Raw genomic sequence first — 55046 nt, forward strand, 5'->3', positions numbered from 1 at the left:
TCCTCGAGCTCGCGCTGGCGTTCGGCCTCTTCCTGGCGCTGGCGTTCGAGCTCAGCGAGGCGTTCCTCCTCGGCCCGCCGCTCTTCGGCCAGGCGCTCCAGCTCGGCTTCCCGTTCCCGCTCGGCCTCCTGTTCCGCGCGTTCCAGCTCTTCCATGGCCTCCTCGACCCGCGTCTCGTCGACGGTGACCGCCTGGATACTCTCGGGGGCGGGCTCGCTGGAAGGGGGGGATCCCCCGGAGAAGCTAAGTCCCAGCGCCACGATCGCGAACACGTGGATGGCAACGGAGAGCAGAAGGTCCCGTGCGGGTCCCGCTCGCATCAGCCGGAGCCCTCCGGCGGCTGGGTCATGAGGCCCACCTGGGGGACGCCCGCGCGTTTGAGCCTCGCCATTACTTCGATGATGCGCCCATAGGCCACGCCCTGGTCGCCGCGCACCAGCACCGGGACGTCAGGGCGCTGACGCCGCACGGCGGTGATCGTGGCCACCATATCCTCTGCCCCGACGGGCTCCTCCGGGGTGTCGCCGAGGTTGAGATAGGTATTGCCCGCGCGGTCCACCTCCACGATCACCGGTTCTTGATCCTGCTGGGGCAGCGGCTCTGCGCTCTGTTGTGGCAGCTCGATTTCCACACCCTGATAGAGCAGTGGGGCGGTGACCATGAAGATCACCAGCAACACGAGCATGACGTCGATGTAGGGGACGACGTTGATCTCTGCCATCGGGCGGCGTCGCAGGCGGCGTCGGGCGGGGGGCAGGGAGGCGGCCACCGTTTTCCCCTATTCGCCGCTGCGGGCGAAACCCGCCGTCGGTTGGCTCTGGAGGTGACGCTGGAGGATGCTGGTGAACTCCTCCATGAAGATCTCGTAGCGGTTTAGCATGCGCTCGATCTGGCTGGAGAATCGGTTGTAGGCGACTACCGCGGGGATCGCGGCGAATAGCCCCAGGGCAGTCGCGATCAGTGCCTCGGCGATGCCGGGCGCTACCGTGGCCAGGGTGGCCTGCTGCATCTGCCCGAGCGCCATGAAGGCGTTCATGATGCCCCAGACGGTGCCGAACAGCCCGATGTAGGGACTGGTCGAGCCCACCGTCGCCAGGAACGGGACATAGGCCTCCAGGCCATCCGTCTCCCGGGACAGCGCTACACGCATTGCCCGATGTGCCGCCTCCACCGTGGGTTCACCGCCGGCGCCCTGCTTGCGCATGCGGGAGAACTCCCGGAAGCCGGCGCGGAAGATGCGTTCCATCCCGCCGGCCTCTTCGTGTGGGGTCTGCATCTCGGCGTAGATCTCGCCGAGGTTGCCGCCGGACCAGAAGCGGTCCTCGAATGCCTCGGCCCCGTCGGCCGCTTCCCGCAGCGCCCGGCGCTTGCGGAAAATCAGTGCCCAGGAGGCCACAGAGGCCGCGACCAGTATGAGCATCACCAGCTGTACCACCAGGCTGGCTTGAAGGATGAGATGGCTGAAGCTCATGTCCACCGACATCGGGCTCTCCGCTGATCGGGTTGGGGCCGGGGGATAGGCGGCACGGGCCGTATCTGTCGCCGGTGTACCCGGGATGGACAGGTATCGGCCCGCGGAATTCCGCCGGCGCACGTCTGTTCTGCCGTGATTGTCCCGCCCGGGGGATGGGCGTCAATGTAGTGATCCCCGGCAGGCGCGGCAAGAGGATCGTTGCCGCGCCGGGGATGCTGGATAAAAAGCACCTGCAGGCCGGAATGAGGGGGTGACGGGGCAAGAAAGGCCTGCAGGCGCGAAAACCGTCGACTTCCCGATTTGTTTTTAAGGCTACCAGCTTCCCCCGGAGAATGGCTTGGGTGGGGCTCTCGGGCCCGCCATGGGTGCGAGGTGGTGCGCGCTAAGATCATGAGCAGAGGGGATAAATTAGAATATGCCCAGTGCTGTCGTTCGCTGGCGACAGCATTCCGGCGCCCTTAGCGACCGGCCTTGAACATGCCCGGGTTGAGCTCATGGCGGTTGAGGAGTTTGTAGAACTCCGTGCGGTTGCGTCGGGCCAGGCGTGCCGCCTGGGTGACATTGCCCTGGGTGATCTGCAGGAGCTTGACCAGATAGTCGCGCTCGAAGTCCCGTCGCGCGTCGGCAAACGCGGGAAGGCCCGGGGTCTCGTCGTGTAGCGCCTTGCGGACAAGTTCGTCGGGGATAATGGATGCGGTGGAGAGGATGGCTACCTGCTCTATGGTGTTGTAGAGCTGGCGTACGTTGCCCGGCCAGGGGGCGCTGATCAGCCGCTCCAGGGTGTCGTCGGCGAACCCCCGCAGGTCCTTGCCATACTTTCCCGCGAGTCCGCGCAGGAAGTGATTGGCGAGCAGGGCAATATCCTCGCGGCGCTCCGCGAGGGGGGGCAATTGCAGCGAGACCACGTTGAGTCGGTAGTAGAGGTCCTCGCGGAAATCCCCCCGCTCCATGGCCGCCTCCAGGTCGCGGCGGGTGGCCGAGATGATGCGTACGTCCACGTCCACCGGTTCCCCGGCGCCCACCGGACGGATCCGCTGCTCCTGGAGCACGCGCAGCAGCCGTACCTGCAGGGCGGCTGGCATGTCGCCGATCTCGTCGAAGAACAGGGTGCCCCCCTCGGCCTCGCGAAACAGACCGCGGTTGGTGTCGTCCCCGCTGGTGCCGAAGAGCTCGGTCTCCAGGTGCTCCTGCGGTATCGCACCGCAGTTGATGGCGATGAATGGTCCCGACCTGCGGCCGCTGGCGTGGTGAATGGCACGGGCGAGCAGCTCCTTGCCTGTGCCGCTGTCCCCCTGGATCAGCACGCTCGCGTCGCTGGGTGCCACCAGCCGGGCCTTCTCCAGGATCTCCTCCATGGCCGGGCTACGGGTGACGATCTCGGAGCGCCAGGCCTGGCTGTCCGCTTCCTCGCCCGGGTCCGGCGGTATGACGCCGGATAGCCGCAGGGCGCTGTCCACCTGCTGGAGCAGATACGGTGCCTCGAAGGGTTTGGTGATGAAGCTGAATACCCCGCTCTTGGTGGCGCGCACCGCCTCGGGGATGGTGCCGTGGGCGGTCAGTATGATCACCGGCAGACTGGGCTGCTGCTCGTGCAGGCGCTGGAATAACGCCATCCCGTCCATGCCGTCCATGCGCAGGTCGGTGATCACCAGGTGGGGGCGGATGGCGGTGACGTTGGACAGCGCCTCTTCGCCACTCGCCGCGGTAGCCACCTCGTAGCCGCGCGAGCGCAGCCGGATCGAAAGCAGGCGCAGCACGCCGGGATCGTCGTCGACCACAAGGATGCGGTAGGTGTTGGTCATGATCGTTCAGGATCCGTTGCGCAGGCGTTCGCGTTCCTGGAGGTTCTCCTCGATGGCCTTGAGGCCGTCGAGCTTTTCACCCAACCGTTCGTTGTCTTCCCTCAGTTGCCTGGCCTCTTGGCGCAGGCCGGCGAGCTCGTCCTGTGCGTTCCGGTGCCCCGCCTGCAGGACGAGCGCCCGCTCGAGCAACGCGGCCAGGTCGACGGCGGGGGTTTCGGCGGCCGTGCCCGTTTCCAGGCAATCGCCGAGCACCGCTTCCCGCTCCGGCACGGAGTCGTCTGCAGGCAACCGTAGTAGCAGGGCGGCCGCACGCAGATCCTCCGCGTCGCAGACGTCGGGGCGTCCCGCGGACAGGGCCCGTTCCAGCCGGCGGCGAAGCTCATCCTCCGGGAGCCCGGCGCTACGCCGGTAGGCACCGAGGGCTCCCTCCACGGCGCTCCTCTGCGCCGGTTCTGGTTCCGGCTCCGGCGGTGGTGCGTGTTCCGGCAGCGCCTGGCAGCCGGCGAGGGCCAGTGCCGCGAGGGTAACGCTAATCTTCCGTTTCATCGGTCCCCGTCAATTCCGTACCGGATTGGCTGACGTCCCGCGGCAGCCAGACCCGGATGCAGGCCCCCCCCTCGGGTCCTGCCTGATTCGCCTCAATGCGTCCGCCATGAGCGGTCACATACTCCCGGGTGATGGACAGCCCGAGCCCGCTGCCCTTGACGTGGCCTTCCGGTTGATCGGCGCCTTGGTAGAAGGCCTCGAAGATCCGCTGGCGTTCCTCCGCCGGGATCCCGGGCCCCTGGTCGGCCACCTCGAGGGTTACTCCCTGTTCATCTTCGCCGATGGTAACCCGAAGGCAACCGCCGATGGGGGAGAATTTCACGGCATTGGAAATCAGGTTGTCGATGACCGTGCGCAGCTTCTCGGCCTCGCCGTGGATCCGGCCGGGGGCGAGCTGCGTGTCGAGCGCCAGCGAGCGCGCGCGAATCGCGGCCCGGTGGCGCTCCAGGACCTCCTCGGCGAGTGCCCCGAGGGAGATATCCGAGAGCGCCAGGCGCGGCAGCTGGAACTGGGTTCGGGCGAACTGGAGCAGGTCCTCGATCAGCGTCTGCAGACGTCGGCCGCTGTCATCGAGGATGGTGATGATCTCGCGCTGCTCGGCGTTCAGCGGCCCGGCGACCTCGTCGCCGAGGAGCTGGCCGGATTCGCGGATGGCGGTCAGTGGCGTCTTGAGCTCATGGGAGACGTGGCGCAAAAAGCGCGTCTTCTCATTCTCTAACTCGATGAGCCGCCGCCGCAGCCACTCCAGACGCTCACCCACCGCCTGAAGGTCCTGGGGGCCGGACACCGCGATGGGCTGGTCGAATCCGGTGGCCCCGAGCCGGCGGATCGCCCGGTCCACCTCGCGGATCGGCCGGGTGATCAGGGCAGCGAAGATGCCGGCGGATAGCAGGGTCAGCGGCAGCAGCGCCGCGCCCATCCAGAACAGCCAGCGCTGGGCGGTGGCACCGAGGGACTGCATCCGGGCCACCTCCTCGTCGATGACCTCGTTGCTGCGGGCGATCACCGCGTCGACGACGTCGCCCATGGCCATAAACCGCTCGGCCACGGCCTCCTGGGTGAGAGCGGTCGCACCCTCGTCACCTTCCCCATCGGTGGTCTCGGCGATCCGTCTGCCGATGAGGGTGTCGAAGAGCTCCTGCTCCTCGCGGCCGAGGGTGGAGAGAAGCGCCCGCTGGGCGCTGGTGGCGGTGAAACGCTGCAGTTGCCGTAGATCCTCGCGGAACTGGTGATGGGCGTTGCGGTAGACCTCGAGCACCCCCTCGTCGTCGAGGACCAGGTACTGCCGTGCCGCACGCTCGAGGCCGGTGAGACCCTCGTCGAGGTTGCCGGACAGCTGAATGGCCCGGCCGGCATCGTAGACGGTGGTCTGAGCGCGCTCGGAGAGGCGGTCGACATAGACGCCGGCAAAGCCCAGGGCCACGAACAGGGGCACGATGACCACCCCGAAGCCGACCAGGATCAGGCTCAGCAGTGAGCGGGGACGCACGGTCAGGGCTCGTCGGTGAACAGGTCCCCGGGGATCTCGCCCCGCGGTGGAGGCGACAACCCGCAAAGCTGCCAGGCGCTGCGGGTGGCCATGCGTCCGCGGGGGGTGCGCTGGAGGTGGCCCTGCTGGATGAGGTAGGGCTCGATGACGTCCTCGATGGTGCCGCGCTCCTCGCCGATTGCTGCGGCCAGGTTGTCCACGCCCACCGGTCCGCCGTCGAATTTCTCGATGATCGCGCTGAGCAGGCGCCGGTCCTGGACGTCGAAGCCGTTGGTGTCCACCTCGAGGAGATCCATCGCCGCCCGGGCGATATCCGCGGAGACGCGGCCGTCGCCGCGTACCTCGGCGTAGTCGCGCACGCGGCGTAGCAGTCGGTTGGCGATGCGCGGCGTGCCTCGGGAGCGGCGCGCGATCTCCTCGGCGCCGCCGGCGTCCATCGCCAGGGCCAGCAATGCCGCCGAGCGGTGCACGATATCCGCCAAGTCCTCGACGCCGTAGTATTCCAGGCGCTGGACGATGCCGAAGCGGTCGCGCAGCGGTGAGGTCAGCAGGCCCGCTCGGGTGGTGGCGCCCACCAGGGTGAACGGTGGCAGGTCGAGCTTGATCGAGCGTGCCGCCGGTCCTTCCCCGATGAGGATGTCGATCTTGAAGTCCTCCATGGCCGGATAGAGGACCTCCTCCACCACGGGGGCGAGGCGATGGATCTCATCGACGAAGAGCACATCCCGGGGTTCGAGGTTGGTGAGCAGCGCCGCCAGGTCACCGGGCTTGTCCAGTACCGGGCCCGAGGTCTGGCGCAGATTCACGCCCAGCTCATGGGCGATGATGTTCGCGAGCGTCGTCTTGCCGAGGCCCGGCGGGCCGAAGATCAGGGTGTGATCCAGGGCCTCGTCGCGGCCCCGGGCGGCGGAGATGAAGATCTCCATCTGCTCGCGCACCCGCGGTTGCCCGGCGTAGTCAATAAGTCGCCGCGGCCGGATCGCCCGGTCGACGGCTTCGTCTTCGGGCAGGGCGGCGGAGCTCACGACGCGGTCGGCCTCGATCATGGTCCCCTCCGATTCAGCGCACCGCGCGGCGCAGGGCGTCGCGGATCAGTTCCTCGCTGCTGCGGCCCTCGGTGTCGATCTGCTGCAGCAGTCGCTGTGCCTCGGCGGGCTTGTAGCCCAGCGCTACCAGGGCGCTCGCGGCCTCGTCGAGTGGCTCCTCCCCGTCGGGTGCGGCGGCCGTGGCACCGGCCGCCGGCGCTGGCGTCGCCAGGGTGTCCACCCGATCGGCCATCTCCATGACCAGCCGTTCGGCGGTCTTGCGTCCCACCCCCGGCAGACGGGTGAGGGTGGCGGTGTCCCGGGCCTCGACGCAGCGGGTGAATGCCTCCGCCGACATCCCCGAGAGCAGCGCCAACGCGAGTTTCGGTCCCACCCCGGAGACGCGGATGAGCGACCGGAACAGCCGGCGCTCCGACTCGCTGCGAAAGCCGAACAGCACCTGGGCGTCGTCGCGGACGGCGAGATGCGTGCGCAGCTCCACCTCGCCGCCGAGGGGCGGCAATTCGTAGAACACCGACATCGGGGCCTCGAGCTCGTAGCCCACACCCTGGACGTCCACCACCAGGGCGGGGGGGTGTTTTTCGACGAGGATGCCGCGCAGGCGTGCGATCATTGGAAGTACCCGGCGAGGCGGTCACGGTGGATGTGGCACAGGGCAACGCCGAGGGCATCCGAGGCATCCTCGCGCAGGCGCCCCCGCAGCCCCAGCAGCGTGCGCACCATATACTGTACCTGATCCTTGGCGGCGGCGCCGTTGCCCGTCACCGCCTGCTTGACCATGGAGGCGGTGTATTCCGCAAGCGGCAGGTTGCGGCCGACGCAGGCGCAGATCGCCGCCCCCCGGGCCTGGCCGAGCTTGAGTGCGGAGTCCGGGTTGCTGCGCACGAACACCTGTTCGATCGCGGTCTCGTCGGGTCGGTAATCATCCACCACCTCACCGAGTTGCTCGAAGATCGCCCGTAGGCGCTCCGGGAAGGAGCGCCCCTCGACACGGATCACCCCGCTGGCGATGTAGACGAGCTCGCGGCCGCGGGCGTCGACGATGCCGAAGCCGGTGATCCGGGAACCTGGGTCGATGCCGAGGACCCGTCGCGGGCCGGCGCCGGCCAACCCCTAGGCCTCTTCGTAGGCGGAGGCCTGGATATCCGCGTTGGTATAGACGTGCTGCACGTCGTCGAGATCCTCGAGACGCTCGATGAGCCGCAGTGTCTTCGCGCCGTCCTCGTCGCCCACGACGACGGTGGTCTCCGGGCGCATGGTCACCTCGGCGTCCGCGGGCTCCAGCGCCGCCTCCGTCAGGGCTTGCTTGACGGCATGGTAATCCCCCGGGGCGGTGAGTACCTCGATGGAGCCATCCTCGTTGGTGACGATGTCCTCGGCACCGGCCTCGAGGGCCACCTCCAGGATGCGTTCCTCGTCACTGCCCGGCGGGAACAGCAGCACCCCGCGCTGCGTGAACAGGAAGGCCACGCAGCCGTCAGTGCCCAGGTTACCGCCATGTTTGGAGAAGGCGTGGCGCACCTCGCTGACTGTGCGGTTGCGATTGTCGGTCATGCAGTCGACCATGATCGCCACGCCGCCGGGGCCATAGCCCTCGAAGCGCGGCTCCTCGTAGGTGGCGCCCTCGTCGGCGCCCGCCGCCTTCTTGATCGCCCGTTCGATGTTGTCCTTAGGCATGTTCACCGCCAGCGCCCGGTCGATGGCGAGGCGCAGCCGCGGGTTGGTCTCCGGGTCCGGGCCGCCCATGCGGGTGGCCACGTTGATCTCGCGGATGGCCTTGGTGAAGAGCTTGCCGCGCTTGGCGTCCTGGGCCTTCTTGCGGTGCTGGATGTTGGCCCACTTGCTGTGTCCTGCCATGATCCTCCTCGGGGCATGGGTGCTCTGCTACCGACATGCGCTAGGTTATCACGCTCCACCGCGGCAGCGCCCGGCCCCTCAGTCCGGGGGGGACGGCGCGCGGAGGTCCTTGCGCAGGATCTTGCCGACCGGCGACTTGGGCAGCTCGTCGCGAAAGATGATCCGCTCGGGCACCTTATACGCAGTGAGCTCGCGGCGGGCCCAGGCGACGATGTCCTCACTGCCGAGCTCCTGGTTGTGCGTCACCACGAAGGCGTGGACATGCTCGTTGGCGGTCTCGTCGCGCACCCCGACCACCGCCACCTCGTCGATATCCGGGTGCGAGGCGAGCACGTCCTCCACCTCGTTGGGATACACGTTGAAGCCGTTGACATCGATCATGTCCTTCTTGCGGTCGACGATGGTCAGGTAGCCGCGCTCGTCCATGCGCGCGACGTCGCCGGTGTGAAACCATCCCCCGCGCATGGCCTCGGCGGTCTCCTCCGGGCGCCGCCAGTAGCCGCGCATGACCTGCGGCCCCCGGACCAGCAGCTCACCCCGCTCCCCGGGCGGCACGTCGCGATCCTCTTCGTCGACGAGGCGGACCTCGGTGCCGGGGACCGGCACCCCGATGGTGCCGAGTCGGACCTCGCCCGCGGGGGGGTTGACGGCGACCACCGGGGAGGTTTCCGAGAGGCCGTAGCCCTCGCAGATGGTGCTCCCGACCACCTCCTGCCATTGCTGCGCGACGCTGACGTGCAGCGCCGTGCCGCCGGCAATGGCGAGGTCGATGGAACGCGGTGGGTTGTCTCGGAACCACGGCTCGCGCAACAACCCCTGGAACAGCGCGTTGACCGCAGAGAACTTGGTGATGCCGAACCGCTCGAAGGCCCGACGCAGGTTGGACGGCGGCCGCGGTGACGGGCAGAGGATGTTGCGGCAGCCCGTGGTGTAGAAGGTGAGCATGTTAAAGGTGAACGCAAAGATGTGGTATAGCGGCAGGGCCGTGAGCACCACGTCCTCCCGGGGCCGCAGTACCGGCCCGGCGATGGACAGTGTCTGGGACAGATTGGCGAGCAGGTTGGCATGGGTGAGCTCGGCGCCCTTGGCGAGCCCGGTGGTGCCGCCGGTGTACTGCAGCACGGCGGTGTCTTCGGGGGCAGGGCAGGGTAGCTCGTCGCGGAGCCGTCCCGCCCCGCGGGCGCCAGCCCTCAACGCCCTCGCCAGGGGCGTGACCCCGTCCGGGGGGCGGGGGATCTGGCGTCGGAGGTGTTTCTGCACGCCCTGGACCAGCTGTCGCTTCAGCCACGGAAAGAAGTCCGCGATGCTCACCGTGACCACCCGTTCCACGGTGGTGCCCGCCAGTGCCTCGGGGAGCTTGTCGGTGAACATGTCGATGATCACCAGCACCCGGGCATCGGCGTCGCGGAGCTGATGGTTCATTTCGCGCGCGGTATACAGCGGATTGACGTTCACCAGGATCGCGCCCGCCTTGAAGGTGCCGAAGGCGCACACCGGAAAAGCCATGCTGTTGGGGGTCTGCAGCGCCACCCGGTCACCGGGCGCGATGCCCGCGTGGTCGCGGAGCCATGCCCCGAAGGCGTCGGAGGCGCGCTCCACGTCATCGAAGCCCAAGTCGGCGTGGATTCCGTTATCCAGGCACAGGGTGAAGGCGGTGCGTCCGCTGTGCTCGCGGGCGGCCCGCCGGATCAGTGCCACGAGATCGGAGTCCGGCATGGGGGTGAACTCCGTGGCGACGCCGACGCCGTACTCCTTGAGCCAGGGGCGCTCGGCCGGGTCCAAGTCGTGTTGCTGCGACATCGGGCTCTCCCTCCTCCTCGCCGCGCGGTCCGCCCTGTTCCGACGAAGTATGCCATTGCAGCGGCGACCACCATGCGTGACCGTCGCGCCGTGCTGCGCTCCCGGTTATCCTCGTGCGGCATCTGCGTCAGGACCTTACGGGATCATGCACCATACGCTAGCGTATCCGGAACGGCCGGCAAACCTCTTCTCCGCGATGGCCGAGCGCTGGCCCGGGGCGGTATGGCTCGATAGCGGCGGCATCGAGGGCACCCGCTACGACATCATGACGGCGGCGCCGCGGGGGTGGCTGATGCTGCGCGGCGGACGTGCCGTCTGGGAGCCCTGTGATGGGGGTTGGGGCTGGGAGGCATCTGTGATGGAGGGGCTGCGCCGGGCCCTGGATCGTCGGCCGTCGGGGCCGCCACCGTTCTCCGGCGGGCTCATCGGCTTCTTCGGCTACGAGCTCGGCCGCCATCTCATGGGGTTGCCACCACGGGACACGACGGAACCCGATGCCGTGCTCGGGCGCTACGATTGGGCCCTGGTGCTCGACCACCACCACCGGCGGGCATGGTTGACGGGCGCGGCCGCGGACGTCGCGCTGGCCGCTGAGATCAGCGCCCTCGCAGGGAGCGAGCCACCAGTGCGGCATTGGCGGCTCGGGGCGGTGGACGTGGATCTGGACGACCGCGCCTACGCCGCGGCGTTCCGGCGGGTCATGGACTACCTTCATGCCGGCGACTGTTACCAGATCAACCTGGCGCGGCGCTTCAGTGCGGCGCTCGAGGGTGACCCCATCGGCCTATGGCTGGCACTGCGTGCCGCTAGCCCCGGCGGTTACGGGGCGTACCTCGATTTCCCGGGCATGGCGGTGCTCAGTGTCTCCCCGGAGCGCTTCCTCTGGCAGCGGGGCGGCGAGGTAAGCACCCGGCCCATTAAGGGGACCCGACCACGGGGGCATGATGCCGCCGCCGACGAGGTCATCGCCGAGGAGCTGGCCGCGGCACCCAAGGACCGTGCCGAAAACCTGATGATCGTGGATCTGCTGCGCAACGACCTCGGCCGTGTGTGCGCCACCGGTAGCGTCCGGGTGCCACGGTTGTTCGCGGTGGAGCGTTTTGCCACGGTGCAGCATCTGGTCAGCGAGGTCAGCGGACGACTGGCGCCGGGCCGGGATGCCGTCGACCTGCTCACCGCCTGCCTGCCCGGCGGTTCCATCACCGGGGCCCCGAAGCGCCGGGCCATGGAGATCATCGACGAGCTCGAGCCCTCGACGCGCGGGGTCTACTGTGGCGCCATCGGCTATCTGGGTGACGACGGCGCGATGGATACCAGCATCGCCATCCGCACTGCCGTCGCCCGGGGCGGGCGCGTCGAGTACCGGGCCGGCGGCGGTATCGTCGCCGATTCCCGGGAGTCTGCCGAGCTCGCCGAGACCCTCGACAAGGCCACCGCCTTCCTGCGCCTGGCCGGGGCCTGAGTGCCACCGGTCGCGGCCGTTTTTGTGCGGGGCGGCAGAGCTCGGCCACGGCTGTTATGATCAAGCTGTCCGTATATCGTGGTCAGGGAGGTAAAAATGGAAGACGCAGTCATCGTGGCCGCTGGGCGCAGCGCCATCGGGACCTTTGGCGGCGCGCTTGGGCAGGTCTCGGCGGTGGACCTCGGGGCGCAGGTGCTCCGAGGCGTGCTCGAGCGGGCCGGCGTGGATGCCGAGCAGATCGACGAGGTGGTCCTCGGCCAGGTCCTGACCGCGGCCGCCGGGCAGAACCCCGCCCGGCAGACGGCGCTGAAGGGTGGGTTGCCGGTCTCGTGCCCGGCAATGACCATCAACAAGGTCTGCGGCAGCGGGCTCAAGGCCACCCACCTGGCCTCTCAGGCCATCCGCCTCGGTGACGCCCGTGCCATCCTTGCCGGCGGCCAGGAGAGTATGAGCACCGCGCCCCACGCGCTGCCGAAGTCCCGGAATGGTCAGCGCATGGGGGACTGGAAGCTCGAGGACACCATGATCAAGGACGGGCTCTGGGACGCCTTTAACCAGTACCACATGGGGGTGACCGCGGAGAATCTGGCCGAGAAGTACGGTATCAGCCGTGACGAGCAGGATGCGCTTTCGGCGCAGTCGCAACAACGTGCCGAGGCGGCGCAGAAGGCGGGGCGGTTCCGCGACGAGATCATCCCCATCGAGATCCCCCAGCGCAAGGGCGATCCCGTCCGCTTCGAGGAGGACGAGTTCCCCAAGCACGGCACCACCGCCGAGGGCCTCGGCAAGCTCAAGCCGGCGTTCAAGGGCGAGGGCAGTGTTACGGCGGGCAACGCCTCCGGGATCAACGATGGCGCGGCCATGGTGCTGATGATGTCGGAATCACGAGCCAGGGAGCTCGGCCTTGAGCCGCTGGCACGGGTCCGCGCCTACGCGAATGCGGGCGTCGACCCGGCGATCATGGGTTCCGGCCCGGTGCCGTCCACCCGTCGTTGCCTGGAGCGGGCGGGCTGGAGCGTCGCTGACCTCGACCTCGTAGAGGCCAACGAGGCCTTCGCCGCCCAGGCGCTGGCGGTGGGTCGCGAGCTCGAGTGGGACATGGACAAGGTCAACGTCAATGGCGGGGCCATCGCCCTGGGTCACCCCATCGGTGCCTCCGGGGCACGCATCCTGGTGACCCTGCTCCACGAGATGAAGCGTCGTGATGCGCACAAGGGCCTGGCGACGCTGTGCATCGGCGGCGGCCAGGGCGTGGCGCTCGCCGTCGAACGCTGAGAACCCCATGGCAGCGCCGCCTTCGGGCGGCGCTTCCGCAACCAGGCAAGAGGCCCCATGTCCGAGATTCGAGTAATCAAGAAGTATCCCAATCGCCGGCTCTACGATACGGCGATCAGCAGCTACATCACCCTCGCCGACGTCAAACGCCTGGTGCTTGACGGGGTGGACTTCGAGGTGGTGGATGCCAAGACCAAGAACGATCTTACCCGCAGCATCCTGTTGCAGATCATCAGCGAGGAGGAGGAGGGGGGCGAGCCCATCTTCTCCAGTGACCTGCTGGCCCAGATCATTCGGTCCTACGGCGGCAACATGCAGAACATGCTCACCAGCTACCTGGAGAAGAGCATGGAGATGTGGGAGGAGCAGCAGCGATTGTTCCACGAGCGTACCCGTACGCTGATGGGGGGAGACCCCATGGACATGCTCACCCAGATCGCCGAGCGCAACCTGGCCATGTGGCAGGCGATGAGCGGCGTGGGGGAGGGCAAGTCCCGCGGTGGCGGCCGTGATCGCGAGGGTGACGATAACGATGGGGGTGGTGACGGCGGTAAGAAGGGTCGGTAAGCCGTCGATCAGTGGTTGACACCCGCCGGGGCGCCATCTAGGCTCAATGTCGCAATTGTGCGGCGCACAAAGAGGTTCCTTTTGCGCCGCAATACTTATCCCAAGCGCATCGAGGGGTGACGCGGCATGAGCGAACGTCTGGCACTGGTTACCGGCGGCAATGGTGGTATCGGAACAGAGATCTGCAAGGCCCTGGCCGGCAAGGGGCTGCGGGTGGTTACCACCTGTGTCGATCCCGAGCGGGAGAATATCCGCGAATGGCAGGCGCAGCTCCGTGAGGAGGGCATCGAGGTCAACTGGGTTGCCTGCAACGTGGCCGACTACGAGGCCTGTGTGGAAATGGCCAACCACGTGGAGCAGGAGTTCGGGGCGGTCGATGTCCTGGTCAATGCTGCGGGGATCACCCGGGATGCCTTCCTGCACAAGATGGATCCCGACAACTGGCAGGCGGTGCTGTCGGTGGATCTCAACAGCGTCTTCCATGTTACCCGCCAGTTCGTTGGTCCCATGCGGGATCGCGGCTACGGCCGGATCGTGAATATCTCTTCGGTGAACGGTCAGTCAGGCCAGTTCGGGCAGACCAACTACTCCGCCGCCAAGGCCGGCATCCACGGCTTCACTATGGCGCTGGCGAAGGAGAGCGCCGGCAAGGGCATCTCGGTGAATACCGTCTCCCCGGGCTACGTGCGTACCTCCATGACCGACGCGATTCCGGAAAAGGTGCGCGAAGCCATTATCAGCCAGATCCCCGCGGGGCGGATGGCCGAGGCCGAGGAGATCGCACGCGTCGTGGCCTTCCTCGCCGAGGAGGAGACCGGCTACATCAACGGCGCAAACATCCCGGTCAACGGCGCCCTGTTCTGCAGCTTCTGAGCCACGGTTGACCTGTTAACCGAGGGCCTCGAGCCAACGGTCGAGGCGCGGGTACAGGGACTCGTGCGCCCGGCGGCTGATGAACACCCCAAGATGGCCGCCGGGGAGCACGTGCTCGTCGTAGCTGCCGGCCGTCCGTCCGCCGAGGGCGGTCGCCGAGGCCAGGGGCACCAAGTGGTCCTCCGCCGCAGCCACCGCGAAAACCGGTGTGTCGATGTTCGCCAGTGACAGTCGCCGGCCCCGCAGCGTGAGCGTTCCCCGGATCAGGGCGTTGTCCCGGTAAAGGGCACGGACGAACTCCACGAATGCCTTCAGGGCCTGGTCTGGCCCGCCGTACATCCAGCGCTCCATGCGCAGGAATTCCTCACGGGCCTCCGGATCGCTCAGGGTGGCATCGATACCACGGTAACGCTCCACCAACAGGGACAGTGGCCGCAGTGCCGCGAACGCCCAGTTCAGTTCGGTGGCCGGGATGTTGCGCCCCGCGGTGAGCAGGTCGTCGAGGTCGAGACGGGCGGCCACCCGGGCCAGTGGTGCGCTGCCGGCGATGCCGTCCACCGGGGTGGCGAAGGTGGTCAGGCTGGCCGCCGCGCTGGGGGTATGGGCCAGGTGACAAAGTGCCAGGTATCCCCCTTGGCAGACGCCGGCCAGATGGGGTGTGGCTGCATGCTGCTCGCGCACCGCGGCGATGGCGTCGCCGATGCCGTCGACGGCATAGTCCGCGAGGCTGCGAAAGCGGTCCATGGGCTCGGGATCCTGCCATTCCAGCAAATACACCGGACGGCTGCGGGCGAGGTGTGCCACCACGGACCGTGACGGGGAGAGATCCAGCAATTCCGGACGGTTGACTAGGGAATAGACGATGACCAGCGGGCGCCCACTGCCCCCCGGGTACTGGCGCAGGCGCAGCAGTCGTGATTCCGCCGCGATCCGATGGGGCTGTGCGAGCCCCGCCCCGGCGGCGAGCGTCGTGTCGTCGCCGTCCCGTGCCATGGGAGCCTCGTCCCCGGGGGCCATCGCCTCAGCCCCGCTCCGCCAATTCCAGCCGCGCCAGCCGTTCCTGGAGGTTGGTCAGCTCGGCCCGGCTGGGCAGGCCGAGGGAGGGTGCGACGTGGTCCATGAGCTCGGTCAGCGCATGGCGCACGGCCAGGGCGGCGCCCCAGAGCTCGCCGAGGATCGCCCCCATGTCCTCCTCCGCGAGGGCACGCTCGTAGCTCGACTCCAGGTGTTGCGTCCAGCGTCGTTGGCGTTCCTCGGGACTGGATGAGGGCGTGGCGCGCTCGCGATCCGCATACTGCTCGAGCGCCCGGGCGATGAGCCCGGCGAGTTCCCGGGCCATGTTCACTGCCGCCACATGCCAGTACCGGGTCGCCTCGGCGAGCGAGTCGAGCTTGCGGTTGACCGACCCCGCGGGGCCCAGTCCCGGGAGCCCTGAGGGGTCGCAAAGGGCCAGCAAGGGGTTGACGCGGCCGATGATTTCGTCGATCGAGGGCGCAATGGGAGGGTCCGCAGGCAGCTGCTCACGCCAGCGGCGCAACTGCGCCGCTCCGGCGATGGCGGATTCCGGGGTTGCGATGAGCGGGTCGTACCAGCTCTGTAGCAGATCCTCCAGTGCGGGCATGCCCGCGGCATCGTTGATGCCCCACGCCCGGCGCAATAACTGCAGCCAGCGCTCGAGCTCGCCGTGTCCCTGATCGGAGCCAGTCCCCATTGCCGCCCTGTGCTGCCATCTATGTGCCCATCCGTGCCACAGTCTAACACTCCGCCCCGGCGAGGTTTCGCGCCGTTATTCGCGGTCCCGGCGCTCCTGGAGGGCATCGCGCCACTGATCCCTGAGGGCCTGGGCGCGTGAACGCTGGTAGCCGTCGGCGGCGCCGCTGGCGAGCACATCCTCGATCTGGCGTAGGGCGCTGGCGAGCTCGCCGCGGCTCGCGTAGTAGCGGCCCATGGCGATCGCTGCCTCGGCCGGCTCGCCGGCGTCGTCGGCGGCGCGCGCCTGCAGTTCCAGTAGCTGTTCGGACCACGAATGCCGGGCCACGGCGTCCTCCGCCGCCTCCATCGCCTCACGATGGCGTCCGGCCGCGGAGAGTGCCTCCACCTTGCGTGCCTGTAGGGCATAGTTGCCGGGAAAAAGGGACAGGCCTTCCGCGAGCGCGGACAGGGCCGCGTCCGGGTCCCCGGCCGCTAGCTCGGCATCGGCCAGCGAAAGATAGTACGCCGCCCGTGGCTCTTCCCCTTCCAGTAGCTGTCGCAGGTGGTTGCGTGCATCCTCCGGGCGCCCGTCCCGGATCAGGGCCACAGCGAGGCCATAGGTCTGTGCGTCGCCCTCGTCGCCCCATTGCTCGAGTCGCCGCACCGCTTCCCTGCCGCCGGCCGCGCTTAGCGCGGCTAGCCTCGCGCGCACCAGCGCGAACTCGGGGTTCTCGAAGGTGTTGGATGCGTCCATGGATTCCGCGCGTTGCCGGCTGTCGGCGATGCGGTTTTCGGTCACCGGATGGGTACTGAGGAACGGCGGCGGGCTGGCGCCGTAACGGGTGGCGTCCAGTAGGCGCCCGAAGAAGTCGGGCATGCCCGTGGGGTCGAAGCCCGCGCGTTGCAGCAGCGACAGCCCCAGATTGTCCGCCTCCCGCTCATGCTGGCGCGAGTATGCGAGCTGACTGCGCGCCGCCGAGGCCATGCCGGACACCGCCGCAGCCTGACCCGCCTGGGGATTCTGGGTACCGATGAGCACCCCGGCCAGGATCATGGCCATGGTCCGGAGACTGGCCTGCTCCGCGGCGAGCAGCCGCATGGCAAGGTGGCGCTGACTGACATGGGTCATTTCGTGGGCGAGCACGGCGGCGAGTTCGCTCTCCCGCCGGGACTCGAGGATCACCCCGGTGTTCAAGCCAATGAATCCCCCCGGCATGGCGAAGGCATTGATGCGCGTATCGTCGATCAGGAAAAACTCAAAGGATTTGGTTGGCAGCTCCGAGTGACCGGCCAGGCGAACGCCGATGTCGTGCAGATAGCCCGTCAGGGCCGGGTCGTCGAGCAGGGAAACCTCCCGGCGGAGCTCGCGCATCATGCGTGAGCCGACTTCGCGCTCCTCCGCGGGTGTCAGTACCTGGTTCGCCGGATCCCCCAGGTCAGGGAGCGACAGGTCCAGGTTGGCCGGTGCCGGAGGGGCGAACGCCAAAGCAAAACCGATGATTAGCAGGGTCAGCGGGCGTGGGATGATCATGTCTCCGGGCGCTGGCTTGGAGTGAGTATTGGACCGGCGCCGCGCGCCGCTCGTTCCATACCGGGGTTCCCGGTTAGTATAACCGCGTGCCGCCAAGGCCAGCACTCAGGTTTACAGCTGATCCATGCAGACGATACGCGATTGGCTCCAGCGCCATCTCAATGACCCCCAAGTGGTCGCCCTGACCATTGTGCTGCTCGTCGGTTTGGGGATCGTGGTCTTCTTCGGCGACATGCTCGCCCCCGTGTTCACCGCGCTGGTGGTTGCCTATCTCCTCGAGGGCGTGGTCCAGAAACTAGAGCGATGGACGGGGCGGGGCACTGCGGTGGGCGTGGTCTTCGCGCTGTTCATCGCGGGCTTCGGCCTGGTGCTGTTCGCGCTCGTGCCGACGCTCACCCATCAGATCGCACAGTTGGTGGAGAATCTTCCACGCATGCTCGATCGCGGGCAGGAAGCGCTGTTGCGGCTGCCGGAGCGCTACCCGGATTTCTTCTCCACCGAGCAGGCGCGGGCCATCCTCGCGAGTATTCGCCAGGAGTCGGTGGACTTCGGGCGGCGAGTGGTTGCGTCGATTTCCCTGTCCCAGGTGGTCAAGCTCTTCACGCTGATCGTATACGCTATCCTGGTGCCGTTGCTGGTGTTTTTCTTTCTAAAGGACAAGGACCGGCTGCTCGACTGGCTGAACCGCTGCCTGCCCCGGCATCGCCATCTGGCGCGTACCGTCTGGCACGAGGTGGATGTGCAGATCGGCAATTACGTCCGCGGCAAGTTCGTGGAGATCCTCATCGTCGGTATCGCCGCCTATGTGATCTTCATCCTCCTTGGCCTGCAGTTCGCGGCCCTGCTCGCGGTGATAACGGGGCTGTCGGTGATCATTCCCTATATCGGTGCAACGGTGATCACCGTGCCCATCGCGATTGTTGCCTATTTCCAGTTCGGGCCCAGCATGGAGTTCGTGTGGGTGATGGTCGCCTATGCCCTGATCCAGGCGGTGGACGGCAACGTCCTGGTGCCGCTGCTGTTTTCGGAGGTGGTCAACCTCCACCCCGTGGCGATCATCGTCGCCATCCTGGTGTTCGGCGGGATCTGGGGGTTTTGGGGCATTTTCTTCGCCATCCCGCTGGCCACGCTGATCAATGCGGTGATCAACGCCTGGCCGCGCTCGTTGCCGGATCATCGCGACGAGGCAGGGACCGCACACGACCCTACGGCCGTGCAGCGGCGCTGAGGCCAAGCGCCACTACAGTCCCTGCTCGGAGGCCTCCGGGTCGTCCGTTTCCGTCGCTGTCTCCGCCGCGTGCTCCCTACCGAGCAGCACGTAGAAGGCGGGCAGCACGAACAGCGTGAACAGCGTCCCGATGCCGAGGCCCGTGGCGACTGTCAGTCCGATGGCGAAACGGCTGACCGCTCCCGGGCCGCTGGCCGTCAGCAGCGGAATCATCGCCACGATCAGCGCCACTGAGGTCATGATGATGGGCCGTAGCCGGATGGTGCCGGCCTCGAGTACCGCTTCCACCTTGGACAGGCCCTTGTGGATTTGCTGCTGATTGGCGAATTCCACGATGAGGATCCCGTTCTTCGCGACCACGCCGATCAGGGTGATCAGCCCCACCTGGGTATAGATGTTCACGGTGGTGAAGCCGAGGGTGATGAAGGCCATCGCGCCGGCTATGGACAGCGGCACCGAAACCAGGATGATGAACGGATCCCGCCAGCTCTCGAACTGTGCCGCGAGCACCAGGTAAATCACCAGCAGCGACAGGAAGAACGTCACCATCAGGGCGGTACCCTGCTGCTTGAACTGCCGCGAAGCGCCGGTGTAGTCATAGCCATAGCCCTGGGGTGCCACCTCGGCGGCGGTCTGCTCCAGGTGGGACAGGGCGGCGCCTATGGTGACCCCGGGTGCCATGATCCCTTCTAGGGTGAGCGAGTTCAGCTGCTGGAACTGGGTGCGCTCGGAAGGCTCAACGGTGCGTTCGAACGATACCAGCGTGGACATGGGTACCAGCTCGCCGGTGTCGGCGCGTATGTAGTAATCCCCCAGCATTTCCTCGTCGAGGCGTTTGCGCCGCTCGACCTGGGGGATTACCTGGTAGCTGCGTCCGTCCATGCTGAAGCGGTTGACGTAGTCGCCGCCAAGCATGGCGGAGAGGTTACGGCCGATCTCCTCCATGCTGATGCCCAGATCGCCGGCGCGGTCCCGGTCCACTACCACCGTGGTGCTTGGCCGGTCGAAGGCGATGGACTTCTGCAGGAACTGGAAGTTGCCGCTGCCCATGGCCTCGTTGACGATCTCATCGGCGACTGCGTTCATGTCCTCGTAGCTCGCCCCCGAGGTCATCACGAACTGTATCGGCAGGCCGCCACCGGAGCCCGGCAGGCTCGGGCGGGGAAAGGCGCTGATGTCAAAGCCCGCGACCTCCCGGAGGTTGTCCTGCAGCAGTGGTAAGGCATCGAACTGAGAGATCTCGCGCTCGGCGAAGTTCGGCATCTTGAAGCCACCGAACAGGGTGTTGCCACCCCGGCCGAGGATGATGAAGCTCTCCTTGTAGCCCTCCGTCTGCTCGAGCTTGGACTGTAGGTCTTGCCCGTACACCCGCAGGTAATCCAGGGTCGCCGTACGTGGGGCGGTGGCCTGGAAGAAGATGATGCCCTGGTCCTCGGTGGGGGCGAGCTCGTTCTCGGCGGTGATGAACATAAAGTAGATCGAGGCCAGCACCGCCACACCGAATACCACCATCACCGACACGGTCTCCAGCACCCGGGCCAGCAGGGCCCGGTAGCCCCGGGCGAGGCCGTTGAACACCCGCTCGACCAGCCGCTCGAAACGCCCAGGGTTGCCGTAGGGCTTGAGCACCTTGCTCGAGAGCATCGGCGAGAAGGTCAGCGCCACTACCCCGGAGACCAACACGGCCCCGGCCAGGGTGAAGGCGAATTCCGTGAACAGGGTGCCGAGTAGACCGCCCATGAAGCCAATGGGGGCATAGACCGCCACCAGGGTGGTGGTCATGGCGATGATGGGTACGGCGAGCTCCCGGGCGCCGTACAGTGCCGCGCGGAAGTTGCTCTCGCCGTCCTCGATATGGCGGTGGATGTTCTCCACGACGATAATGGCGTCATCGACCACCAGGCCGATGGCGAGCACCATCGAGAGCAGGGTCAGCAGGTTCAGGGAGTAGCCGAGGGCGAGCATGATGAACGCCGCGCCGATCAGCGACAGGGGCACGGCCACCGCCGGCACCACCGCCGCCCGGAACGAACCGAGGGATAGGTAGATCACCAGCAGCACGATGCCCACCGCCTCGGCGATGGTCTTGAATACCTCGTTGATGGAGTCCTCGATGAACTCCGAGGCGTCGTACGGCAGGACCACGTCCATGCCCTCGGGGAGCTGCTCGCGGATCTGGTCGACCTTGCGCTCCACGGCCTGGGCGGTGTCCAGGGGGTTGGCGCCCGGGGACTGCTCGACCGCCATGAACACCGCCGGCTGTCCCTTGTACCAGGCCTCCGAATCGTAGCTCTCGGCGTCCAGCTCGCTACGGGCGATATCCGAGAGCCGCACCAAGGTGTCGCCGTCGCCGCGTATGATGAGATCCTGGAAGCTGTCCGGGTCGCTGACGTCGGTGGTGGCGGTGAGGGTGATGGCGGTGTATTTACCCTTGGTCTGACCAACGCCGGCCAGGTAATTGTTGGCACGCAAGACCTGGGTGACATCCTCCGGGGTGACGCCGAGGGCCGCCATCCGGTCGGGGTCGAGCCACACCCGCATCGCCAGCGGCTTGCCGAACAATCGGGCCTTGGCCACACCGGGTACCGCCTGGATCTGGGGCTGGATTACCCGTACCAGATAGTCCGTTACCCGGGGGACGCTGAGCTCGTCGCTGTAGAACGAGAGATACATCAGCGCCGTGCTGTCCCCCGTGGAGGACTCGATGACCGGATCCCGGGCCGCCTGCGGCAGCACGTTGCGCTGGCTCGCGACCTTGGCCTGAATCTCCGCCACCGCGGCATTGGGGTCATAGTTCAGCTCCATGTGGACCTCGATGGTGGAGCTGCCCTGGGTGCTGGTGGCGGAGATGTAGTCGATGCCCTCGGCCTCGGCGATGGCCTGCTGCAGTGGGGTGGTGACGAAGCCCTTGACCAGATCGGAGCTGGCGCCGGGGTAGGCGGTGCTCACGGTGACCACCGTGTTCTCCAGCTCCGGGTACTGTCGGAGCTCGAGCAGCCCCAGCGAGCGCAGGCCAACCAGTAGAATCAGCAAGCTGACCACCGTCGAAAGGACGGGCCGGCGGATGAAGACGTCGGTGAACCTCATTCCCCGGTGATCTCCGTGTCCAGTTCCACGGAGTTGTCGATGGTCACCGGTTGGCCGTCGCGGAGCTTGACCAGGCCGGCGCGGACCACCTGTTCGCCCGCTTCCAGCCCCTCGGCGACCTCCACACGGCCCTCACGGCTGCTGCCCGTGGAGACCGCCCGGCGCTGCACCACCTGCCGGCCCCGTTCGTCCTCGGTGATCAGGAACACGAAATCGCCATAGGTATTATAGGAGATGGCCGTGCGCGGAACGGTCACGATGGCGCCGGTCTCGGGAAGGAGCGTGGCCACCCGGGCGAACATACCCGGGCGCAGCGCGTCCTCCGGGTTGGGCAGCGTGGCCCGGACCTGAACGCTGCGGGTACCCTCCTGGATCCCCGAGTCGATGGCCGAGATCTCGCCTTCGAAGGTCCGGTCAGGGTAGGCCGCCACGCTCACCTGCACCGCCTGGCCCACCTCGAGCTCACTGAAGCGCCGTTCGGGGACCGAGTAGTCCACGTAGACCGGATCCAGTGCCGTCAGGGTGACGATGGGCTGGCCGGGTGTCAGGTACTCGCCGTTGTCCACCTGAGCCAGGCCGAGCAGCCCGTCGAAGGGGGCCTTGATGGTCTTCTTCGCGATACGTGCCTGTTGCTCGGAGACGGCGGCCCGGCTGGCATCGTAACGGGCCTTGGCCTCGTCGAACTCCGACTGTGAGACCGCGCGCCGAGGCAACAGGTCCGAGGTGCGCTCGAATTGCACGCGCGCCAGCTCGCGGTCGGCGCGCAGGCCGGCGAGGGCGGCCTGATCGACGCTGTCGTCGAGCCGCAGGAGGGTCTCCCCGGCAGCCACTCGGGCCCCGGATTCAAAGGCGATCTCGCTGATCTTGCCGGCCACCTCGGTGGTGATATCGATGCCCTCGGTGGCATTGACGCTGCCGACGGCACGAATGGCCGGCCGCCAGGAGGTCTGCTCCGCTTCAGTGGCGGTGACGGTGGCCGGGGGTTGGGGCTGATCCGCCTGTTCAGCCATGCGTTGCTCCTGCAGGTGTTTCCACCCGAAGATCCCGCCGAAGATGGCGCCGAGGAACAGGGCAACGAGTAACAGCCGGATTGTGACCTTCATCAGCGATGTATCCGTGAGAGGGGTTGGCGCAGGCCGTCAGCCCGCCGGAACGCAAGGCGATGATCGTCCTAGAGGTGGGCTCAGTGCAAGCCCCGGGGGGCTTGCACTGGCGCGGTCGCCCTTGGTGGGGCGGCCCGGAAGTCCCGGCGGTAGGGGCGCCTAGGAGCCGGGGGATTCGCCGGATGCGGTGGCCGCCGACGGGGCGGCGGTGTCCGTGCCCCGCGGCCGGGCCCATTCCCTGGCCTTCTCCCCGAGCTCGCGGAAGCGGCTGGAGAGCTCCTCCAGGCGCGCCTCCCAGCCGGGATCGGGCGTCTGTCCCTCGGTGATCCGGAAGAAGGCCTGCATCAGGGCGGTCATGGCGAACGGCTCAATGATCGCCGCCTTGAGCGCCCAGGCGAGGACGAGGGCGATCAGTAGCGTCATCCCCCCGGCAATGCCCGGGAAAGCGGCGACGAGCAAGCCCACCGGGCCGAGCACCAGCAAAAAGACCAGGAAGGTCAGGCCCCAGACGCAAAGCGCCAGGAAGATGGCGTTGCGCAGGAAGGCCTTGTAATTCTGACCGTACAGGATGAGGGCCGTGCGACTCGTCGCCCACGGGTTGTCCGAGCGGGTGTGGATGCAGTAGGCGAGGATCACCTCGTCGAGGTAGGTGAGTGAGAGCCGGAGCACGGAGTTGACGAACTTGGCGAGCCCCTCGATCCCGGGGATGGGCAGCAGGGTCGCGACGCTGAGGAAGGTGCGATTGAACGCCCGGATCACCCCCTTGATGAGCTGGTCCACCCCGAAAAGCACGGAGGCCTGGGCGAAGCGCTGGCGCACCTCCGCCTGGGCGTGCTCGATTTGGCCGCGGCCGCCGGGCAACTCCTTGCCCTCCAGCAGCTCCACAAGCACCGCGATATGGCCCGCCTTCACCAGATACAGGAGGTACTCCCGGAACCAATAGACCAGTGCCCCGACCACCGCGAAACCGGCCAGCCCGCCCCAGGTGCCCCCGGCACCGGCGTTGCCGCCGATGCCACCGAGGAGATAGCCGAGCCCGGCGCCGCCGCCCGTGGCCAGGATGTATGCGAGGGTGATGCCCAGATAGATGAGTAGCCGAAAGCCGAGAAAGGGCGCGGTGCGCCGAAGCAGGCCCAGCACCTCGGTGACGCGGAAGTCTTTCATGCGAACCCCTCTAGCGCGAATGGTTCCGTAACGGCCAGTATCGGCCGTGTATCTTACTGATACCTTACACGGTTCGCCCCGGCAGCTCCCCCGCACCTTCCGGAGCCAGGAACAGGGAGCCGAAGAACGCCTCCAGCAGGGCTTCGGCATGTTGGTCGAGGTCGCAGTCGTCGGGCTCGCGCAGATACTGGCTGTACAGGCCCGCCATGTAGGCATGCAAGCCGGTGGCCGCTACCCGCGGCGTGATCGCGGGATTGAGTCGCCCTTGGGCACGGGCTCGCTCGAAGAGCCCCTCGAAGAGGGTGAGGACCTCGCGGATGAGCGCGTCCTGGCCCGAAACGGCCGGATTGATCTCGTCGATACGCTCGCAGCGGTGCAGCAGGATCGTGTAGACGCGGCGGTGGCGTGGGTCGTCGGTGAGCCGACGCAGGCCGAACAGGCAGAGCTGACGGAGGGTCTCCACGGGGTCGCCGTCCGCCTCGCGGCAGTGGCTCTCCACGAGCTCGGCCAGTGGTGGGCGTACACGGCCCGCCATGGCCTCCAGCAAGTCGCTTTTGTCGCGGAAGTGCCAGTAGATGGCGCCGCGGGTGAGCCCGGCCTGTCGGGCGATCGCCTCCAGGGTGGTGCGTGCCACCCCCTGGCGCAGGAACACCGCCTCGGCGGCGTCGAGCAGGCGTTCCCGTGTGGCCTCCGCCTCTTCCTTGGTCTTTCTGGCCATCTTGGTCTCCGCTCAGAATTGCCGGGACAGGCCGATGGCGACGAGGTTCACTCCCGGGTTTTGCTCGTAGAGTCGGGCGTTGGAGGTGTGCTGTATTCGCAGGCTGGTGATCAGCCCGCCGCCGACGGACCATTCGAGTCCCAGGTGACTGGTGAACTGCACGGGGCCACCGAGATCCTTGCCCTCGGCGTCGAAGTCCGACATCACTGTCGGCTGGATGCCGAGCCGCAGCGCAAGGGGGGTGTCGCGGAAGGAGTAGTGTAGCAGCGGACCGGCGGCAATGAACGTGGCATCGTCGCCGTAACCCCGCCAGCGGCCGGCGCCGATTTCCCAACTTGCCTCGGTCCGGTCGGGTAGCCAATCCTCGAGCAACCGATGCAAGGCCGCGGCGGGGAGCACCAAGGTGGCTGCCATCGCCTCCACGCCCTCATCGTTGCCGCCGACGCGCACGCCGATTTCGGCGTCAGCCGTCGGTGCCGCGGTGGCGCTGGTGGCCAGCAACCCGACGCCGAGTGCGGCGCCCGCCCACAGCGTCGCCCTTGATCGGTTCATTCCCGCTCGCCTCCCGATCGGACACCTAGGTTAGGGGCGAATGATTTCTCCTGTGCCGGCGGTAGGCAAGCGTGGTGTCGCCAGCTCATCCCCGTCGCCGTTTCCGCATGCCCGCCAGATCATCCAACAGCCGGTAGAACAGCGGTACGAACAGCAGTGCCAACGTCGAGGCCATGAGCATGCCGGTGACCGCCACGGTCCCGATCTCCTGACGGCTGTTGGCACCCGCGCCAGTGGCGAACATCAGCGGCAGGGTGCCGATGATGAACGTCATCGCGGTCATCATGATCGCCCGGAAGCGTTGCCGTGCCGCCTCCCGCGCCGCCTCCAGGGCGCTCATCCCCTCGCGGCGGTTCTGGGCGGCGAACTCGACGATGAGGATGGCGTTCTTCGCTGCCAGGCCGATGAGTACCAGCAGCCCTACCTGGAAGTAGATGTCGTTAGGAAAGCCGCGCAGCAGCGTGCCGATGGCGGCGCCGAGCACGGCGAAGGGCACCGCCGTTGCCACCGCCAGGGGCAGCGTCCAGCGTTCGTACTGGGCGGCGAGGATGAGGAATACCATGAGCAATCCGAGGCCGAACGCGGCGGTGCCGGCACCGGCCGCGGCGTCCAGCTGGTAGGCCTCGCCGATCCAGTCGAGCACGGTATTGTCGCCGCCGTCGAACACCTCCGAGGCTACCGCCTCCGCCGCCGCCTTGGCTTCGCCCGTCGTGTAGCCAGGGGCGGGGTCGGCCATGAAGTTGGCCGCCGGATAGATATTGAAGCGGTTGAAGATATCCGGGCCCGTGCCCCGGTCCAGGGTGACCAGCGAGCTCACCGGTACCATCTCGCCGCTGCCGGAGCGGACGAACACCCGCCGCAGGTCATCGGCCTTGTCCCGGAACTGCGGCTCCGATTGCAGGTTGACCTGCCAGTTCCGCCCGGCAAGGGTGAAGTCATTGACGTAGAGGCTACCGAAGCTGCTCTGTAGGGCGTCGAAGATTTGGTTGATGGGTACGCCCATGGCCTTGGCCTTCTCCCGGTCCACCTCGGCGGAATAGCGCGGGATGCCCGTATCGAGCGTCACCCGCGCGTTGGTCAGCTCCGGGCGCTCGTTGGCGGCGGCCACGAGCCGCTGGCTGAGGGCCTCGAGCTCGTCGGCGTTGGCGTCGCCGCGGACCTGGAGGTAGCCTTCCACGCCGCCGGTCAGTGATAGCCCTTGAATGGGTGGCGGCACGAAGGAGATTACCCGGGCCTCGGGTATCTGCACGCCCATGCCCATGATACGCCGGGTCAGTGAGCCGGCATCCTGCCCCGGACCCTGACGCTCGTCCCAGTGGGCGAGGTTGGCGAAGCCCACGCCGGCGCTGGTGCGCTGGGATGAGGAGAGGATGTCGAAGCCGGCGAAGGTGGTGAACTCCTCCACCTCGTCCATCGCGAGCAGGCGCCGGGAGAGCTCGTCGCGAACCGACTCCGTGCGCCCCAGCGCCGCCGCTGGGGGCAGGTTGTAGGCCACCAGTGCGACGCCCTGGTCCTCCTGGGGCACCAGCCCCGAAGGTAGGCGATCGAGGAGATACAGCGTCCCCGCGATGACCCCCACGAACAGCACCACACCGATCACTGCATGCCGTAGCAGGAAACCGACCGCGGTGACGAAGGCGGCGGTGACCGCGTCGAAACCGCGGTTGAACAGCCGGAAGGGCAGGGAGGTTTCCTTGGGCTCGCGGTCGAGCAGCAGGGCGCACATGGCGGGGGTGAGGGTCAGCGCGACCACCCCGGAGACCAGGACCGATACGGCGATGGTGACGGCAAACTGCCGGTAGAGCTCGCCGCTCAACCCGCCGAGGAAGGACACCGGCGCGAACACCGCCACCAGCACCAGGGTCGAGGAGACCACCGCCCCAGCCACCTGCTCCATGGTCGCCACCGAGGCCTCCCGGGCGTTGAGCCCCTGCTCCTGCATCAGCCGCTCGACGTTCTCCATGACGATGATGGCGTTGTCGACGACGATGCCGATGGCCAGCACCAGCCCGAACAGGGTGAGCAGGTTCACCGAGAAGCCCAGCGCCAGCATCCCGGCGAAGGTACCGATGAGCGAGACGGGGATGGCCGCCACCGGGATCAGCGTCGCACGTAGGTGTTGGAGGAACAAGAAGGTCACGAGCACCACCAGGCCCACGGCCATGAGCAGGGTGGTCACCACCTCCTGGATAGAGATCTCCACGAACTCCGTGGTGTCGTAGGGAATGGTGTAGTCGATCCCCGTCGGGAAGCGCTGCTCGAGCTCGGTGAGGGCCTCGCGGACGTTGGCCGCGGCCTCCAGGGCATTGGCGCCGGGTTGCAGGTAGACGCCGATGGGCACCGTGGGCTGGCCATTGTAGATCGCGGAGAAGGCGTAGTTCTGCGAGCCGAGCTCCGCGCGGGCGACGTCCCCGAGGCGCAGGGTTTCCCCCTCGCGATCGGCGCGCAGAATGATGTCCTCGAACTCGGCGGGATCGGCGAGGCGCCCGGAAGTGGATACGGTAAATGTGAAGGCCTGGTCCTCGGGGGCCGGTTCCGCGCCGATCCGCCCTGCCGAGAATTGGGCGTTCTGCTCGCGGACAGCCGCGGCCACGTCCGAGGGGGTCAGGTTGTACTGCGCCAACTTGTCCGGCTTCAGCCAGATGCGCATCGAGTAGTCCTGGGCGCCGAACAGCGAGGCGTCGCCGACGCCGGGCAGGCGGACGACCTCGTCGATGACGTTGAGCAGGGCATAGTTACTCATCTCGAGCATGCCCTGGCTTCGGTCGGGCGAATACAGGGCGGCCACCAGTAGGATGTTGGTGGAGCGGGCCTCGACGCGCACCCCCTGGTTGCGCACCGCCTGCGGCAGCCGCGACAGCGCCGCTTGGACCTTGTTGTTGACGTTGATGGTGGCCTGGTCCGGGTCGGTGCCGAGGGCGAAGGAGATGGTGATCTGGACGGTGCCGGCGTCGGTGCTCGTGGACTCCATGTAGATCATGTCGTCGACCCCGTTGATCTCCTGCTCCAGCGGCGCGGCCACGGTATCCGCTAGGACCTCCGCGCTGGCGCCCGGATAGGTGGCCTCCACCACCACCTCCGGGGGGACGACATCGGGATACTGCTCTACCGGTAGGGCGCGCAGGGCGGCACCGCCGGCGAGCACAATGATGATGGAGATGACCGAGGCGAAGATGGGTCGATCGATGAAGAAGCGCAGCATCACTTGTCTTCCCCGGCCTCGACGATCTCCACCTTGGCGCCGTCACGCAGGCCGACGAGGCCGGATACGGCCACCCGGTCGCCCTTGTCGAGCCCGGAGCGGATGACCTGGCCGTTCTCCACCACCGGCCCGAGCTCCACGGGGACCGCCGAGGCCACCGATTGGTCATCCACCACGTAGACCACGGGGCCCTCCGGCCCGGAGGCGACGGCCGTTTCCGGCACTACGGCCACCCCCTCGAGGGTGGCCGTGCGTAGCTCCACGCGCACGAACAGCCCCGGCGTGATGGTGTGCTCGGGATTGGGGAAGACCGCGCGGGCGCGTACCGTGCCGGTGGCGGGGTCGATGCTGGCGTCGGTGAAGTCCACCTCGCCGGTGCGCGGGTGGGTCTCGCCGTCCGGGAAGATCAGGGTTGCCTGGCGCCGGCCATCGGCGCCCTCATCGGCGCCCATTGCGCGCCGGGCCTCCTGCTGGGCCAGGGCATCCCGCTCGGGGAGGGCGAAGCGCACGTGGATGGGATCCAGCTCCGTGATGGTGGTGAGCAGGTCGCCCGGCCGGACCAGGCTGCCTTCCGGCAGTACCTCCAGGCTGGTGACCCCGCCGAGGGGCGCTTCCACGGTGGTATAGCCGAGCTCGATCTCCGCGGAGAGCACGCCGGCCTCGGCTACGGCCACGTCGGCGCGCGCCAGCTCGAGAGCGGAACGCGCATCGTCGCGCTCACGGGTGCTCACCGCGTCGCGCTCGTAGAGCCGGGCCATGCGTTCCCAGTCCCGCTGCGCTTGCCGCAGCGCGGCCCGGGCGCGTTGGAGCTGTGCCTCGGCACGGGCGAGGGCGGCCTCGAAGGGGGCGGGATCGATACGGAACAGCGCCTCGCCGGCGTCCACCAAGGCCCCCTCGACGTATCCGCGCTTCTCCAGGGTGCCGTCCACCCGGGCTCGGATCTGCACTTTGCGGGAGCCGGCGGCGCGGCCGGCGTATTGCTCGTGGACCGCCACCGGCCCCATCGAAACCTCGGTGACGCGGACCTTCGCCGGGGGTTGCTCGCGGCCACCGCCGCCTTCCGCTTGCGGGTCCTCACAGGCGACGAGGATGGCGCTGAGGATCAGTAGCAGCGTCAGCGCGCATGCGGTACGTCTTTTCGAAGGCATTGTTTCTCACCGTGGTGGCTGAATCGTGGCCGCGTTGGGGGTGATGACCGTGATGCAGCATACCAACATTCATGTATGTATGTAAGCGAGATGCAGACATCCCGGGCCGTTGCAGGACCGCGGTGGTCGGTTCAGCGTTCCGTTCCGGGAAGGGTATTGCCGGTGGCGGCGCTATCCCTTGGGGCCGAGGAGGAGCCACACGATCAGGCCGATCACCGGCACCAGCAGGATGAACACGATCCACAACACCTTGGCGCCGGTGCCGGCGCCGCTCTGCACGATCCGGACGATGGCATAGACCATGGCCACTAGCAGGAGCAGACCCAGGAGGCCGCCAATCTCTATGCCCATATGGAATCCTCTGCAGTGGGTTGTCCGCTCCGCTGCGATGGTGGCGCGCCGCCACGCCGGCGGGGTTCACATGTTGGGATAGTTCGGGCCGCCCCCGCCCTCGGGCACCACCCAGTGGATGTTCTGGGTCGGGTCCTTGATGTCGCAGGTCTTGCAGTGCACGCAGTTCTGGGCGTTGATCTGTAGCCGCGGGTTGCCTTGGTCGTCGTCGACGAACTCGTAGACGCCTGCCGGGCAATAACGCGCCTCCGGGCCGGCGTAGCGCTCCAGGTTGACCGTCACCGGCACGGAGTCATCGCGCAGGGTGAGGTGACAGGGCTGGTTCTCCTCGTGATTGGTGTTGGAGAGGAACACCGAGGAGAGCCGGTCGAAGGTGATCACCCCGTCGGGCTTGGGGTAGTCGATGGGCTGTCCCCGGTCCTTGGGCTTGAGCTGCTCGTGGTCGGCGTGGTGGTGGAAGGTCCAGGGCGCCTTGCCGGCGAAGACGTAGGTGTCGATTGCGGAGTACGCCATGGCCGGCCACAGCCCCCAGCGGAACGAGGGGCGGATGTTGCGGGCCCGGTAGAGTTCGTCCCATAGCCAGCTCTCACGCAGCCGCTCGGGGTAGGCAGTGATCTCGTCGCCGTTGCCCCCCTCCCCGCCGAGGGCCTCGAACACCGCGTCGGCGGCGGTCATTCCCGATTTCATGGCGGTGTGGCTGCCCTTGATCTTGGGCATGTTGAGAAAGCCCGCGGTATCACCGATGAGCGCGCCGCCGGGGAAGGTCAGCTTCGGGATCGACTGGTAGCCCCCCTCGGAGAGCGCCCGGGCCCCGTAGCTGATCCGACGCCCGCCCTCGAAGGTGGGGCGGATCGCGGGGTGGGTCTTGAAGCGTTGCATCTCGTCGAACGGCGAGAGATAGGGGTTGTCGTAGTCCAGCCCCACCACGAAGCCCACCGCCACCTGGTTGTCCTCCAGATGATAGAGGAAGCTGCCGCCGTAGGTCTTGGAGTCCATGGGCCAGCCCACGGTATGGATCACCAGCCCCGGCTGGTGGTTCTCCGGCTTGACTTCCCAGAGCTCCTTGATGCCGAGCCCGTAGGTCTGCGGGTCGGCGCCCTTGCGGAGGTTGAAGCGCTCGGTGAGCGTTTTGGTCAGTGATCCGCGGCAGCCCTCGGCAAGCAGGGTCTGGCGGGCGTGGAGCTCGACGCCGGGCTCGTGGTTGGGGCCCGGTGTGCCGTTGGGGTTGAGGCCCATGTCGCCCGTGGCCACCCCTTTGACCGAGCCGTCGTCGTGGTAGAGCACCTCAGCGGCGGCGAAGCCGGGATAGATCTCGACGCCCAGCTCCTCTGCCTGCTCGGCGAGCCAGCGGCACAGGTTGCCCAGGCTGATGATGTAGTTGCCCTCGTTCTTCATCTGCGGGGGCGTCGGCAGCCGACGGGCACCAGTGGCGGTGAGATACAGGAAGCGGTCCTCGCTGGCCGGGGTGTTCAGGGGCGCGCCGCGCTCCTTCCAGTCCGGGAGGAGCTCCTCGAGGGCGCGGGGTTCGATGACCGCCCCGGAGAGGATATGGGCGCCGATCTCGCCGCCCTTCTCGAGCACGCACACCGAGAGCTCGCGCTCCGCCTCGGAGGCTCGCTGCATCAGCCGGATCGCCGCGGCCAACCCGGACGGGCCTCCGCCGACGATCACCACGTCGTATTCCATGCTCTCGCGTTCGGCCGTCACGGTGCCCTCCCCGATCGCCGCTTGTTCTACGCTCCGGCCCGCGCGGCCAGCGCACGGGCCACCTTCGAGGTTGGTTCGCGGCCCAGCTTATCGGAAATCCACCGCCCCGTGGCCGCCAGGCGCTCCAGATCCACCCCGCTGTCGATGCCCAGGCCGTCCAATAGGTAGACGACGTCCTCGGTGGCCACGTTGCCGGAGGCGCCCTTGGCATAGGGACAGCCGCCAAGGCCCGCCACGGAGCTGTCCACGGTGGCGATGCCGAGCCCCATGACCGCATAGAGATTGGCCAGGGCCTGCCCGTAGGTGTCGTGGAAATGCGCGGCCAGCCGTTCCATAGGGATGTCCTGCGCCACCGTCTCCACCATCCGCTGCGCCTTCAGTGGTGTGCCGGTGCCGATGGTATCGCCCAAGGAGATCTCGTAGCAGCCCATCCGGTAGAGCTCGGCGGAGACCCTCGCCACCGCCTCCGGCGCGATGGCCCCCTCGTAGGGGCAGCCGAGCACGCAGGAGACGTAGCCGCGCACCCGCAGGCCCTGGGCGGTGGCCCCCTCGATCACCGGGCGGAAGCGCTCCAGGCTCTCGGCGATGGAGCAGTTGATGTTGCGCTGGGAGAAGCTCTCGGAGGCAGCCCCGAAGACGGCAATCTCCTCCGCCCCGGCCGCCAGCGCGGCCTCGAGGCCCTTCATGTTGGGGACGAGCACGGGATAGGAGACGCCCTCGCGGCGGCGGATGCCGGTGAGAACCTCAGCGCTCGCCGCCATCTGGGGCACCCATTTCGGCGAGACGAAGGCGCCGGCCTCCACCACCGGGAGCCCGGCGTTGCCGAGGCGCTCGATGAGCTCGACCTTCACTGCCGCATCGATGCTCTGCGGCTCATTCTGGAGCCCGTCCCGCGGGCCCACCTCGACGATCTTCACGCGCTGCGGTAGTGCCATCGCATTTCCATCCTCGGCGCAATTAGTTTCAACATAAACTATTTTGCGAGGGGGCGTAAACCGGGCTCACTCGTTGGCGGCAATGGCCAGCAGCTCCGCACCCTCGGAGACTTGCTCGCCCGCGGAGAAGGCGATGTGCTCGACGACGCCGTCCGCCGGCGCCTTGATGGTGTACTCCATCTTCATCGCCTCGAGTACCATCAGCGCCTGGCCCTCGCTGACCTGGTCGCCGGCGGTCACCAGCACGCTGACCACGGTCCCCGGCATGGGGGCGGTGAGGCTGCCCTCGCGCACCTCGTCCTCCATGCCCACGGTCAGTGGGTCATGGCAGACCAGCTCATGGGTGAGCCCGTCGCAGATGATGGTCAGCGTCGCGCCGTCACGGACTACCGTGGCGGTCAGCCGCACCCCGCCGAGATCCACGCGCATGTCGCCGTTGCCGTCGAGCTGGCCCCGGGCGCGGATCTCGCCGCCGGGCAGCTCGAGCAGGTAGTGGCCTTCCCGGTAGTGGGCGGTGACGCTGATGTCGCGGTCGCCGTCGCGGAAGTGCAGGGTGTGATGGTTGTCGTCGTTGAGCACCCAGCCGCTGGTGGCGTGCCAGGGCGAATACGGGTCCGCGGAGGCCGCGGCGCGTCGCGCCGCCTCCGCGTCGATGCGCAGGAACTCGGCCAGGCAGGCAAGGGCGAGGACCCGGTCCGAGGCGGCCTGGGGTTCCGGGAACAACGCCTCATGGTGGCGGTCGATAAAGGCGGTATCCAGCTCCGCCGCGGAGAAGGCCGGGTGCGCGGTGAGTGCCTGCAGGAAGGTGATATTGGTCGTCGGGCCCACCACCTGGTAGTCGGCCAGCGCCCGCCGCAGCCGCCGCAGGGCCCCGGGGCGGTCACCGTCCCAGACGATGAGCTTGGCGATCATGGGATCATAGTGGATGCTGACCTCGTCGCCCTCGCGGACGCCGGTGTCGATGCGTACCCGGGGGTTCTCCTCCGGTGTGCGCAGGTGGTGGATCAGCCCCGTGGCGGGGAGGAAGTCATTGGCCGGGTCCTCGGCGTAGATGCGCGCCTCGAAGGCATGGCCGTGGATGGCGAGCTGATCCTGGCCGCGGGGCAGGGACTCGCCGGCCGCCACCCGCAGCTGCCATTCCACCAGGTCCTCGCCGGTGATCATCTCCGTTACCGGGTGCTCCACCTGCAGCCGGGTGTTCATCTCCATGAAGTAGAAGCTGCCGTCCTGGTGGACGATGAACTCCACGGTGCCGGCACCCACGTAGCCAATGGCCCGGGCGGCGCGCACCGCCGCCGCGCCCATCTCCCGGCGGCGCTGCTCGCCCATCCCGGGGGCGGGCGCCTCCTCTACCACCTTCTGGTGGCGGCGTTGCACCGAGCAGTCACGCTCGAAGAGGTGGACGGCATTGCCGGCGGTGTCGGCGAAGACCTGGACCTCGATGTGGCGGGGCTGCAGGAGATACTTCTCCACCAGCACTTGTTCGTCGCCGAAGCTGGCAGCGGATTCCCGCTTGGCGGCGGCCAGCTCGGTAGCGAAGTCCTCGGGGCGATCGACCCGGCGCATGCCCTTGCCACCGCCGCCGGCGCTGGCCTTGATGAGCACCGGGTAGCCGATCTCCGCGGCGGCCTCGGCCAGGTGCTCGGGGTCCTGGTTGTCGCCGTGGTAGCCGGGGACCAGGGGCACGCCGGCCTCGGCCATCAGGGCCTTGGCGGCGCTCTTCGAGCCCATGGCATCGATGGCGGCGGCCGGCGGGCCGATGAAGGTGATGCCAGCGGCCTCGCAGGCGTGGGCGAAGGTGGGGTTCTCCGAGAGGAAGCCATAGCCGGGATGGATCGCCTCGGCACCGGAGCGCCGGGCCACCTCGAGGATGCGCTCGGCGTCCAGGTAGCTCTCCCGGGCCGGCGCCGGCCCGACCAGCCAGGCCTCGTCGCAGAGCTGGACGTGCCGCGCCTGGGCGTCCGCCTCGGAGTAGACAGCGACGGTGCGCACGCCCAGCCGCCGGCAGGTCTGGGCGACTCGACAGGCGATCTCCCCGCGGTTGGCGATCAGTATCTTCTCGAACATGCCCGTTTCCTGTCAGGTTCTGATGGGCAGCCACGGATCCACACGGATACACCCGGATCGGGGCAGGTGCCCCCGCGCCGGTATGCCGCGGCGAGCGGAAGCCTTCGAGTGTTCATCGGTGTGAATCCGTGACCACCATGGTCAACCGTCCTTCCAGCGGGGTGGCCGTTTCTCGAGGAAGGCGCTCACGCCCGCCTTGCCCTCGTCGCTGGCGCGCTGGTCGGCGATGCGCTCGGCGGTGTCTTCGACCATGCGTTCGTCCAGCGGGCCGCGGCTCATGTCCAGGGCCAGGCGCTTGGCCTCCCGCATCGCCAGGGGGCCGTTGCCCTGCAGCGTCGCGATCATGGCGCCGACGGCGTCGTCCAGGGCCTCCGCCGGCACTACCTCATGGATCAGGCCGAGCCGCCGGGCGGTGCCGGCGTCGAAGCGCTCGCCACTGACGAAGTATCGCCGTGCCTGGCGTTCGCCTATGGCACTCACCACGTACGGGCTGATCACCGCGGGGATCAGTCCCAAGCGGACCTCGGTGAGGGCAAAGACCGCGGCCTCCGAGGCGATGGCAATGTCGCAGCAGGCGACGAGCCCCACGCCCCCGCCCATGGCCGCACCGTTGACCCGGGCCACCGTGGGTTGTGGCAGGCCGTTGAGGGTGTGCATGAGCCGCCCGAGGGCCCGGGAATCCTGGTAGTTCTCCTGCCAGTCATAGTCGGCCATGCGCCGCATCCAACCCAGGTCCGCGCCGGCGGAAAAGCTGCGCCCCGCGCCGGCGAGGATGACCGCGCGCACGCTGTCGTCGTGGCCGATGTCCTCCAGGGCCCGGGTGAGCGCGGCGATCAGGGCGTCATCGAAGGCGTTGTGGACCCGGGGCCGGTTCATGGTGACCCGGGCGATGCCCGCCTCTCTCCGGATATCAAGGGTGTCGTCGTCCATCGCTGCTTCCCCGGATGATCACATGCGGAAGACGCCGAAGCGGGTCTGCTCCTCCGGCGCGTTCAACGCGGCCGAGAGGCCGAGCCCGAGTACCATGCGGGTATCGGCCGGTGCGATGACGCCGTCGTCCCAAAGACGGGCACTGGCGTAGTAGGGATGGCCCTCACGCTCGTATTGCCCGCGGACCGGCGCCTTGAAGGCCTCCTCGTCCTCGGCGCTCCAGCTCTCGCCCCGGCGCTCCAGGGCGTCGCGGCGCACCTGGGCGAGCACTGCCGCGGCCTGCTCGCCGCCCATCACCGAGATCCGCGCGTTGGGCCACATCCACAGGAAGCGCGGGGAGTACGCGCGGCCGCACATGCCGTAGTTACCCGCACCGAAGCTGCCACCGATGATCACCGTGAACTTCGGCACCGCGCTGGTGGCCACCGCGGTGACCAGCTTGGCTCCATCCTTGGCGATGCCGCCGGCCTCGTAGCGGCGGCCGACCATAAAGCCGGTGATGTTCTGCAGGAACACCAGCGGGATGCCGCGCTGGCTGCACAGCTCCACGAAGTGTGCCCCCTTCAGCGCCGACTCCGAAAACAGGACGCCGTTGTTCGCGATGACGCCTACCGGGTAGCCGTGGATGCGGGCGAAGCCGCAGACCAGGGTGGTGCCGTAGAGCGCCTTGAACTCATCGAGCTCGCTGGCGTCGACGATGCGCGCGATCACCTCGCGGACGTCATAGGGCTGCTTGTTGTCCACGGGCACAATGCCGTCGAGCTCATCGGGGTCGTAGAGCGGCGGGCGCGGCTCGCGGATCTCCAGGCGATGCCGCTTGGGCCGGTTGAGGTGGGCGATCAGCCGTCGCGCGGTGCCCAGGGCGTGGGCATCGTTGAGGGCGTAATGGTCGGTGACCCCGGAGATCTTGGAGTGCGTGTCCGCGCCGCCGAGCTCCTCGGCGGTGACGTCCTCGCCGGTGGCGGCTTTCACCAGGGGTGGGCCGCCGAGGAAGATGGTGCCCTGCTCGCGGACGATGATGCTCTCGTCCGCCATCGCCGGCACGTAGGCACCGCCGGCGGTGCATGAGCCCATCACCACCGCGACCTGTGGTATGCCCTTGGCCGACATGTGGGCCTGGTTGTAGAAGATGCGGCCGAAGTGGTCGCGGTCCGGGAAGACCTCGTCCTGGTTCGGGAGATTGGCGCCACCGGAGTCCACCAGGTAGACACAGGGCAGGTGGTTCTGCTGGGCGATTTCCTGGGCGCGAAGGTGTTTCTTCACCGTAAGTGGGTAGTAGGTGCCGCCCTTTACCGTCGCGTCGTTGGCCACGATCATGCATTCGCGGCCGTTGATGCGGCCGATGCCGGTGATGATCCCCGCCGCCGGTATGTCGTCTTCGTAGACCTCGTGAGCGGCGAGCTGGGAGAGCTCCAGAAACGGGGAGCCGGTGTCCAGCAGCACGCGGATGCGGTCGCGGGGCAGCAGCTTGCCACGGGAGAGGTGGCGTTCGCGGGCCCGCTCGCCGCCGCCGAGCTTGATCGCCTGGACCTTCTCCCGGAGATCGGCCACCAGGGCGTCCATCGCGGCACGGTTGTCCTCGAAGCCCTCGCTGCGTGGGGTGATCCTGCTCTTGATGGCGCTCACGACGTTCCCCCCTTGTTCAGAGGCGCTCGACGGCGACGGCGGTGGCCTCGCCGCCACCGATGCAAAGCGAGGCGACGCCGCGCCGGGCGTCGCGGCGCTCCATGGCCGCTAGCAGGGTGACCAGGAGGCGCGCCCCGGAGCAGCCGATGGGGTGGCCCAGGGCACAGGCACCGCCGTTGACGTTGACCTTGTCGTGGGGCAATCCGAGCTCCTGCATGGCCGCCATGGTCACCACCGCGAAGGCCTCGTTGATCTCGAAGAGATCCACGTCGTCGGCCTGCCAGCCGACGGTCTCGAAGAGGCTGCGCATGGCGCCCACCGGCGCGGTGGTGAACCAGGCGGGGGCCTGTGCGTGACCGGCGTGGCCGCGGATCACCGCCCGCGGCGAGAGGCCGCGGCGCTCCGCCTCAGAGGCGCGCATGAGCACGAGTGCGGCGCCGCCGTCGGAGATGGAGCTGGAGTTGGCCGGCGTGACGGTGCCGCCCTTGCGGAAGGCCGGCTTGAGCTCCGGGATACGGTCGGGGCGCGCCTGGCCGGGTTGCTCGTCGATCTCCACGCTGTGCTCGCCGCGCCGCCCGGCAACCGTCACCGGCGTGATCTCATCGGCGAAGTCACCCTGCTCGATCGCCCGGTTGGCGCGGCGCAGGGACTCGATGGCAAAGGCGTCCTGGGCCTCGCGGGTGAAACCGTAGTGTTCGGCGGTATCGTCGGCATAGGTCCCCATCAGCCGGCCGGGGTCGTAGGCATCCTCCAGGCCGTCCAGGAACATATGATCAAGCACCCGCCCGTGGCCGAGGCGGTAGCCGTTCCGCGCCCGGTCTAGGAGATAGGGGGCGTTGGACATGCTCTCCATGCCACCCGCTACCATCACTGCGTTGGTGCCCACGGCGAGCAAGTCATGGGCGAACATCACCGCCTTCATGCCGGACCCACAGACCTTGCTCACGGTGGTGCACGGGACCGACTGGGGCAGTCCGGCGCCGATGGCCGCCTGCCGGGCCGGGGCCTGGCCGACGCCGGCGGGCAACACGTTGCCCATGAGGACCTCGTTCACGTGATCGGGGGCGAGCTCCGCGCGCTGCACCGCGGCGGCGATGGCCGCTGCGCCGAGCTCTGGTGCCCGAAGAGGGGAGAGTTCGCCCTGGAAGCCGCCCATGGGGGTGCGGGCGTAGCTGACGATGACGACGGGGTCGGTTTCCGTGTTGCGCATGGCCGCAGCCTCGTGGTTTCGCTGAGAGGGGTCAGCCGGTCTCGCGGAAGAGCTCGCGGCCGATCAGCATCCGGCGGATCTCGCTGGTGCCGGCGCCGATCTCGTAGAGCTTGGCGTCGCGGAGCAGCCGTCCCGTGGGGTACTCGTTGATGTAGCCGTTGCCGCCGAGGATCTGAATGGCCTCCAGGGCACACTGGGTCGCCTTTTCGGCGGCATAGAGGATGGCCCCGGCGGCGTCCTTGCGGGTGGTTTCGCCGCGGTCACAGGCCGCGCCCACCGCATAGACGTAGGCGCGGCAGGCATTGAGCGTGGTGTAGAGGTCGGCGACCTTGCCCTGGATGAGCTGGAACTCGCCGATGGGCTGGTCAAACTGGCGGCGCTCGTGGACGTAAGGCATTACCACGTCCAGGCAGGCATGCATGATGCCCAGGGGGCCGGCGGCGAGTACCGCGCGCTCGTAGTCGAGCCCACTCATGAGCACGCGTACGCCGCGGTTCTCCTCGCCGAGGATGTTCTCGGCGGGGACCTCGCAGTCCTCGAACACCAGCTCGCAGGTGTCGGAGCCGCGCATGCCGAGCTTGTCGAGTTTCTGCGCGGTGGAGAAGCCGGGCATGCCCTTCTCCACGATAAAGGCGGTGATGCCCTTGGGGCCGGCCTCCGGGTCGGTTTTGGCGTAGACCACCAGGGTGTCCGCCTCGGGGCCGTTGGTGATCCACATCTTGTTGCCGTTGAGCAGGTAGCGATCGCCGCGTCGCTCGGCGCGCAGGCGCATGGAGACCACATCGGAACCGGCGCCGGGCTCGGACATGGCCAGGGCGCCCACGTGCTCGCCGCTGACCAGCGGCGGGAGGTACTTCCGCCGCTGGGCCTCGCTGCCGTTGAGGCGGAGTTGGTTGATGCAGAGGTTGGAGTGGGCGCCGTAGGAGAGGCCGATGGATGCGGAGGCGCGGCTGATCTCCTCCATCGCCACCATATGGGCGAGGTAGCCCATGTCGCTGCCGCCGTATTCCTCCGACACGGTGATGCCGTGGAGGCCGAGCTCGCCGAGCTTCGGCCACAGCTCCCGCGGGAAGCGGTTGGTGGCATCGATCTCGGCAGCCTGCGGGGCGATCTCGCGATTGGCGAAATCCCGCACTGCCTCGCGAAGCATGGCGATCTCTTCGCCGAGGCCGAAGTTCAGGCCAGGCAGCTCCATGGTCCTCTCCTCCCGGGCTTTTCTTCCTGTCGCGATATTATTTGACGTTTACGTAAACGTCAATATTGGGCTCGATAGCATCAACTCCCGGTGCGCTCGCGCTGGCGCTTGCTCTCCAGGATGCGCCGGCAACGTGCCATGGAATCCTCCATCTCGCTCAATGCGTCCTCGAGATCCTTACGCTGCTGGAGGAACAGTTGGCGTTTTTCGTCTAGGATTTCGAGGTAACGGGCGAGCTGGCGTTCTTCGCCATGGGCCACGTCGTAGAGGTCGAAGACCTCCTTGATCTCGGCGAGCGTCATGCCCAAGCGCTTGCCGCGCAGGGTAAGCTTGAGCCGGGTGCGGTCACGGCGGCTGTAGACCCGGCGCTGGCCCTCGCGGCGGGGAGTGAGCAGGCCCCGGTTCTCGTAGAAGCGGATGGCCCTTGTGGTGATGCCGAATTCCCGCGCAAGCTCGGAGATGGTATAGGTGGTAGCGTTTTGTGGTGGTTGTCGTTCGCTGGGTTGCTGCATCGCCGACTGCCCGAAAGGTTGCCGTTTACGTAAACGTAATAGTAAATGACCTCCCCGGCCAATGACAGCCGGGTTGATCCAGATCATCCGCACGCTGGGCACAATGCCTGACGTTGGTGGAGGTCGAGAACAAACACTAACCGGAATCGGGAGGATAGGCATGATGCAGCCCCGTACCATTCTGCTGTACGTGGACGAATCCGACGAGGTGGAGCGCCGCGCGCGTCTCGCCGCCGAGCTCGCGGCTCGATGGGATGCCCATCTCGTGGGGCTCGCCGTGGCGGATATCATGCTCGTGCCGGAGTTCGTGCCCACACAGACGTTAGAGAGCCAGCTCCAGATCGCCCAGGAGCGTAACGAGAAGCTCCGGCAGCGTTTCGAGTCCCTTGTGGGTGGGCGGCAGCTGGTCACCGAGTGGCGTGCTACCGACACCGTCAACGCCGGTGGCACGGTTCTGGACGTGCTGGCACGGCACTCGCGCTATGCGGACTTTACCGTGGTCGGCCAGCCGGATAGCCGGGACGTGCGCTCGGCGGTGCCCACGGATCTTCCGGGGCAGCTTTCGCTGTTGAGCGGTCGCCCGGTGCTCGCGACTCCTTATGCTTGGCGGGAACAGCCCGTCGGCCGGCGCATCCTGGTTGCCTGGGACGCGGGTCGGGAATCCGCCCGTGCCGTCGGCGACGCCCTGCCGCTGCTCAAGGAGGCGGACCAGGTGCGCGTGCTCGCGCTGACGGGCACCAGCCGGGACGCCGCCCACGGTGAGCAGCCAGCGGCGGATATCTCCACGCATCTGGCGCGGCATGGCGTAAAGGTCGAGGCGGCCCATCAGCACCTCGGTGATCTGGATGTCGCTTCGGCGTTGCTGTCCGCGGCCAGCGATTACGGCGCCGATATGATGGTGATGGGGGCGTACGGCCGCACCCGAATGCGGGAAATGATGCTAGGCGGGGCCACCCGCGGCGTGCTCGAGAGCATGACGCTGCCGGTGTTCCTGTCCCACTGAGCGAGGAGGCATCGGCATGACGGCCTGGAAGGATCTGCTGGTTTACCTAGAGGAAGGGGCCGCGCTGGATTCGGCGTTGGCCTCGGCGGGCCTGCTCGCCGAGCATTTCGGTGCCCATGTCGTGGGCCTTGCCGTATCGCCGTTCCGGTTGCCCCTGGAGCTGTCGCAGCCCTCGCGGCTGCGCGACTACGGCGAACGCAACCGGGAGCGACTCGAGCGATTGCAGGGGCGTTTCGAGCAGGCGCTCCCCCATGGCCGGCGGGAGTGGCGCAGCCATGACGGACTTGCCGAGGGCGGCGAGCGACTCGATGTGATCAGCCGGCACGCGCGCTATGCGGATGCGGTGGTCATGGGGCAGCCCGATCGCCCCCGGGGGGAGGACGATGCCGCCGTCGATCTCCCCGCCCAGGTGGCCGTGGCCAGTGGGCGGCCGGTGCTGGTGCTGCCCCGTGACGGCTGGGAGGGCCGCCCGGGGCGGCGGGCCCTGGTGGGCTGGAACGGCAGTCGGGAGGCGGCCCGTGCCATCGCCGACGCGTTGCCGCTGCTCGCTGGCGCCGAGGCCGTGAAGGTGCTTGTCGCCGGCGGAGGGGATGCGGATCCGGGGGGCGACGTCGGGGCCTGGCTATCTCGCCACGGCGTGCCCGTGGAGGTGGAGCAGCGGGAGAGATCGCGGGAGGATCCCGCGAGAATCCTCCTCGATGTGGCCGCGAGCGATGATGCAGACCTGGTGGTGATGGGCGCGTACGGGCAGTCGCGGATGCGCGAGCTCGTCCTCGGAGGCACCACCCGAGAGATGATGCACCGCATGGAGCGGCCGGTTCTGCTGGCCCACTGACCTGCTCAGGGCAGCGGCTGTGGCCGCTCGCCCTTTCGCAGGGTGATCCGCGGCCAGCGGTTGCGCTGCGCCGCGGCGTCCAGCTCGGGGTCGGGGTCCACCGCCACCGGCTCATTCACCTCCCGGAGCAGGGGGAGGTCATTGTGGGAATCACTGTAGAAAGTGGTTGCCGCCTCTTCCAGCCCCCGTTCCCGACGCCACTGCCCGAACACCACGATCTTGCCTTCTCGGTACGTGGGCGTCCCCGTGTATCCCCCGGTAAACCGGCCATCGTGGTGCTCGGGCTCGGTGGCGAGGAGGTGCTCCACACCGAGGAGCTCGGCGATGGGGCCGGTAATGAAGCGATTGGTGGCGGTAATGATCACCAGCGTGTCACCCCGCTCGCGGTGGGACTCGACGAGCGTGCGCCCCGCGGGAAGCACGATGGGGGCGATCCGTTCCCGGATGAACGCCTCGCGCAGCCGTAGCAGCCGCTCCGGCGGGGTTTCCGCCAGTGGGCGCAGGGCAAAGCGCAGGAACTCGTCGATGTCCAGGGTGCCGGCCTGGTAGGCGGCGTAGAAGCGGTCATTGGCGTTGCGGAACCGGGTCTCGTCGACCACGCCCTGCTCCACCAGGTATTCCCCCCAGAGGTGGTCGCTATCGCCGGCAAGTAGCGTATTGTCCAGATCGAAAAGGGTGATCGCCTCAGCCATTGGTGTGCCCGGTTGTCCTCCGATGGGCGCCACAGTCTAGCCCGGCCCGCCTTGGCGGTGCAGGGATAAAGGGCCGATTTGCCGGTGTTTGTGTCGATGTGGAAGAATAGCTTCAGTTTACGGATTGGCGTGTCGGGTTGCTAAGTGATTGATTCGGATGGTTTCAGGCCGAATGTAGGGATCATCCTCACCGATGGGGCGGGTCGTGTGTTCTGGGCCCGGCGCATCGGCCAGAACGCGTGGCAGTTCCCCCAGGGGGGGATCAAGCGTAACGAGTCCGCCCAGCAGGCCCTGTACCGTGAGCTCCATGAGGAAGTGGGGCTCGAGGGCGAGGACGTGAAGGTGCTCGGCTGCACCGAGGGCTGGCTGCGCTACCGGCTGCCCCGCCATCTCGTCCGCCGTCGACAGCGGCCCCTGTGCATCGGCCAGAAGCAGGTGTGGTTCATGCTCCGCCTGACCGGCGAAGAGGACGCGGTGCGCCTGGACCGCTCCCCGCAGCCCGAGTTCGATGACTGGCGCTGGGTGGATTATTGGGAGCCGGTGCGCCGCGTGGTGTTCTTCAAGCGGCGCGTCTATGCGCGAGCCCTTACCGAGCTGGCCCCTCTGATCTTTCCCGACGGGCCGCCGGAGCGGCCTCGACGCGCCAGCGAGCGGACCGGCTGATGCTCGGCGAGCTCCACCGCATCGTCCAGGAGGTGAATACCGCCCGGGACCTCGGCCAGGCGCTGAATATCATCGTCAACCGTGCCGCCGATGCCCTCGCCGTGGACGTCGCCTCGGTGTACCTGGTTGGCGAGGACCACGAGACCCTCACCCTGATGGCGACCCGGGGGCTGCGTCCCGACGCGGTGGGCCGGGTGCGCCTGCGCTTTGAGGAGGGCCTGGTCGGTCTGGTCGCCGAGCGCGAGGAACCTATCAACCTCCAGGATGCGGACCGCCACCCGCGTTTTCGTTTCTTCCCGGAGACCGGGGAGGAGCACTTCCATTCCTTTCTGGGCGTGCCCATCATCCATTACCGCCAGCTCTTGGGGGTGGTGGTGGTACAGGGCCAGGAGCGCGGCCGTTTCGACGACGAAAAGGTGGCCTTTCTGGTGACCATGGCCGCCCAGCTCTCCGGCGTCATCGCCCATGCCCGGGCCACCGGGGGCTTGCGCGAGCTGGTCAAGCGTCGCGGTCTGGCACGCAACCGCCCCCTCGCCGGCGTGGCCGGCGCCACGGGCGTGGGCATCGGCCGGGCCTACACCCTGTACTCCGCCACCGACTTTGACGACGTTCCGGAGGCGGCTGTGGAGGACACCGAGGCCGAGGTAACGGCCTTCCATGAGGCCGTCGATGCCGTCCGGAGCGACCTCGAGCAGTTGCATGACCGCCTCGAGGGCATGGTCTCGGAGGAGGAGCGTCGGCTCTTCGAGGTCTACATGCGTCTGCTTGATGGCAACAGCCTCACCGGCGCCGTGGACGCCCGCATCCGAGAGGGGGTGTGGGCGGCCGGCGCGGTGCGCGACGTTGTGCTTGAGCAGGTGCGCCACTTCGAGGAGATGGAGGATGGCTATCTTCGCGAGCGGGCCAGCGATGTGCGCGACATTGGCCGTCGCCTGATCGCCCGTCTCGGCGCCATGGAAGGAGGAAACCGCCCGCTGCCGAAACGGGTGGTGCTGGTGGGCCACGAGGTCAATGCCTCCCAGTTGGCCGAGATCCCGCGGGAGCGGTTGGTGGGCGTGGTCTCGGCCACCGGTTCGGCCAACTCCCATGTTGCCATTCTCGCCCGCGCCCTTGGGGTGCCCGCGGTGATGGGTGTCAGCGACCTGCGCCCCAGCGTAATCGACGGCCGTGACCTCATTGTCGACGGCTACCGGGGTCGGCTCTATGTCCAGCCCACCCGGGCGGTGCTGCGCGAGTACCGGCGGCTGCAGCGCGAGGAGCGTCAGCTCGGCGAGGACCTCAAGGCGCTGCAGGCCCTGCCGGCGGAGAGCCCGGATGGCGTGCGTATCCACCTCTACATCAACACGGGCCTGATCTCGGATATCGCCTCTTCCCGGGAGGTGGGCTGCGACGGCGTGGGTCTGCACCGCACCGAGTTCCCCTTCATGGTGCGGGATCGCTTCCCCGGAGAGCAGGAGCAGGCGCGGCTGTATCGCGAGGTGCTGAGCGCCTTCGCGCCCCTGCCGGTGACCCTGCGGACCCTCGATATCGGCGGCGACAAGATGCTGCCGTATTTCCGCATCGACGACGACAACCCCTTCCTCGGCTGGCGGGGCGTACGGGTGACCCTCGACCACCCCGAGATCTTCCTCACCCAGCTGCGGGCGATGCTGTTGGCCTCGGCCGGCCTGGACAACCTGCAGGTCATGTTCCCGATGGTCAGCCGGGTGGAGGAGGTGGAGCAGTCCATCGCGTTGATGGACCGGGCCCGCCGTGAGCTCGCCGAGGAGGGCGTGGAAGTGGCCCGGCCACGGCTCGGCGCCATGATCGAGGTCCCCGCGGCGGTCTATCAGGCGGAGAGCCTGGCCCGGCGGCTGGACTTTCTCTCCATCGGCTCCAACGACCTCGCCCAATACCTGCTTGCCGTGGACCGCAACAACCCACGGGTCGCCAGCCTCTACGACGAGCTGCACCCGGCGGTGCTGCGGGCGATCAATGATGTGGCCGAGGCGGGGCGGGAGACCGGGGTCCCTGTCAGCGTCTGCGGCGGCATGGCGGGCAACCCGGCCACGGCGCTACTGCTCTTTGCCATGGGGTTGAGCGGGTTGTCCATGAGCAGCGTCGGCCTGCTGCGGATCAAATGGGTGATCCGCAGCTTCCCCCACGCCGAGGCCCGCGCCTTGCTGGAGGAGGTTCTCGCCATGGAGCACCCCGAGGACGTCCGGCGAGTGGTTCGTGGCGCGCTGGAGGAGAAGGGTCTCGGTACGCTCACCCGTGCGGGCAAATAAAAAACAAGAACGATTCGCGTTGACATCGTTGTCGCCCTTCGCCCATGATCGCGATATCGGGTTTCTTGGGGCTGTGCCATGTATGTCTGTCTCTGCAAGGCCGTGACCGAGCGCGACGTGCGCCGGGCCATCGACGAGGGTCTCGCCTCCATGCGTGAGCTCCGCCGGGAGCTGGGGGTGTGCAGTTGTTGCGGCAAGTGCGGGCCGGCGGCGCGGGCCATGCTCGCCGAGGCGGTCCCGGGCGACCGCCCCGGCGCCGTGGGCCGTGCCGTACCGGGGGAGCCGGCGGCCGCGGTGTAGACGCGCACCCGCGTCGGGCGGTTTTGGCGGGGGCTGCGGGTGGACTACACTAGTTGGACTCCACCCAGCGAGGGAGACCTCCCGATGCAAGGCGACACCAAGGTGCTCGAGTACCTCAACCGTGCCCTGACCAACGAGCTCACTGCCATCAATCAGTATTTCCTTCACGCCCGCATCCTGCAGGACTGGGGGCTGGATCGGCTCGGCGAAAAGGAGTACCAGGAGTCCATTGATGAGATGCGCCACGCCGACAACCTCATCAAGCGCATCCTGTTCCTGGAAGGGCTGCCCAATCTGCAGGATCTCGGCCGCCTGATGATCGGTGAGAGCGTGCGTGAGATCCTCCAGTGCGACCTCAGGGCGGAGAAGGACGGTCGCGACCTGTACCTGGAGGCGATCGCCTACTGCGAATCGGTTCGGGATTACGTCAGCCGTGACCTGCTGCGCGGCATCCTCGACGATGAGGAAGGACATATCGACTGGTTGGAAACCCAGCTCGAGCTCATCGAGCGGGTCGGTGAGCAAAACTACCAGCAGTCGCAGATCAGCGCCGGCGAGTAGGGCCGGGGCAGTGCCCCGGCACTGCTAGAACGGTTTCACTTCCACCAAGATCACCGCGGCCACCAGCACGATCACCGGCAACTCGTTGAACCACCGGTACCAACGGTGGCCGTATTCGTTTTCATCCCGGGCGAAGGCCCGTAGCAGCCGGCCGCACCAGAGGTGGTAGCCGATCAGCGCCACCACCAGGGCGAGCTTGAGGTGTAGCCAGCCCTGGGTGAGCCATACCGGATTGAGCCAGAGGAGCCAGATCCCAAAGGCCACGGTGAGCACCGCGCTGGGATTCATGATGCCGCGGTAGAGCTTGCGCTCCATGACCTTGAAGCGCTCGTTGCCCGGGGCGTCCTCTGTCTGGGCGTGGTAGACGAACAGTCGCGGCAGATAAAAGATCGCCGCGAACCAGGTCACCACAAAGATGATGTGCAAGGCCTTGATCCATAGGTACAGCATTTCCGCGCTCCGTTGCCCGTGTCATCCGAGGTAGCGGTTCTCGATATCCCGGCGCGTGACGATCCCATAGTAGCCGCGCACGCCGGGGACGGTGGTGCGGGTGACGTACAGTGCCTCGGCGCGCTCCCGGCGCAGCGTTTCCAGGGCCTCGCGTACCGTTGCCCGCAGGTCGATGGCGGCCGGTTGCAGCCGTTGCGCGGGGATGGCGAGCAGGTCCACCGTCTCGGTTTCCGGGATCTCGTGGGCGTGCTGCAGCAGATCGGTCACCGGCATTACCGCGATGGGCCTACGTGGCTGTTCCCCCTCGATAAGGATCCAGCGGGGCTCCTCCTCAAGCACATGGTCGAGCCGCTCGTGCTCAACCATGCGCGGCAGCACCGTGACCCGTCGGTCCATCACGCGGGCGATGCCGATGCGGTTGAAGGCGAACAGCAGCGGATTGCGCCGGGGGTCCATGCCCTTGGCACGGAGCCAGGCGAGGAATATGGAGTCCTGGTTGAAGAGCTCGGAGTTGGTGAGCGTGGCCACGACGATAACCAGCATCCCGGGCATGATGATCCCGGGGGCGGCGGTCAGCTCCAGCATCGCGGTCAGCGCCGCTAGCGGTGCGCGCAGGCACGCCCCCATCATCGCCCCCATGCCGAGCAGGGCGTAATAGGCGGTACCGGAGCTCTCCCAGGGCAGTGCCGCCTCCATGCCGTGGCCGATGGCGCCGCCGGCGGCGGCCCCGATCACCAGGGTGGGGCCGATCAATCCCGCCGGGATGCCCAGTCCCAGACTGACGCTGGTGGCGAGCAGCTTGGCGGCGGCGATGGCGATGAGCGTCAACGGGGCCAGTTCGCCGAGCAGCGCAAGGCCCACGGTGTCGTAGCCGATGCCCATCACCTCGGGCACCGCGACGGCGATGAGCCCCACCGCCGCCCCGGCGGCGAGCAGGCGCAGGGCCAAGGGGTAGTCCTCGGTGTGCCGTGTCGTCCACGTGAGGGCGGCGTTGAACAGCGCCGCAAGCAGGCCGATGGCGAAACCGGTCAGCGCAATGACGGGCAGCTCCCACAGCCTTTCAGCGGCGATGGCGGGGACGCTGAAGGCGGGGGCGGCCCCGTAGACGAAATGGGTCATGGCGGTGGCGACGCCAGCGGCGAGTATCACCGGCAGGAACCCCGCGATGGTGTACTCCATCACCACCACCTCCATCGCGAATGCCACGCCGGCCAGTGGCGTATTGAACGACGCCCCGATGGCGGCGGCGGCGCCGCAGGCCACCAGGGTACGCATGCTGTTGTTGGGGACCCGAAGTCGCTGGCCGAGCAGGCTTCCCGCGGTGGCGCCGAGGTGTACGCTCGGCCCCTCGCGGCCCACCGAGTGGCCGCTGATGATGGCGATGGCGCCGGCGACGAACTGGGTAACCGCGTTGCGCAGCCCCAGATACCCCTGGTGGTAGACGGTGCGCTCGATGACGTAGACCACGCCGGTACGGGCATCGGTGCCGCCCGCGAGGCGGAGATAGCCCCAGATCGCCGCCCCGCCCAGCAGCGGCAGGCCCATCCGGGCCCACCATGGCAGGCCCTCGTAGGCCTCCTCGGAGTCCAGGAAGGTCGCCTGGGTGAGCTCGACGGCACCACGGAACGCGAGATTGACGGCGCCGGCCATAAGCCCGGTGAGGGCGCCGAGCAGGCACAGGCCCACCAGGGCCTCGGCCGCGGAGAGCCGCAGATTGAGCCGCTCCTGGAAGCGAAGCCAATGCCGATACCAGCGTCGCGGAGGAAACATGCGCACCAGTATCGCAGACCGGTGCCCTTCGGGGCATGCGGGTACGGCGTGACCGCCGCGGTGGGCGGGCGTTATCATCGCTGTTAGCAATCCGGCAATGGGAGTGGTGCATGCTGAAGGCAGGGATCGTGGGGGGCACGGGGTACACGGGGGTGGAGTTGCTGAGGCTGCTCGCCGGCCATCCCCAGGCACGGGCGCACGTAATAACCTCCCGAGGTGAAGCGGGCCGGCCGGTCGCCGAACTGTTCCCGAACCTCCGCGGCCACCTCGACCTTGCGTTCTGCCACCCAGAGGAGGCGGCGCTTGAGGAATGCGACGTAGTGTTCTTCGCGACGCCCAACGGAACCGCGATGCAGGCGGTACCGCGGCTGCTGGAGGCCGGCGTGCGTGTGATCGATCTCGGCGCCGACTTCCGTATCCGTGACCTGGCGTTATGGTCGCGCTGGTACGGCATGGAGCATGCCTGCCCGGAGGTGGCGGCCGAGGCGGTGTACGGCCTGCCGGAGTGCCATCGGGAGGAGATCCGGAGGGCGCGCCTGGTTGCCAACCCGGGTTGCTATCCGACGGCGGTGCAGCTGGGGTTTCTGCCCCTGCTCGAGGCAGGGCTTGTGGATACTGACACCCTGGTGGCGGACGCCAAATCCGGCGCCAGTGGCGCCGGACGGCAGCCGAAGCAGCACACCCTGCTCGGCGAGGCCTCGGAGAATTTCCGTGCCTACGGGGCCGCCGGGCATCGGCATCTGCCGGAGATCCGCCAAGGGCTGATGGAGATGTCCGGGGGGGCTGTCGGGCTGATGTTCACGCCGCACCTCATCCCCATGGTGCGCGGCATCCACGCCACCCTCTACGCGCGGCTGCGGGATCCCGACGTGGACCTGCAGGGGGTCTTCGAGGAACGCTATGCACACGAGCCGTTCGTGGACGTGCTGCCACCGGGAAGCCATCCGGAGACGCGGACCGTGCGCGGGGTCAACACCTGTCGCATCGCCGTCCACCGCCAGCCCTACAGCGACATGGCGCTGGTGCTGGCGGTGGAGGACAACCTGGTCAAGGGGGCGGCGGGCCAGGCAATCCAGAATATGAACCTCATGTTCGGTCTCCCGGAGACGGCGGGGCTGGATGCCGTGGCCCTGCTGCCCTGAGGGGCCCGATTGACTACGATCAATGCCGCCCCCAACATGAAGGGAACGGCGAAGCCCATGGAGGCTATAGGATCATGACTGAAGCGGTTGAAGCCCCGGAGGAGGCCCTCCTCCATTTCACCGATGACGCCGCGGCAAAAGTCCGCGAACTGCTCGAGGAGGAAGAGACGGAGGGCCTGAAGCTGCGCGTGTACATCACCGGCGGTGGCTGCTCCGGTTTCCAGTACGGATTCATGTTCGACGAGAACCGGGAAGATGGTGACACCGTTATCGAGAAAAACGGCGTCACTCTCTTGGTCGATCCCATGAGCGGCGCGTATCTCGAGGGCGCGGAGATCGACTACGTCGAGGGCATCGAGGGTGCCCAGTTCGTAATCCGCAATCCCAACGCCGCCACCACCTGCGGGTGCGGCTCCTCCTTCGGGGTCTAGGCGCGATAGACCCCGCCCAACACGGCCGGCCGGGTGGCGCCCGTCACTGACGGGATGTTCCCCGGCAGCAGCGCCAACCTCCGCATCGCCAGCCAGGCGAATGCGGCCGCCTCTACGTAGTCCGGGTCCACGCCGAGCGCGGCAGTGGAGGACAGGGACCAACCTGGGAGTCGGCCTCGCAGCCGCTCCATGAGGTGGTCGTTGTGGCTGCCGCCGCCGCAGACGAACAGTGTCCCGCCCCGCGGACGATGCTCATCGAGGGCGGCGGCCGCTGAGGCGGCGGTCAGCTCCACTAGGGTGGCCTGCACATCCTGGGGCCGGATTCCCGGGTGATGGTCGAGGGCGCGCTCCAGCCAGGCCGGATCGAAGTGCTCCGGGCCGGTGCTCTTCGGTGGTGGTTGCCGGAAGTAGGTATCGGCGAGCAGGTGCTCAAGCAGCCCTTGGTTTATGGTACCGCCCTCTCCCCATGTGCCCCGGTCGTCATATGGGTGCCCGAGGTGGCGTTCTGCCCAGCGGTCCAGGAGCGTGTTGGCAGGCCCACAGTCGAAGCCGAGGGGTGGGCGGCCCTCGTTGCCAGGCAGGGTCAGGTTGGCGATGCCACCGAGGTTGAGAACGGCCGCATCGACACCGCGGTCCTCCAGCAGGGCCAGGTGAAAGGCGGGGGCGAGGGGCGCCCCCTCACCGCCGGCGGCGATATCGGCGCGGCGGAAATCGGCTACGGTGGTGATGCCGGTGGCCGCGGCGATGCGACTGGGGTCGCCGATCTGGACCGTGGCGGCATGCGGTGCGCCGGGCCGATGCCAGACGGTCTGGCCGTGACTCCCGATGGCGGTGACATGATTCGTGGGGCAGCCGCTTGCCGCCAGCAGGGCGTGTACCGCACCGGCGAAGGCATCGGCCACCGCCTCGTCGGCGGCGACCACCTCGGCGAGGCGCGTGTCGGCGCCGATGGCGCGCAATCCCTCACGGACGTCGGGGCCGTAGGGGCGGGAAAGGGCGTGCTCGATACGGGTGCCGGCGCCATCGACCGCCACCAGCGCGGCATCCACCCCGTCCAGGCTGGTCCCGGCCATGAGGCCGATGTAGCGCCCGTGCACAGCTTTACTGTGTGGCGTTGCCGTCCGTCTCGGTGTCGGTGCGCGCGAGCCGCGTCGGGGTCTCCGCTTCCAGGGCAGCGACGAGCGGGGTCGAGTGTTCCTCGAATGCCGGGCGGTGCTCAGCGGGGATGGGCTGGGCCTCGGGCAGCTCCACGGTCCTTGGGTTGCGGTGGCGGCCATCGACGCGGAACTCGTAGTGCAGGTGCGGGCCGGTGGACAGACCAGTGCTGCCCACGTATCCGATGACGTCCCCCTGCTGCACCCGGTTGCCATGGGTGAGCCCCCTGCGGAACCCCTTCATATGGGCGTACAGGGTGGTGTAGCGGCTGCCGTGCTGGAGGATGATGGTATTGCCGTAGCCACCCTTTCGCCCGATATGGATGATCTTGCCGTCGCCGGCGGCCTTGATGGGCGTGCCGGGAGGTGCGGCGTAATCGGTGCCCATGTGCGGGCGTTTGGTGCCGTAGATCGGGTGCAGGCGCTCTGGGTTGAAGTCCGAGCTCACCCGCGTGAAGTTCAGCGGCGTGCGCAGGAAGGCCTTGCGCATGCTCTTGCCCTCGGGGGTGAAGTACTGGCTGTCGCCGTCCGGGAAGGTGAAGCGGACCGCGCGGAAACGGTCGCCCTGGTTCACGAACTCGGCGGCGAGGATGTCGCCGTTGCGGACCTTCTCGCCATCCCGGTAGAGCTCCTCGTAGAGGACGCGGAACTGGTCCCCCTTGCGGAGATCCAGGGCGAAGTCGATGTCCCAGCCGAAGATGCTGGCCAGCTGCATGATCTGTCGGTCCGAAAGACCCGCGCCAAGGGCAGCAGCATACAGTGACGACCGAATGGTTCCGCTCGCCTGTGCCCGGCGTGCGGTGAGCTTCACGGTGCTTATCTCGCTGGAATAACCGTCTCCGTCCTGACGCACAGTGAGCGTCTCGGTTTCGTTGAGCTCGTAGCGGACCCCCTCGAGGCCACCGTCGCCGTCCAGGGCGATGCGGACCTCGTCCCCGGGGTAGAGCTGGGTCAATGCCCGGGCCTGCTCATCGGCGTTCACCACCTCGTGGACGTCCCGGGCGGAGAGGCCGGCACGGCTGAACAGTGCCGCGAGGGAATCACCCGAGCGGACCTCATAGGTGTCCCAGGCGAGGCTGGCGGTGTTGACGTCACTCGGGGGAGGGGTATCGGTGGGCAGGGCTACCGGCTCTACGGTATCGGCGGTCGCGTTTGCCGAGGATCTATCCCCCATGGGATTGCTCGCATGTGGTGCCAGGGAGGCAGCCTGCAAAGTGGCTGGCTGGAGGCCGGCCGAGGACTCTCCGTTGCGAGCGTCTCCGGCCGAGGACTGATCCGGTGGCACCACGCGTGCTGGCGCCGGATCATTCAGCACCCGGAGTGGCTCCCGGCCCTCCGGCTGGGTCGCCCCACCGTCCGCGCTCGGCAGCGACAGGGATTGGGTGCTGCGGCCGTCCGGTCCGGCGGGTGCGATATTGGCGTCGCCATCACCACTGCTCAGCAGCAACGCGCCGAGGCCGGTGCTCGCCGCCACCGCGAAGGCAAGGATATGGCGATACCCTCGTGCGCGTTTGGGGCGGTCCGACAGGCTGGGCAGCCGGGAACGACGGCGGCTTATTCTAGGCATAGGGAGATTCCTCCGCGTATAAGGGCAAAACCTTAGTCGCATGCCCGACAGGGGTCAACGTCGGGGGGGTGGTGGTAACGCCGCGCGGGCCGATTTCGTTACCATTACGCGCTTAGCGTACCGACGCGTCCCCAGTCCCAGTGCATAACAGATACAGCGGAGAGGGCATGAGCACCATAGAGGAATCCCTGGCGATCCTGCGGCGCGGGGCGGAAGAGATCCTGCCGGAGACGGATCTCGCCGAGCGCCTCAAGGAGGGACGGCCACTACGTATCAAGGCCGGCTTCGATCCCACGGCACCGGATCTGCACCTCGGCCACACGGTGCTCATTAACAAGCTCCGGCAGTTCCAGGACCTCGGCCACCAGGTGGTCTTCCTGATCGGGGACTTCACCGGGATGATCGGCGACCCCTCCGGCAAGAGCGCCACCCGGCCGGCGCTCACACCGGAGGAGATCAGCGAGAACGCCCGAACCTACCAGGACCAGATCTTCCGCATCCTCGATCCCGAGCGCACGCGGGTGGAGTTCAACTCCCGTTGGATGGGTCCGATGAAGGCGGAGGACATGATCCGCCTCGCGGCGAAGTACACCGTGGCCCGCATGCTCGAGCGGGACGACTTCCACAAGCGCTACGAAGAGAATCGCTCCATCGCGGTGCACGAATTCCTCTATCCCCTGGTCCAGGCCTATGACTCCGTTGCCCTGGAGGCGGACGTGGAGCTCGGCGGCACCGACCAGAAATTCAACCTGTTGGTGGGCCGCGAGATCCAGCGTGAGTATGGCCAGAAGCCCCAGGTGATCCTGACCATGCCCATTCTCGAGGGGTTGGATGGGGTCCAGAAGATGTCTAAGTCCTTGGGCAATTATGTCGGCATCCGTGAGCCCGCGGACGAGATGTTCGGCAAGATCATGTCCGTTTCCGACGATCTCATGTGGCGCTACTTCGAGTTGCTCACCTTTCGGCCCCTCGCCGAGATCGAGCGACTGCGCGAACAGGTGCTCGATGGCCGCAACCCCAGGGACGTGAAGTTCGAGCTCGCCGAAGAGCTGGTGGGCCGTTTTCACAGCGCCGAGGCGTCGGCCCGGGCGAAGGAGGGGTTCGTCGCACGTTTCCAGAAGGGGGCGATGCCCGAGGATATGCCCGAGGTGACCCTGGAGGTGGGCAACGACGGCCTACCCATCGCCAGCGCGCTCAAACAGGCCGGCCTGACCCCGAGCACCTCCGAAGCCTTGCGGATGATCAAGCAGGGCGCGGTCCGTGTGGACGGCGAGCGCATCGAAGATCGCGATCTGGTCCTCAGCGGTGAGCAGACAATGGTCATGCAGGTGGGCAAGCGTCGTTTCGCCCGGGTCCGCTTCAAGGCCGCCTGAGGCCGCTCGCGGCAGGCAGCGGCCGTAGGTGGACGAAGACCGCCGGGCCGCGAGCGCGTGCCTGTTGCCGGCGGACTGCGCTATGCTCCGTCCGCCCTATGGCCGCCGGTTTTGGTGGGATCCGCTTCGTTGCTCCCGCCCTACGGCGGTAAGGGGTAGGGCGGACGCAGTCCGCCGGGCCCTGCCCGCCGATCCCCGGTGGGGCCTGCCCTGGCGGCGAAGGGGTGCGCGCTGGGGTGGCGGTGTGTGATCGCGGGCGTTGGGGGTGCTTTTCATCGCTTGACGGTCTCTGTGAGGTGCCTATAATGCGCGCTCTCTTGCCGGGGCGGTGCTCTGGTGGGGGAGGTCCCGGAGGCGGTCGGAACGATTGTTACGGGGCGTTGACAGGCATTCGGGATCAGTTAGAATGCTTGGTCTCGGCGGGCGCGGCCCACAGCGGTTTTTCGGGCCGGCCGAGGCGAGAACAATCCGGGTTGACTTCAGCGGCGCGGGCGCTAGAATGCGCGCCTCGCCGGGCGGAGCGGCCCGGGGGTGATCTTTAACAATACGGATCAGATGGCTTGTGTGGGTGCTTGCGTCGGGCCTGACGCTACGGGGTCTGGCCGAGAGTAAAGTCGGCGCGGCACCCATTACGGAAGCTATCCGTCAAGATGTGTGCCTTGTGCGCCGAGCCGAGATTGGTTGGCCCT

49 protein-coding genes are annotated in these 55046 nt (G+C 67.7%); 14 read left to right on the top strand and 35 right to left on the bottom strand.

Going from position 1 to position 55046, the window contains the following annotated elements; translation table 11 throughout:
• From ACQ754_RS14400 to ACQ754_RS14450, 11 genes are all read right to left on the bottom strand, one after another.
• Positions 1-320 (bottom strand): hypothetical protein (locus ACQ754_RS14400; protein ID WP_440997734.1); only part of this gene is annotated, 320 nt, incomplete at its 3' end.
• Positions 320-721 carry a protein TolR gene (tolR, locus tag ACQ754_RS14405; protein WP_440997735.1) on the bottom strand — a complete coding sequence of 134 codons (402 nt, stop codon included), beginning with the start codon at positions 719-721 and terminating at the stop codon, positions 320-322. The genes tolR and ACQ754_RS14400, both read right to left, overlap by 1 nt.
• A 57-nt stretch (positions 722-778) precedes the next feature.
• Positions 779-1483 carry a protein TolQ gene (gene tolQ / locus ACQ754_RS14410; protein WP_440997736.1) on the bottom strand — a complete coding sequence of 235 codons (705 nt, stop codon included), beginning with the start codon at positions 1481-1483 and terminating at the stop codon, positions 779-781.
• Positions 1484-1932: 449 nt separating this feature from the next.
• Entirely contained in the window at positions 1933-3276 is a 1344-nt protein-coding gene (locus tag ACQ754_RS14415) for a sigma 54-interacting transcriptional regulator (RefSeq protein ID WP_440997737.1), read from the bottom strand.
• A 6-nt stretch (positions 3277-3282) separates the two neighbouring features.
• Positions 3283-3822 carry a hypothetical protein gene (locus tag ACQ754_RS14420; protein ID WP_440997738.1) on the bottom strand — a complete coding sequence of 180 codons (540 nt, stop codon included), beginning with the start codon at positions 3820-3822 and terminating at the stop codon, positions 3283-3285.
• Positions 3806-5311: a HAMP domain-containing sensor histidine kinase gene (locus ACQ754_RS14425; RefSeq protein ID WP_440997739.1), complete on the bottom strand. Its 1506-nt coding sequence runs from the start codon at positions 5309-5311 to the stop codon at positions 3806-3808. Before ACQ754_RS14425 ends, ACQ754_RS14420 begins: the two co-directional genes overlap by 17 nt.
• A gap of 2 nt (positions 5312-5313) precedes the next feature.
• Positions 5314-6357, bottom strand: coding sequence for a Holliday junction branch migration DNA helicase RuvB (gene ruvB / locus ACQ754_RS14430; RefSeq protein WP_440997740.1), 1044 nt, complete (start codon positions 6355-6357; stop codon positions 5314-5316).
• 13 nt (positions 6358-6370) lie between these two features.
• On the bottom strand, positions 6371-6970 hold the full coding sequence (gene ruvA, locus ACQ754_RS14435) for a Holliday junction branch migration protein RuvA (protein ID WP_440997741.1): 600 nt from the start codon (positions 6968-6970) through the stop codon (positions 6371-6373).
• A complete protein-coding gene (gene ruvC, locus ACQ754_RS14440; protein ID WP_440997742.1) occupies positions 6967-7467 on the bottom strand; it encodes a crossover junction endodeoxyribonuclease RuvC in 501 nt (166 codons plus the stop codon). Before ruvC ends, ruvA begins: the two co-directional genes overlap by 4 nt.
• A 3-nt stretch (positions 7468-7470) precedes the next feature.
• The gene (locus tag ACQ754_RS14445) at positions 7471-8214 is read right to left on the bottom strand and encodes a YebC/PmpR family DNA-binding transcriptional regulator (protein WP_440997743.1); all 744 of its coding nucleotides are present in this window, start codon (positions 8212-8214) and stop codon (positions 7471-7473) included.
• Between the two features lie 78 nt (positions 8215-8292).
• The gene (locus ACQ754_RS14450; RefSeq protein WP_440997744.1) at positions 8293-10014 is read right to left on the bottom strand and encodes a long-chain-fatty-acid--CoA ligase; all 1722 of its coding nucleotides are present in this window, start codon (positions 10012-10014) and stop codon (positions 8293-8295) included.
• 145 nt (positions 10015-10159) lie between these two features.
• On the opposite strand from ACQ754_RS14450, the gene pabB reads away from it, so the two are divergent.
• The 4 genes from pabB (at position 10160) to phbB (ending at position 14191) form a co-directional block, all read left to right on the top strand.
• Complete coding sequence (pabB, locus tag ACQ754_RS14455; RefSeq protein ID WP_440997745.1) at positions 10160-11476, top strand: aminodeoxychorismate synthase component I; 1317 nt, start codon at positions 10160-10162, stop codon at positions 11474-11476.
• A gap of 96 nt (positions 11477-11572) precedes the next feature.
• Entirely contained in the window at positions 11573-12751 is a 1179-nt protein-coding gene (locus ACQ754_RS14460) for an acetyl-CoA C-acetyltransferase (protein WP_440997746.1), read from the top strand.
• Between the two features lie 57 nt (positions 12752-12808).
• Positions 12809-13318, top strand: coding sequence for a polyhydroxyalkanoate synthesis repressor PhaR (gene phaR, locus ACQ754_RS14465; RefSeq protein WP_440997747.1), 510 nt, complete (start codon positions 12809-12811; stop codon positions 13316-13318).
• 126 nt (positions 13319-13444) lie between these two features.
• A complete protein-coding gene (gene phbB / locus ACQ754_RS14470; RefSeq protein ID WP_440997748.1) occupies positions 13445-14191 on the top strand; it encodes an acetoacetyl-CoA reductase in 747 nt (248 codons plus the stop codon).
• A gap of 15 nt (positions 14192-14206) precedes the next feature.
• On the opposite strand, the gene ACQ754_RS14475 is transcribed toward phbB, so the two are convergent.
• From ACQ754_RS14475 to ACQ754_RS14485, 3 genes are all read right to left on the bottom strand, one after another.
• Positions 14207-15184: an alpha/beta fold hydrolase gene (locus ACQ754_RS14475; RefSeq protein ID WP_440997749.1), complete on the bottom strand. Its 978-nt coding sequence runs from the start codon at positions 15182-15184 to the stop codon at positions 14207-14209.
• Between the two features lie 28 nt (positions 15185-15212).
• Positions 15213-15902, bottom strand: a complete 690-nt coding sequence (locus ACQ754_RS14480; RefSeq protein ID WP_440997750.1) for a poly(R)-hydroxyalkanoic acid synthase subunit PhaE — start codon at positions 15900-15902, stop codon at positions 15213-15215.
• 75 nt (positions 15903-15977) lie between these two features.
• A complete protein-coding gene (locus ACQ754_RS14485; protein WP_440997751.1) occupies positions 15978-17414 on the bottom strand; it encodes a M48 family metalloprotease in 1437 nt (478 codons plus the stop codon).
• 124 nt (positions 17415-17538) lie between these two features.
• Here ACQ754_RS14485 and ACQ754_RS14490 point away from each other — a divergent pair, with 124 nt between their 5' ends.
• Complete coding sequence (locus ACQ754_RS14490) at positions 17539-18642, top strand: AI-2E family transporter (RefSeq protein WP_440997752.1); 1104 nt, start codon at positions 17539-17541, stop codon at positions 18640-18642.
• Between the two features lie 12 nt (positions 18643-18654).
• Here the strand turns inward: ACQ754_RS14490 and ACQ754_RS14495 are convergent, their stop codons facing one another.
• From ACQ754_RS14495 to ACQ754_RS14570, 16 genes are all read right to left on the bottom strand, one after another.
• A complete protein-coding gene (locus ACQ754_RS14495) occupies positions 18655-21729 on the bottom strand; it encodes an efflux RND transporter permease subunit (protein ID WP_440997753.1) in 3075 nt (1024 codons plus the stop codon).
• Positions 21726-22832, bottom strand: coding sequence for an efflux RND transporter periplasmic adaptor subunit (locus tag ACQ754_RS14500; RefSeq protein WP_440997754.1), 1107 nt, complete (start codon positions 22830-22832; stop codon positions 21726-21728). Before ACQ754_RS14500 ends, ACQ754_RS14495 begins: the two co-directional genes overlap by 4 nt.
• A gap of 159 nt (positions 22833-22991) precedes the next feature.
• A complete protein-coding gene (locus ACQ754_RS14505; RefSeq protein ID WP_440997755.1) occupies positions 22992-23996 on the bottom strand; it encodes a hypothetical protein in 1005 nt (334 codons plus the stop codon).
• 64 nt (positions 23997-24060) lie between these two features.
• On the bottom strand, positions 24061-24714 hold the full coding sequence (locus ACQ754_RS14510; RefSeq protein ID WP_440997756.1) for a TetR family transcriptional regulator: 654 nt from the start codon (positions 24712-24714) through the stop codon (positions 24061-24063).
• A gap of 12 nt (positions 24715-24726) precedes the next feature.
• Positions 24727-25266, bottom strand: coding sequence for an acyloxyacyl hydrolase (locus tag ACQ754_RS14515; protein WP_440997757.1), 540 nt, complete (start codon positions 25264-25266; stop codon positions 24727-24729).
• An 85-nt stretch (positions 25267-25351) separates the two neighbouring features.
• Positions 25352-28468, bottom strand: coding sequence for an efflux RND transporter permease subunit (locus ACQ754_RS14520; protein WP_440997758.1), 3117 nt, complete (start codon positions 28466-28468; stop codon positions 25352-25354).
• Entirely contained in the window at positions 28468-29616 is a 1149-nt protein-coding gene (locus tag ACQ754_RS14525; RefSeq protein ID WP_440997759.1) for an efflux RND transporter periplasmic adaptor subunit, read from the bottom strand. Before ACQ754_RS14525 ends, ACQ754_RS14520 begins: the two co-directional genes overlap by 1 nt.
• A gap of 171 nt (positions 29617-29787) precedes the next feature.
• Positions 29788-29967, bottom strand: a complete 180-nt coding sequence (locus ACQ754_RS14530; RefSeq protein WP_440997760.1) for a PLD nuclease N-terminal domain-containing protein — start codon at positions 29965-29967, stop codon at positions 29788-29790.
• A gap of 66 nt (positions 29968-30033) precedes the next feature.
• On the bottom strand, positions 30034-31653 hold the full coding sequence (locus tag ACQ754_RS14535; RefSeq protein WP_440997782.1) for an electron transfer flavoprotein-ubiquinone oxidoreductase: 1620 nt from the start codon (positions 31651-31653) through the stop codon (positions 30034-30036).
• Between the two features lie 47 nt (positions 31654-31700).
• Positions 31701-32609, bottom strand: coding sequence for a hydroxymethylglutaryl-CoA lyase (locus ACQ754_RS14540; protein ID WP_440997761.1), 909 nt, complete (start codon positions 32607-32609; stop codon positions 31701-31703).
• 66 nt (positions 32610-32675) lie between these two features.
• Positions 32676-34676: an acetyl-CoA carboxylase biotin carboxylase subunit gene (locus ACQ754_RS14545; protein ID WP_440997762.1), complete on the bottom strand. Its 2001-nt coding sequence runs from the start codon at positions 34674-34676 to the stop codon at positions 32676-32678.
• A gap of 141 nt (positions 34677-34817) precedes the next feature.
• Entirely contained in the window at positions 34818-35606 is a 789-nt protein-coding gene (locus ACQ754_RS14550) for an enoyl-CoA hydratase/isomerase family protein (RefSeq protein ID WP_440997763.1), read from the bottom strand.
• 18 nt (positions 35607-35624) lie between these two features.
• The gene (locus ACQ754_RS14555; RefSeq protein ID WP_440997764.1) at positions 35625-37232 is read right to left on the bottom strand and encodes a carboxyl transferase domain-containing protein; all 1608 of its coding nucleotides are present in this window, start codon (positions 37230-37232) and stop codon (positions 35625-35627) included.
• Between the two features lie 16 nt (positions 37233-37248).
• Positions 37249-38442: an acetyl-CoA C-acyltransferase gene (locus ACQ754_RS14560; protein ID WP_440997765.1), complete on the bottom strand. Its 1194-nt coding sequence runs from the start codon at positions 38440-38442 to the stop codon at positions 37249-37251.
• Positions 38443-38473: 31 nt separating this feature from the next.
• Positions 38474-39637 (bottom strand): isovaleryl-CoA dehydrogenase, encoded by a 1164-nt coding sequence (locus ACQ754_RS14565; protein ID WP_440997766.1) that lies wholly within the window; start codon positions 39635-39637, stop codon positions 38474-38476.
• A gap of 80 nt (positions 39638-39717) precedes the next feature.
• Positions 39718-40149, bottom strand: a complete 432-nt coding sequence (locus ACQ754_RS14570) for a MerR family transcriptional regulator (RefSeq protein ID WP_440997767.1) — start codon at positions 40147-40149, stop codon at positions 39718-39720.
• A 160-nt stretch (positions 40150-40309) separates the two neighbouring features.
• Between ACQ754_RS14570 and ACQ754_RS14575 the strand changes: the two genes are divergently transcribed.
• A complete protein-coding gene (locus tag ACQ754_RS14575) occupies positions 40310-41152 on the top strand; it encodes a universal stress protein (protein WP_440997768.1) in 843 nt (280 codons plus the stop codon).
• 16 nt (positions 41153-41168) lie between these two features.
• Positions 41169-41987: a universal stress protein gene (locus ACQ754_RS14580; protein ID WP_440997769.1), complete on the top strand. Its 819-nt coding sequence runs from the start codon at positions 41169-41171 to the stop codon at positions 41985-41987.
• A gap of 5 nt (positions 41988-41992) precedes the next feature.
• Here ACQ754_RS14580 and ACQ754_RS14585 read toward each other — a convergent pair whose 3' ends face one another.
• On the bottom strand, positions 41993-42679 hold the full coding sequence (locus ACQ754_RS14585; protein WP_440997770.1) for an HAD family hydrolase: 687 nt from the start codon (positions 42677-42679) through the stop codon (positions 41993-41995).
• Positions 42680-42823: 144 nt separating this feature from the next.
• Between ACQ754_RS14585 and ACQ754_RS14590 the strand changes: the two genes are divergently transcribed.
• The 4 genes from ACQ754_RS14590 (at position 42824) to bfr (ending at position 46470) form a co-directional block, all read left to right on the top strand.
• Positions 42824-43342 (top strand): RNA pyrophosphohydrolase, encoded by a 519-nt coding sequence (locus ACQ754_RS14590; protein ID WP_440997771.1) that lies wholly within the window; start codon positions 42824-42826, stop codon positions 43340-43342.
• Positions 43342-45609 carry a phosphoenolpyruvate--protein phosphotransferase gene (gene ptsP / locus ACQ754_RS14595; protein ID WP_440997772.1) on the top strand — a complete coding sequence of 756 codons (2268 nt, stop codon included), beginning with the start codon at positions 43342-43344 and terminating at the stop codon, positions 45607-45609. Before ACQ754_RS14590 ends, ptsP begins: the two co-directional genes overlap by 1 nt.
• 78 nt (positions 45610-45687) lie before the next feature.
• Entirely contained in the window at positions 45688-45909 is a 222-nt protein-coding gene (locus tag ACQ754_RS14600; RefSeq protein ID WP_440997773.1) for a (2Fe-2S)-binding protein, read from the top strand.
• A gap of 84 nt (positions 45910-45993) precedes the next feature.
• Positions 45994-46470, top strand: a complete 477-nt coding sequence (bfr, locus tag ACQ754_RS14605) for a bacterioferritin (protein WP_440997774.1) — start codon at positions 45994-45996, stop codon at positions 46468-46470.
• A gap of 24 nt (positions 46471-46494) precedes the next feature.
• Here bfr and hemJ read toward each other — a convergent pair whose 3' ends face one another.
• A complete protein-coding gene (gene hemJ / locus ACQ754_RS14610) occupies positions 46495-46920 on the bottom strand; it encodes a protoporphyrinogen oxidase HemJ (RefSeq protein ID WP_440997775.1) in 426 nt (141 codons plus the stop codon).
• 21 nt (positions 46921-46941) lie between these two features.
• On the bottom strand, positions 46942-48690 hold the full coding sequence (locus ACQ754_RS14615; protein WP_440997776.1) for a chloride channel protein: 1749 nt from the start codon (positions 48688-48690) through the stop codon (positions 46942-46944).
• A 110-nt stretch (positions 48691-48800) separates the two neighbouring features.
• Between ACQ754_RS14615 and argC the strand changes: the two genes are divergently transcribed.
• Both argC and erpA read left to right on the top strand, forming a co-directional pair.
• Positions 48801-49832, top strand: a complete 1032-nt coding sequence (argC, locus tag ACQ754_RS14620) for an N-acetyl-gamma-glutamyl-phosphate reductase (RefSeq protein WP_440997777.1) — start codon at positions 48801-48803, stop codon at positions 49830-49832.
• A gap of 74 nt (positions 49833-49906) precedes the next feature.
• Entirely contained in the window at positions 49907-50263 is a 357-nt protein-coding gene (gene erpA / locus ACQ754_RS14625; protein WP_440997778.1) for an iron-sulfur cluster insertion protein ErpA, read from the top strand.
• Here the strand turns inward: erpA and ACQ754_RS14630 are convergent.
• Both ACQ754_RS14630 and ACQ754_RS14635 read right to left on the bottom strand, forming a co-directional pair.
• Positions 50260-51360, bottom strand: a complete 1101-nt coding sequence (locus ACQ754_RS14630; RefSeq protein WP_440997779.1) for an anhydro-N-acetylmuramic acid kinase — start codon at positions 51358-51360, stop codon at positions 50260-50262. The genes erpA and ACQ754_RS14630 overlap by 4 nt on opposite strands.
• Positions 51361-51364: 4 nt before the next feature.
• Positions 51365-52984 carry an OapA family protein gene (locus tag ACQ754_RS14635; protein WP_440997780.1) on the bottom strand — a complete coding sequence of 540 codons (1620 nt, stop codon included), beginning with the start codon at positions 52982-52984 and terminating at the stop codon, positions 51365-51367.
• 167 nt (positions 52985-53151) lie between these two features.
• Here ACQ754_RS14635 and tyrS point away from each other — a divergent pair, with 167 nt between their 5' ends.
• Positions 53152-54357, top strand: a complete 1206-nt coding sequence (tyrS, locus tag ACQ754_RS14640) for a tyrosine--tRNA ligase (RefSeq protein WP_440997781.1) — start codon at positions 53152-53154, stop codon at positions 54355-54357.
• Positions 54358-55046: the final 689 nt, after the last annotated feature.

The organism is Arhodomonas sp. SL1 (assembly GCF_052060015.1).
Taxonomy (GTDB): domain Bacteria; phylum Pseudomonadota; class Gammaproteobacteria; order Nitrococcales; family Nitrococcaceae; genus Arhodomonas.

Bases quoted from the DNA above. Each gene is read 5' to 3' on its own strand.
- tolR (WP_440997735.1), bottom strand. From the start codon at position 721: ATGGCAGAGATCAACGTCGTCCCCTACATCGACGTCATGCTCGTGTTG.
- tolQ (WP_440997736.1), bottom strand. From the start codon at position 1,483: ATGTCGGTGGACATGAGCTTCAGCCATCTCATCCTTCAAGCCAGCCTG.
- ACQ754_RS14415 (WP_440997737.1), bottom strand. From the start codon at position 3,276: ATGACCAACACCTACCGCATCCTTGTGGTCGACGACGATCCCGGCGTG.
- ACQ754_RS14420 (WP_440997738.1), bottom strand. From the start codon at position 3,822: ATGAAACGGAAGATTAGCGTTACCCTCGCGGCACTGGCCCTCGCCGGC.
- ruvB (WP_440997740.1), bottom strand. From the start codon at position 6,357: ATGATCGAGGCCGACCGCGTCGTGAGCTCCGCCGCCCTGCCCGAAGAC.
- ruvA (WP_440997741.1), bottom strand. From the start codon at position 6,970: ATGATCGCACGCCTGCGCGGCATCCTCGTCGAAAAACACCCCCCCGCC.
- ACQ754_RS14445 (WP_440997743.1), bottom strand. From the start codon at position 8,214: ATGGCAGGACACAGCAAGTGGGCCAACATCCAGCACCGCAAGAAGGCC.
- ACQ754_RS14450 (WP_440997744.1), bottom strand. From the start codon at position 10,014: ATGTCGCAGCAACACGACTTGGACCCGGCCGAGCGCCCCTGGCTCAAG.
- pabB (WP_440997745.1), top strand. From the start codon at position 10,160: ATGCACCATACGCTAGCGTATCCGGAACGGCCGGCAAACCTCTTCTCC.
- ACQ754_RS14460 (WP_440997746.1), top strand. From the start codon at position 11,573: ATGGAAGACGCAGTCATCGTGGCCGCTGGGCGCAGCGCCATCGGGACC.
- phaR (WP_440997747.1), top strand. From the start codon at position 12,809: ATGTCCGAGATTCGAGTAATCAAGAAGTATCCCAATCGCCGGCTCTAC.
- phbB (WP_440997748.1), top strand. From the start codon at position 13,445: ATGAGCGAACGTCTGGCACTGGTTACCGGCGGCAATGGTGGTATCGGA.
- ACQ754_RS14475 (WP_440997749.1), bottom strand. From the start codon at position 15,184: ATGGCACGGGACGGCGACGACACGACGCTCGCCGCCGGGGCGGGGCTC.
- ACQ754_RS14480 (WP_440997750.1), bottom strand. From the start codon at position 15,902: ATGGGGACTGGCTCCGATCAGGGACACGGCGAGCTCGAGCGCTGGCTG.
- ACQ754_RS14485 (WP_440997751.1), bottom strand. From the start codon at position 17,414: ATGATCATCCCACGCCCGCTGACCCTGCTAATCATCGGTTTTGCTTTG.
- ACQ754_RS14490 (WP_440997752.1), top strand. From the start codon at position 17,539: ATGCAGACGATACGCGATTGGCTCCAGCGCCATCTCAATGACCCCCAA.
- ACQ754_RS14495 (WP_440997753.1), bottom strand. From the start codon at position 21,729: ATGAGGTTCACCGACGTCTTCATCCGCCGGCCCGTCCTTTCGACGGTG.
- ACQ754_RS14500 (WP_440997754.1), bottom strand. From the start codon at position 22,832: ATGAAGGTCACAATCCGGCTGTTACTCGTTGCCCTGTTCCTCGGCGCC.
- ACQ754_RS14505 (WP_440997755.1), bottom strand. From the start codon at position 23,996: ATGAAAGACTTCCGCGTCACCGAGGTGCTGGGCCTGCTTCGGCGCACC.
- ACQ754_RS14510 (WP_440997756.1), bottom strand. From the start codon at position 24,714: ATGGCCAGAAAGACCAAGGAAGAGGCGGAGGCCACACGGGAACGCCTG.
- ACQ754_RS14515 (WP_440997757.1), bottom strand. From the start codon at position 25,266: ATGAACCGATCAAGGGCGACGCTGTGGGCGGGCGCCGCACTCGGCGTC.
- ACQ754_RS14520 (WP_440997758.1), bottom strand. From the start codon at position 28,468: ATGCTGCGCTTCTTCATCGATCGACCCATCTTCGCCTCGGTCATCTCC.
- ACQ754_RS14525 (WP_440997759.1), bottom strand. From the start codon at position 29,616: ATGCCTTCGAAAAGACGTACCGCATGCGCGCTGACGCTGCTACTGATC.
- ACQ754_RS14530 (WP_440997760.1), bottom strand. From the start codon at position 29,967: ATGGGCATAGAGATTGGCGGCCTCCTGGGTCTGCTCCTGCTAGTGGCC.
- ACQ754_RS14535 (WP_440997782.1), bottom strand. From the start codon at position 31,653: ATGGAATACGACGTGGTGATCGTCGGCGGAGGCCCGTCCGGGTTGGCC.
- ACQ754_RS14540 (WP_440997761.1), bottom strand. From the start codon at position 32,609: ATGGCACTACCGCAGCGCGTGAAGATCGTCGAGGTGGGCCCGCGGGAC.
- ACQ754_RS14545 (WP_440997762.1), bottom strand. From the start codon at position 34,676: ATGTTCGAGAAGATACTGATCGCCAACCGCGGGGAGATCGCCTGTCGA.
- ACQ754_RS14550 (WP_440997763.1), bottom strand. From the start codon at position 35,606: ATGGACGACGACACCCTTGATATCCGGAGAGAGGCGGGCATCGCCCGG.
- ACQ754_RS14560 (WP_440997765.1), bottom strand. From the start codon at position 38,442: ATGCGCAACACGGAAACCGACCCCGTCGTCATCGTCAGCTACGCCCGC.
- ACQ754_RS14565 (WP_440997766.1), bottom strand. From the start codon at position 39,637: ATGGAGCTGCCTGGCCTGAACTTCGGCCTCGGCGAAGAGATCGCCATG.
- ACQ754_RS14570 (WP_440997767.1), bottom strand. From the start codon at position 40,149: ATGCAGCAACCCAGCGAACGACAACCACCACAAAACGCTACCACCTAT.
- ACQ754_RS14575 (WP_440997768.1), top strand. From the start codon at position 40,310: ATGATGCAGCCCCGTACCATTCTGCTGTACGTGGACGAATCCGACGAG.
- ACQ754_RS14580 (WP_440997769.1), top strand. From the start codon at position 41,169: ATGACGGCCTGGAAGGATCTGCTGGTTTACCTAGAGGAAGGGGCCGCG.
- ACQ754_RS14585 (WP_440997770.1), bottom strand. From the start codon at position 42,679: ATGGCTGAGGCGATCACCCTTTTCGATCTGGACAATACGCTACTTGCC.
- ptsP (WP_440997772.1), top strand. From the start codon at position 43,342: ATGCTCGGCGAGCTCCACCGCATCGTCCAGGAGGTGAATACCGCCCGG.
- ACQ754_RS14600 (WP_440997773.1), top strand. From the start codon at position 45,688: ATGTATGTCTGTCTCTGCAAGGCCGTGACCGAGCGCGACGTGCGCCGG.
- bfr (WP_440997774.1), top strand. From the start codon at position 45,994: ATGCAAGGCGACACCAAGGTGCTCGAGTACCTCAACCGTGCCCTGACC.
- hemJ (WP_440997775.1), bottom strand. From the start codon at position 46,920: ATGCTGTACCTATGGATCAAGGCCTTGCACATCATCTTTGTGGTGACC.
- ACQ754_RS14615 (WP_440997776.1), bottom strand. From the start codon at position 48,690: ATGTTTCCTCCGCGACGCTGGTATCGGCATTGGCTTCGCTTCCAGGAG.
- argC (WP_440997777.1), top strand. From the start codon at position 48,801: ATGCTGAAGGCAGGGATCGTGGGGGGCACGGGGTACACGGGGGTGGAG.
- erpA (WP_440997778.1), top strand. From the start codon at position 49,907: ATGACTGAAGCGGTTGAAGCCCCGGAGGAGGCCCTCCTCCATTTCACC.
- ACQ754_RS14635 (WP_440997780.1), bottom strand. From the start codon at position 52,984: ATGCCTAGAATAAGCCGCCGTCGTTCCCGGCTGCCCAGCCTGTCGGAC.
- tyrS (WP_440997781.1), top strand. From the start codon at position 53,152: ATGAGCACCATAGAGGAATCCCTGGCGATCCTGCGGCGCGGGGCGGAA.